Origin of the sequence: Tsukamurella ocularis (assembly GCF_024807615.1) — a bacterium.
Classification (GTDB): Bacteria; Actinomycetota; Actinomycetes; order Mycobacteriales; family Mycobacteriaceae; genus Tsukamurella; species Tsukamurella ocularis.
The window spans coordinates 330,802-386,268 of record NZ_JANUCJ010000001.1; the positions used below are offsets into that span (position 1 = coordinate 330,802).

58 protein-coding genes (2 of these 58 cut by a window edge) are annotated in these 55,467 nt (G+C 71.0%); 27 read left to right on the forward strand and 31 right to left on the reverse strand.

The window, feature by feature from the left end:
- Window positions 1–178 carry the 5' end (the start) of an aldehyde dehydrogenase family protein gene (locus HNP44_RS01720; protein ID WP_259144162.1) on the reverse strand. The gene continues 1,529 nt to the left of window position 1, outside the view, so the window shows 178 of its 1,707 coding nt (coding positions 1–178); it begins with the start codon at window positions 176–178; its stop codon lies off the left edge, out of view.
- Window positions 179–345: 167 nt separating this feature from the next.
- Here HNP44_RS01720 and HNP44_RS01725 point away from each other — a divergent pair, with 167 nt between their 5' ends.
- The 6 genes from HNP44_RS01725 (at window position 346) to otsB (ending at window position 6,975) form a co-directional block, all read left to right on the forward strand.
- Window positions 346–1,554, forward strand: a complete 1,209-nt coding sequence (locus tag HNP44_RS01725) for a PucR family transcriptional regulator (RefSeq protein ID WP_259144163.1) — start codon at window positions 346–348, stop codon at window positions 1,552–1,554.
- A 90-nt stretch (window positions 1,555–1,644) separates the two neighbouring features.
- Window positions 1,645–2,979 (forward strand): flavin monoamine oxidase family protein, encoded by a 1,335-nt coding sequence (locus HNP44_RS01730; protein ID WP_259144164.1) that lies wholly within the window; start codon window positions 1,645–1,647, stop codon window positions 2,977–2,979.
- Between the two features lie 137 nt (window positions 2,980–3,116).
- Window positions 3,117–4,544 carry a threonine/serine exporter family protein gene (locus HNP44_RS01735; RefSeq protein ID WP_259144165.1) on the forward strand — a complete coding sequence of 476 codons (1,428 nt, stop codon included), beginning with the start codon at window positions 3,117–3,119 and terminating at the stop codon, window positions 4,542–4,544.
- Between the two features lie 55 nt (window positions 4,545–4,599).
- Window positions 4,600–4,761 (forward strand): hypothetical protein, encoded by a 162-nt coding sequence (locus HNP44_RS01740; RefSeq protein ID WP_170181081.1) that lies wholly within the window; start codon window positions 4,600–4,602, stop codon window positions 4,759–4,761.
- Window positions 4,762–4,768: 7 nt separating this feature from the next.
- Entirely contained in the window at window positions 4,769–6,214 is a 1,446-nt protein-coding gene (locus tag HNP44_RS01745) for an alpha,alpha-trehalose-phosphate synthase (UDP-forming) (RefSeq protein WP_259144168.1), read from the forward strand.
- The gene (otsB, locus tag HNP44_RS01750; protein ID WP_259144170.1) at window positions 6,211–6,975 is read left to right on the forward strand and encodes a trehalose-phosphatase; all 765 of its coding nucleotides are present in this window, start codon (window positions 6,211–6,213) and stop codon (window positions 6,973–6,975) included. Before HNP44_RS01745 ends, otsB begins: the two co-directional genes overlap by 4 nt.
- Before the next feature lie 136 nt (window positions 6,976–7,111).
- Here otsB and HNP44_RS01755 read toward each other — a convergent pair whose 3' ends face one another.
- Genes HNP44_RS01755 through HNP44_RS01765 form a run of 3 tightly spaced genes read right to left on the reverse strand, consistent with a single transcriptional unit; the run spans window position 7,112 to window position 10,180 of the window.
- Window positions 7,112–7,957 carry a transglutaminase-like domain-containing protein gene (locus tag HNP44_RS01755; RefSeq protein ID WP_259144171.1) on the reverse strand — a complete coding sequence of 282 codons (846 nt, stop codon included), beginning with the start codon at window positions 7,955–7,957 and terminating at the stop codon, window positions 7,112–7,114.
- Window positions 7,924–9,099, reverse strand: coding sequence for a L,D-transpeptidase (locus tag HNP44_RS01760; RefSeq protein WP_259172161.1), 1,176 nt, complete (start codon window positions 9,097–9,099; stop codon window positions 7,924–7,926). Before HNP44_RS01760 ends, HNP44_RS01755 begins: the two co-directional genes overlap by 34 nt.
- Window positions 9,100–9,118: 19 nt before the next feature.
- A complete protein-coding gene (locus HNP44_RS01765; protein ID WP_259144173.1) occupies window positions 9,119–10,180 on the reverse strand; it encodes a UDP-N-acetylmuramate dehydrogenase in 1,062 nt (353 codons plus the stop codon).
- 24 nt (window positions 10,181–10,204) lie between these two features.
- Between HNP44_RS01765 and HNP44_RS01770 the strand changes: the two genes are divergently transcribed.
- From HNP44_RS01770 to HNP44_RS01800, 7 genes are all read left to right on the forward strand, one after another.
- Window positions 10,205–10,720 carry a DUF2505 domain-containing protein gene (locus tag HNP44_RS01770; protein ID WP_259144174.1) on the forward strand — a complete coding sequence of 172 codons (516 nt, stop codon included), beginning with the start codon at window positions 10,205–10,207 and terminating at the stop codon, window positions 10,718–10,720.
- Between the two features lie 18 nt (window positions 10,721–10,738).
- A complete protein-coding gene (locus tag HNP44_RS01775) occupies window positions 10,739–11,248 on the forward strand; it encodes a DUF2505 domain-containing protein (protein ID WP_259144175.1) in 510 nt (169 codons plus the stop codon).
- A gap of 5 nt (window positions 11,249–11,253) precedes the next feature.
- The gene (locus HNP44_RS01780; RefSeq protein WP_259144176.1) at window positions 11,254–12,021 is read left to right on the forward strand and encodes a class I SAM-dependent methyltransferase; all 768 of its coding nucleotides are present in this window, start codon (window positions 11,254–11,256) and stop codon (window positions 12,019–12,021) included.
- A 149-nt stretch (window positions 12,022–12,170) separates the two neighbouring features.
- Window positions 12,171–12,977, forward strand: coding sequence for a carbon-nitrogen hydrolase family protein (locus tag HNP44_RS01785; RefSeq protein WP_259144273.1), 807 nt, complete (start codon window positions 12,171–12,173; stop codon window positions 12,975–12,977).
- 17 nt (window positions 12,978–12,994) lie between these two features.
- Window positions 12,995–14,047 carry an LmeA family phospholipid-binding protein gene (locus HNP44_RS01790; protein WP_259144178.1) on the forward strand — a complete coding sequence of 351 codons (1,053 nt, stop codon included), beginning with the start codon at window positions 12,995–12,997 and terminating at the stop codon, window positions 14,045–14,047.
- Between the two features lie 11 nt (window positions 14,048–14,058).
- Window positions 14,059–14,628, forward strand: coding sequence for a hypothetical protein (locus HNP44_RS01795; protein ID WP_259144179.1), 570 nt, complete (start codon window positions 14,059–14,061; stop codon window positions 14,626–14,628).
- Complete coding sequence (locus HNP44_RS01800; RefSeq protein WP_259144180.1) at window positions 14,625–15,923, forward strand: cytochrome P450; 1,299 nt, start codon at window positions 14,625–14,627, stop codon at window positions 15,921–15,923. Before HNP44_RS01795 ends, HNP44_RS01800 begins: the two co-directional genes overlap by 4 nt.
- A gap of 62 nt (window positions 15,924–15,985) precedes the next feature.
- Here HNP44_RS01800 and deoC read toward each other — a convergent pair whose 3' ends face one another.
- Window positions 15,986–16,690, reverse strand: coding sequence for a deoxyribose-phosphate aldolase (deoC, locus tag HNP44_RS01805; RefSeq protein ID WP_259144275.1), 705 nt, complete (start codon window positions 16,688–16,690; stop codon window positions 15,986–15,988).
- 7 nt (window positions 16,691–16,697) lie between these two features.
- On the opposite strand from deoC, the gene purU reads away from it, so the two are divergent.
- A complete protein-coding gene (gene purU / locus HNP44_RS01810; RefSeq protein WP_259144181.1) occupies window positions 16,698–17,573 on the forward strand; it encodes a formyltetrahydrofolate deformylase in 876 nt (291 codons plus the stop codon).
- A gap of 101 nt (window positions 17,574–17,674) precedes the next feature.
- Here purU and HNP44_RS01815 read toward each other — a convergent pair whose 3' ends face one another.
- From HNP44_RS01815 to HNP44_RS01835, 5 genes are all read right to left on the reverse strand, one after another.
- On the reverse strand, window positions 17,675–18,721 hold the full coding sequence (locus HNP44_RS01815; protein ID WP_259144182.1) for an alpha/beta fold hydrolase: 1,047 nt from the start codon (window positions 18,719–18,721) through the stop codon (window positions 17,675–17,677).
- Between the two features lie 24 nt (window positions 18,722–18,745).
- Window positions 18,746–19,045: a DUF2516 family protein gene (locus tag HNP44_RS01820; RefSeq protein ID WP_259144183.1), complete on the reverse strand. Its 300-nt coding sequence runs from the start codon at window positions 19,043–19,045 to the stop codon at window positions 18,746–18,748.
- A gap of 74 nt (window positions 19,046–19,119) precedes the next feature.
- Window positions 19,120–19,749 (reverse strand): heparin-binding hemagglutinin, encoded by a 630-nt coding sequence (locus tag HNP44_RS01825; RefSeq protein ID WP_259144184.1) that lies wholly within the window; start codon window positions 19,747–19,749, stop codon window positions 19,120–19,122.
- Window positions 19,746–20,126, reverse strand: a complete 381-nt coding sequence (locus HNP44_RS01830) for a helix-turn-helix domain-containing protein (protein ID WP_224651758.1) — start codon at window positions 20,124–20,126, stop codon at window positions 19,746–19,748. The genes HNP44_RS01825 and HNP44_RS01830 overlap by 4 nt, the downstream gene beginning before the upstream one ends.
- Before the next feature lie 85 nt (window positions 20,127–20,211).
- On the reverse strand, window positions 20,212–21,435 hold the full coding sequence (locus HNP44_RS01835; RefSeq protein ID WP_259144276.1) for a DUF445 domain-containing protein: 1,224 nt from the start codon (window positions 21,433–21,435) through the stop codon (window positions 20,212–20,214).
- A 170-nt stretch (window positions 21,436–21,605) separates the two neighbouring features.
- Between HNP44_RS01835 and HNP44_RS01840 the strand changes: the two genes are divergently transcribed.
- Window positions 21,606–22,460, forward strand: a complete 855-nt coding sequence (locus HNP44_RS01840) for a polyphosphate kinase 2 family protein (RefSeq protein WP_259144186.1) — start codon at window positions 21,606–21,608, stop codon at window positions 22,458–22,460.
- Between the two features lie 145 nt (window positions 22,461–22,605).
- Here HNP44_RS01840 and HNP44_RS01845 read toward each other — a convergent pair whose 3' ends face one another.
- Complete coding sequence (locus tag HNP44_RS01845) at window positions 22,606–23,835, reverse strand: low temperature requirement protein A (RefSeq protein ID WP_259144187.1); 1,230 nt, start codon at window positions 23,833–23,835, stop codon at window positions 22,606–22,608.
- 89 nt (window positions 23,836–23,924) lie between these two features.
- Window positions 23,925–24,674, reverse strand: a complete 750-nt coding sequence (locus HNP44_RS01850; RefSeq protein WP_259172162.1) for an SDR family oxidoreductase — start codon at window positions 24,672–24,674, stop codon at window positions 23,925–23,927.
- 124 nt (window positions 24,675–24,798) lie between these two features.
- On the opposite strand from HNP44_RS01850, the gene HNP44_RS01855 reads away from it, so the two are divergent.
- Complete coding sequence (locus tag HNP44_RS01855) at window positions 24,799–25,683, forward strand: LysR family transcriptional regulator (protein ID WP_259144189.1); 885 nt, start codon at window positions 24,799–24,801, stop codon at window positions 25,681–25,683.
- A gap of 13 nt (window positions 25,684–25,696) precedes the next feature.
- On the opposite strand, the gene HNP44_RS01860 is transcribed toward HNP44_RS01855, so the two are convergent.
- From HNP44_RS01860 to aceA, 4 genes are all read right to left on the reverse strand, one after another.
- A complete protein-coding gene (locus HNP44_RS01860) occupies window positions 25,697–26,449 on the reverse strand; it encodes a class I SAM-dependent methyltransferase (protein WP_259144190.1) in 753 nt (250 codons plus the stop codon).
- A gap of 35 nt (window positions 26,450–26,484) precedes the next feature.
- Window positions 26,485–27,435: an NAD(P)/FAD-dependent oxidoreductase gene (locus tag HNP44_RS01865; protein ID WP_259144191.1), complete on the reverse strand. Its 951-nt coding sequence runs from the start codon at window positions 27,433–27,435 to the stop codon at window positions 26,485–26,487.
- 77 nt (window positions 27,436–27,512) lie between these two features.
- The gene (locus HNP44_RS01870) at window positions 27,513–28,382 is read right to left on the reverse strand and encodes a 3-hydroxybutyryl-CoA dehydrogenase (protein ID WP_259144192.1); all 870 of its coding nucleotides are present in this window, start codon (window positions 28,380–28,382) and stop codon (window positions 27,513–27,515) included.
- A 167-nt stretch (window positions 28,383–28,549) separates the two neighbouring features.
- A complete protein-coding gene (aceA, locus tag HNP44_RS01875) occupies window positions 28,550–29,842 on the reverse strand; it encodes an isocitrate lyase (RefSeq protein ID WP_259144193.1) in 1,293 nt (430 codons plus the stop codon).
- Between the two features lie 403 nt (window positions 29,843–30,245).
- Between aceA and ramB the strand changes: the two genes are divergently transcribed.
- The 3 genes from ramB to HNP44_RS01890 are packed head-to-tail and all read left to right on the forward strand — an operon-like array spanning window position 30,246 to window position 32,564.
- The gene (gene ramB / locus HNP44_RS01880; RefSeq protein WP_259144194.1) at window positions 30,246–31,646 is read left to right on the forward strand and encodes an acetate metabolism transcriptional regulator RamB; all 1,401 of its coding nucleotides are present in this window, start codon (window positions 30,246–30,248) and stop codon (window positions 31,644–31,646) included.
- Window positions 31,647–31,686: 40 nt separating this feature from the next.
- A complete protein-coding gene (locus HNP44_RS01885) occupies window positions 31,687–32,211 on the forward strand; it encodes a carboxymuconolactone decarboxylase family protein (protein ID WP_259144195.1) in 525 nt (174 codons plus the stop codon).
- 2 nt (window positions 32,212–32,213) lie between these two features.
- Entirely contained in the window at window positions 32,214–32,564 is a 351-nt protein-coding gene (locus tag HNP44_RS01890) for a VOC family protein (RefSeq protein WP_259144197.1), read from the forward strand.
- A gap of 102 nt (window positions 32,565–32,666) precedes the next feature.
- Here the strand turns inward: HNP44_RS01890 and lpdA are convergent, their stop codons facing one another.
- On the reverse strand, window positions 32,667–34,049 hold the full coding sequence (lpdA, locus tag HNP44_RS01895) for a dihydrolipoyl dehydrogenase (RefSeq protein ID WP_259144198.1): 1,383 nt from the start codon (window positions 34,047–34,049) through the stop codon (window positions 32,667–32,669).
- Between lpdA and HNP44_RS01900 the strand changes: the two genes are divergently transcribed.
- Both HNP44_RS01900 and HNP44_RS01905 read left to right on the forward strand, forming a co-directional pair.
- Entirely contained in the window at window positions 34,038–36,122 is a 2,085-nt protein-coding gene (locus HNP44_RS01900; protein WP_374758716.1) for a prolyl oligopeptidase family serine peptidase, read from the forward strand. The two genes, lpdA and HNP44_RS01900, sit on opposite strands and share 12 nt — an antisense overlap.
- Before the next feature lie 8 nt (window positions 36,123–36,130).
- Window positions 36,131–36,433 (forward strand): thiamine-binding protein, encoded by a 303-nt coding sequence (locus HNP44_RS01905; protein ID WP_259144199.1) that lies wholly within the window; start codon window positions 36,131–36,133, stop codon window positions 36,431–36,433.
- Here HNP44_RS01905 and HNP44_RS01910 read toward each other — a convergent pair.
- Window positions 36,421–36,858 carry a DoxX family protein gene (locus HNP44_RS01910; protein ID WP_259144200.1) on the reverse strand — a complete coding sequence of 146 codons (438 nt, stop codon included), beginning with the start codon at window positions 36,856–36,858 and terminating at the stop codon, window positions 36,421–36,423. The genes HNP44_RS01905 and HNP44_RS01910 overlap by 13 nt on opposite strands.
- Window positions 36,859–36,946: 88 nt before the next feature.
- Here HNP44_RS01910 and HNP44_RS01915 point away from each other — a divergent pair, with 88 nt between their 5' ends.
- On the forward strand, window positions 36,947–37,639 hold the full coding sequence (locus HNP44_RS01915; RefSeq protein WP_259144201.1) for a L,D-transpeptidase family protein: 693 nt from the start codon (window positions 36,947–36,949) through the stop codon (window positions 37,637–37,639).
- A gap of 150 nt (window positions 37,640–37,789) precedes the next feature.
- Here the strand turns inward: HNP44_RS01915 and HNP44_RS01920 are convergent, their stop codons facing one another.
- From HNP44_RS01920 to ppk2, 3 genes are read right to left on the reverse strand one after another with little or no spacing between them, the layout of a single operon-like run.
- Entirely contained in the window at window positions 37,790–38,620 is an 831-nt protein-coding gene (locus tag HNP44_RS01920) for an alpha/beta fold hydrolase (RefSeq protein ID WP_259144202.1), read from the reverse strand.
- Window positions 38,617–39,483: a hypothetical protein gene (locus HNP44_RS01925; RefSeq protein WP_259144203.1), complete on the reverse strand. Its 867-nt coding sequence runs from the start codon at window positions 39,481–39,483 to the stop codon at window positions 38,617–38,619. Before HNP44_RS01925 ends, HNP44_RS01920 begins: the two co-directional genes overlap by 4 nt.
- Before the next feature lie 52 nt (window positions 39,484–39,535).
- Window positions 39,536–40,474 carry a polyphosphate kinase 2 gene (gene ppk2, locus HNP44_RS01930; protein ID WP_224645384.1) on the reverse strand — a complete coding sequence of 313 codons (939 nt, stop codon included), beginning with the start codon at window positions 40,472–40,474 and terminating at the stop codon, window positions 39,536–39,538.
- 87 nt (window positions 40,475–40,561) lie between these two features.
- On the opposite strand from ppk2, the gene HNP44_RS01935 reads away from it, so the two are divergent.
- Window positions 40,562–41,212 carry a TetR/AcrR family transcriptional regulator gene (locus HNP44_RS01935; RefSeq protein WP_259144205.1) on the forward strand — a complete coding sequence of 217 codons (651 nt, stop codon included), beginning with the start codon at window positions 40,562–40,564 and terminating at the stop codon, window positions 41,210–41,212.
- Window positions 41,213–41,226: 14 nt separating this feature from the next.
- Here the strand turns inward: HNP44_RS01935 and HNP44_RS01940 are convergent, their stop codons facing one another.
- From HNP44_RS01940 to HNP44_RS01975, 8 genes are read right to left on the reverse strand one after another with little or no spacing between them, the layout of a single operon-like run.
- Window positions 41,227–43,005: an ABC transporter ATP-binding protein gene (locus tag HNP44_RS01940; protein WP_259144207.1), complete on the reverse strand. Its 1,779-nt coding sequence runs from the start codon at window positions 43,003–43,005 to the stop codon at window positions 41,227–41,229.
- Window positions 43,002–44,711 (reverse strand): ABC transporter transmembrane domain-containing protein, encoded by a 1,710-nt coding sequence (locus tag HNP44_RS01945; protein ID WP_259144208.1) that lies wholly within the window; start codon window positions 44,709–44,711, stop codon window positions 43,002–43,004. Before HNP44_RS01945 ends, HNP44_RS01940 begins: the two co-directional genes overlap by 4 nt.
- A gap of 2 nt (window positions 44,712–44,713) precedes the next feature.
- On the reverse strand, window positions 44,714–45,808 hold the full coding sequence (locus HNP44_RS01950) for an isochorismate synthase (protein ID WP_259144209.1): 1,095 nt from the start codon (window positions 45,806–45,808) through the stop codon (window positions 44,714–44,716).
- A complete protein-coding gene (locus HNP44_RS01955) occupies window positions 45,805–46,428 on the reverse strand; it encodes an isochorismatase family protein (protein ID WP_259144210.1) in 624 nt (207 codons plus the stop codon). Before HNP44_RS01955 ends, HNP44_RS01950 begins: the two co-directional genes overlap by 4 nt.
- Window positions 46,425–48,056 carry a (2,3-dihydroxybenzoyl)adenylate synthase gene (locus HNP44_RS01960; RefSeq protein WP_259144211.1) on the reverse strand — a complete coding sequence of 544 codons (1,632 nt, stop codon included), beginning with the start codon at window positions 48,054–48,056 and terminating at the stop codon, window positions 46,425–46,427. Before HNP44_RS01960 ends, HNP44_RS01955 begins: the two co-directional genes overlap by 4 nt.
- Window positions 48,053–48,802 (reverse strand): SDR family oxidoreductase, encoded by a 750-nt coding sequence (locus HNP44_RS01965; RefSeq protein ID WP_259144212.1) that lies wholly within the window; start codon window positions 48,800–48,802, stop codon window positions 48,053–48,055. The genes HNP44_RS01960 and HNP44_RS01965 overlap by 4 nt, the downstream gene beginning before the upstream one ends.
- A gap of 16 nt (window positions 48,803–48,818) precedes the next feature.
- Window positions 48,819–49,754, reverse strand: coding sequence for a methionyl-tRNA formyltransferase (locus HNP44_RS01970; protein WP_259144278.1), 936 nt, complete (start codon window positions 49,752–49,754; stop codon window positions 48,819–48,821).
- Entirely contained in the window at window positions 49,754–51,046 is a 1,293-nt protein-coding gene (locus tag HNP44_RS01975; RefSeq protein ID WP_259144213.1) for a lysine N(6)-hydroxylase/L-ornithine N(5)-oxygenase family protein, read from the reverse strand. The genes HNP44_RS01970 and HNP44_RS01975 overlap by 1 nt, the downstream gene beginning before the upstream one ends.
- A gap of 116 nt (window positions 51,047–51,162) precedes the next feature.
- Here HNP44_RS01975 and HNP44_RS01980 point away from each other — a divergent pair, with 116 nt between their 5' ends.
- Window positions 51,163–52,200 (forward strand): iron-siderophore ABC transporter substrate-binding protein, encoded by a 1,038-nt coding sequence (locus tag HNP44_RS01980; RefSeq protein ID WP_259144214.1) that lies wholly within the window; start codon window positions 51,163–51,165, stop codon window positions 52,198–52,200.
- Between the two features lie 46 nt (window positions 52,201–52,246).
- Here HNP44_RS01980 and HNP44_RS01985 read toward each other — a convergent pair whose 3' ends face one another.
- Window positions 52,247–53,143 carry a siderophore-interacting protein gene (locus tag HNP44_RS01985; protein ID WP_259144216.1) on the reverse strand — a complete coding sequence of 299 codons (897 nt, stop codon included), beginning with the start codon at window positions 53,141–53,143 and terminating at the stop codon, window positions 52,247–52,249.
- A gap of 3 nt (window positions 53,144–53,146) precedes the next feature.
- Window positions 53,147–53,767 (reverse strand): GNAT family N-acetyltransferase, encoded by a 621-nt coding sequence (locus tag HNP44_RS01990; protein WP_259144217.1) that lies wholly within the window; start codon window positions 53,765–53,767, stop codon window positions 53,147–53,149.
- A gap of 77 nt (window positions 53,768–53,844) precedes the next feature.
- Here HNP44_RS01990 and HNP44_RS01995 point away from each other — a divergent pair, with 77 nt between their 5' ends.
- The 3 genes in view from HNP44_RS01995 to HNP44_RS02005 are tightly spaced (at most 26 nt apart) and all read left to right on the forward strand, a layout consistent with a single transcriptional unit that may run on beyond the window.
- Window positions 53,845–54,081 carry a phosphopantetheine-binding protein gene (locus HNP44_RS01995; protein WP_259144219.1) on the forward strand — a complete coding sequence of 79 codons (237 nt, stop codon included), beginning with the start codon at window positions 53,845–53,847 and terminating at the stop codon, window positions 54,079–54,081.
- Window positions 54,078–54,278: an MbtH family protein gene (locus HNP44_RS02000; protein ID WP_259144220.1), complete on the forward strand. Its 201-nt coding sequence runs from the start codon at window positions 54,078–54,080 to the stop codon at window positions 54,276–54,278. The genes HNP44_RS01995 and HNP44_RS02000 overlap by 4 nt, the downstream gene beginning before the upstream one ends.
- Before the next feature lie 26 nt (window positions 54,279–54,304).
- Window positions 54,305–55,467: the 5' portion of a non-ribosomal peptide synthetase gene (locus HNP44_RS02005; RefSeq protein WP_259144221.1), read on the forward strand. It continues 7,408 nt past the right edge of the window; 1,163 of the gene's 8,571 nt are visible here — the first part of the coding sequence; it begins with the start codon at window positions 54,305–54,307; its stop codon lies beyond the right edge, outside the window.

Below are 55,467 nucleotides of genomic sequence, written 5' to 3' on the forward strand. Positions count from 1 at the left end.
CGGGCAGGCCCTTGATCCCGGCGGCCGCGTCGACCCACTGCTGCGCGACGGCGGCGGTGGCCTCCCGCACCTCGTCGAGCAGAGCGCGGCGCTCCGCGAGCGTCGTGGCGGCCCAGGCGCGCTCGCCCTGCTGCAGGTCGGCGACAGCGGCGTCGAGGACTGATTCGGTGGTGGTCATGAGCTCTCCGGTCTCCGTACGGCCCGGGGGGTGAGCCGGGTCACTGTTCCCCTTCGAGTCTGGCCGTCGGCGGCGGCGCGGGCATCGTGCCTGAGTTCCGCCTGCACACCGGCCGTGTTGTGCTCACGCACAACGACCAGGCCGAGACCGGCGGCTACCATCGAGGCGTGTCGACGATCACAGCACCGTCCGGTGCCACCCCCGCGGAGTTCGCCCGACTGCTGGTGGACGACGTGGAATCGCTCACCGACGAGCTGGTGGAACGGATCCTCGCGGGCGAGCACGCCTACGCCGAGAGCACGCTCATCACCTCCGAGGAGCTGCGCGAGGCTGTGCGCGCGAACCTCGACTCGGTGCTGCGGCAGCTGGGCGGCGACCCCGATGACGACCTGCACGCCGCCCGCGCGACCGGTCGGCTCAAAGCCGAGTACGGCTTCCCCCTGGCCGCCCTGCTGCACGCCTACCGGCTGGCCGGGCGCCTCGTCTGGGACCACATGCGCGCCGCGTGCACCGACCATCCCGAGCTGCTGCCCGACATCGGCGGCGACGTCTGGCGCATCATCGACGACTACTCGACCGCCGCAGCCGAGGAGTACGGACGCGCGGTCGCCGATCGCACCACCCGGCACACCGAACTGCTCCGCGTGGAGCTGCGCGCCCTGCTCGACGGGGTGCTCGAGCCCGGTCGCCTGCACGCCGCGGCGCAGACGCTCCAACTCCCGGCGACCGGAACCTTCCTCGTCGTCTGCGCCGAGGCCGGGGCGCCGGGCACGTCCGCCGGGGCGAGCAGCGCGGGCGAGCCGTACGCCGGAATCGACCGCCGGCTGAGGGACAGACACGTCGCTGCGCACTGGATGTCGGACGTACAAACCCGCATCGGGCTGCTGAGCCTGAGCACCCCGCACGTGCTGCCGCAGGTCCTGGAGCTGCTGCGTACCGAAGCGTGCGGGCGCGTGGGCATCAGCGCACCCTTCGTCGCGCCGCTCGACGCGCGCGACGGGCTGCGCCAGGCGGAGCTCGCGCTGGCCAGCCTGGTGCCCGGCACGGCGACGACCGAGACCTACGGGCAGTCGGCGCTACCGCTCGCGCTCGCGCACTCCCCGGCCGCGGCGCGGGAACTGCGGAACGCGGTGCTCGGCCCCGTGCTCGCGCTGCCGGAGGCCGACCGTGACGCGCTCATCGCCACCGTCCGGGCCTGGTTCGACTGCGGTGGCTCCCTCGTCGCCACCGCGGAGCAACTGCACTACCACCGGAACACGATCAACCACAGGCTCCGCCGGATCGAGCAGCTGACCGGCCGGGATCGTTCCGACCCGCGGGCCGCCGCGGAGTTGTACGCCGCCGTCCTCGCCGACCGGCTGTTCGGGCGGGAGTAACCCGCGAACCGGCCCACAAGGGCCGACTTCTCCCTATAATCAGTCATACGACTGACTTTATTGCGGCGCCCGCCGCGGAACGGAGACACCATGACCGACCAGCCCGAGGCGCACCCCGAGAAGCGCACCGCCGAGGAGCACACCGTCGTCGTGGTCGGGGCGGGCGTCGCGGGCCTGCGCACGGCGCTCGACCTCCACGCCCGCGGCGTCGACGTACTCGTCCTCGAGGCCGCGCCCCGCGTCGGCGGCCGCGTGCTCACCGAGACCACCGCGCTCGGTAGTCATGTCGACCTCGGCGGACAGTGGATCGGCACGGGCCACCACCGGTTCACCGCGCTCGCCGCCGAGTACGGCGCGCGGGTCTACGCCATGGAGACGCCCCGGCTACCGAGGCTCGTCGACGGCCCGCGGACCGTCGGGGTCACGAGCCCCACGTTCCTGCTCGCCGGCGCTGCGCTCGCCGCGTGGGAGGGCCTCGTCCGCCTCGGCGGGCCGCACGTCGGGCGCGACGTCCTCGTCGGAGACCTGCTCCGCCGCGTCCCGGGCCGCGCCCGCCGGCTCCTGCGGGTGGTGTTCGAGATCGCCTCCACCGCCGACCCGGAACGCCTCACGCTCCGCGACTTCGCCGCCACCGTCCGCGCCATGGAGGGCCTGACCACCGCCATGACCACGCGGGGCGGGGCGCAGGACTCCCTCGTGGTCGACGGTGCCGGCTCCCTCGCGGTCCGCATGGCCGAACGGCTCGGGGACCGCGTCCGCACCGAGACCCCCGTGCTCGCGATCCACCGCGACGACGCGGGCGCGACCGTGCACACCGCCACGGGCGCAGTACGTTGCCGCCGCGTCGTCGTCACCGCTCCCCCGCCGATCGCCGCGGCGATCGAGCACTGTCCGGCCCTGCCCGCCGAGCGCGCCCGCGCCGAACGGGGCATGTACATGGGCTCGGTCTACAAGGCGCTCGCCGTGTACGAGCGGCCGTTCTGGCGCGAGCGCGGCCACGCCGAGCTGATCGCGATCGACGACCCGGGCGTGGGCGTCTTCGACACCTCGCCTCCGTCGGCCGACGGCCCTGGGCACCTCTGCCTGCTGGTCGGCGGCACCGACGCCCGCACGCTCGACGACCTGAGCCCGGCGGACCGTCGGGACGCGCTGCTCGGACGCCTCGCCCACCACCTCGGCGACGACGTCCGCGCCCCTGCGGGCTGGCACGAGAAGTCCTGGCACCTGGACGAGTACGTCGGCGGCGGCTACCTCGCCCTCCCCGACCCGGCCGCCGGCGGGATGCCCTTCCCTCTCGATCACGCGCCCGCGGGCACCGTGCACTGGGCCGGGACCGAGACCGCCGGCGAGCACGCCGGGTACATCGAGGGCGCCCTCGAGTCGGGCGAACGGGCGGCCGCGGAGGTGCTCGCCGCGCTGGGCTGAGACGGGCGCGGGCGGCGCGGTTCCGACGCGGATCACAGCTCCGCGAGAAGGGCCGGAGATCGACGTGATCTGGCACAGTAACGAAACGAGGTCCGTGCCACGACACCGACGTGAAACCCCCGAGGAGGAGCCCCACCGTGAAGCCCGCGTTCCGCGATCGCCTCGCGCACGCAGTCCAGGCCCTGACCGGCCGGAACGCCGCCACCGTCGACACCGCCGGGATGCCGGTGCTGACCCCGCTGCAGCCCGTCGACCTCCGCGACAACGAGACCGTCGGCGAGGTCCTCGAAGTCGCGATGAAGGTCGGCGAGGTGCTGCTGGATTCCGGGACGGGCGCCGTCGACACCGAGGCGCAGGTGCGGTACGTCGCCGCGACGTACGGCATCGACGACGTGACCGTGAGCGTCACCTACAACGCGATCACCGTCTCGGTGCAGCGTGGGCGCGGCCTGCCCCCGTCGACCTACATGCGGATGGTGAGCCACCGGTCCCTCGACTACACCCGGCTCTCCCAGGTCGATACCCTGGTGCGGCGCATCGGCCGAGGGCGAATCCGCCCCGATCAGGCACTCGCCGCCCTCGAATCGATCATGACCGCCGGGCACCCGTACCCGCGCGCCGTCGCGACGTTCGGCTGGGCACTCATGGCCGGCGCGCTGACGCTGCTCCTCGGCGGGACACCGCCGCTCGCCGTGGTGGCCTTCGCCACCACCGCGGTCATCTACGCCGTGAACGTCCGGCTGAGCCAGTGGGGCCTCCCCTACTTCTTCCAGCAGGTCGTCGGCGGCTTCCTCGCAACGCTGCCGGCCGCGTTGATCTACCGGCTGTCCGTCGAGTACGGGTGGGACGTGCAGCCGTACCGGGTGATCGTCGCAGGGATCATCGTGCTCATGGCGGGGCTGTCGCTCGTCGGCTCGGTGCAGGACGCGATCACCGGGGCGCCGGTCACGGGCGCGGCCCGGTTCTTCGAGGTCGTGGTATTCACGGGCGGCGTCGTGGCGGGCGTCGGCATGGCCCTGAGCGTCACGGCCCAGCTCGGCGCGACCCTGCCGCCGCTGCAGCAGCAGCCCTTCGACTACGCGCCGCTGCCGATCTTCGTCGCCTCGTCGGGCGTGGCCGCCGCCGCCTTCGCGCTGGCCGGGTACGCGCAACTCCGGGCGCTCACCGCGTCCTTCCTCGCGGGCTGCGCGGGCGCCGGCGTCGCCGGTTCCGTCCTCAACCTGGGACTCGGGCCCATCGTCTCGTCGACGGTGGCCGCCACCGCCGTCGGGCTGGCCGGCGGCCTCCTCGCCCGACGGGCCGTGGTGCCCCCGCTCATCGTCGCCGTCGCGGGCATCACCCCGCTGGTTCCGGGCCTCGCGGTGTACCGCGGCCTGTCGGAGCTGATGGAGGGGCAGACCACGTCCGCGCTGACCAACATGGCGACTGCGTTGACCGTCGGCTGCGCACTGGCGGCGGGCGTCACACTGGGCGAATGGGTGGCCCGCACGCTGCGCCGGCCGCAGCTCCCGCCGACCCTGCGGCCACACATCGGAGGCATCACCTTCCGCCGGGTCCGCGACTGAAACGTTTCGCAGGTAAACTGTTCTTGCTCGTCCATTCCCGAACGAAGGTGCATTCATGCCCCCGAAGACCACGCAGGACATCAGCGAAGACGAACTCGAGCCCGTAGCGGACGAGACCGCTTACCAGGCCCAGCGGGTCGTCGCTGCGTACGCGGAGGACGCCGACGAGTGCCGCATGCTGCTGTCGATGCTGGGCATCGGCCCTAAGGAGGCGTAGCTCACTCATGGCCGCTGCGGCGTTCGGATCATCTGATTTCATCGTCGTGGCGAACCGGCTTCCGGTCGACGTCGAGAAGGCGCCCGACGGGACGCTGACCTGGAAGGAATCGCCCGGCGGGCTCGTGACGGCCCTCAAGCCGATCCTCAGCGCGCGCAACGGCGCGTGGGTCGGCTGGCCCGGTGCGCCGGACGTCGGCGACGGCCCCATCGCGGGCGAGGACATGCTTCTCGTGCCGGTCAAGCTCAGCGCCCAGGAGGTCGAGGAGCACTACGAGGGCTTCTCCAACGGCAGCCTGTGGCCGCTGTACCACGACGTCATCGTCAAGCCCGAGTACCACCGCGAATGGTGGAACACCTATGTCGAGGTCAACCGACGCTTCGCGGAGGAGACCGCCAAGGTCGCGGCTGAGGGAGCCACCGTCTGGGTGCAGGACTACCAGCTGCAGCTGGTGCCCAAGATGCTGCGGATGCTGCGGCCCGACGTGAAAATCGGCTTCTTCCTCCACATCCCGTTCCCGCCCGTCGAGCTGTTCATGCAGATGCCGTGGCGGCGCGAGATCATCGAGGGCATCCTCGGCGCCGATCTCGTCGGCTTCCACCTGCCCGGCGGCGCGCAGAACTTCCTCTACCTCGCAAGCAAGCTGGCCGGCTACGCGACGAGTAAGAACTCGATCGGCGTGCGCTCCAAGTTCGGCGTGGTGACCGTCGGTTTCCGGTCCGTGCGGGTGGGCGCCTTCCCGATCTCGATCGAGTCCGCAGAACTCGCGGCCACCGCGAAGCTGCCCGAGACGCGTCAGCGCGCGCGATCGCTCCGCAAGGAACTCGGCAATCCCGAGAAGATCCTGCTCGGCGTCGACCGACTGGATTACACCAAGGGCATCGACGTGCGGCTGCGCGCGATCGGCGAGCTGTACCGCGAGGGTCGACTCGATCCGGAGCGGCACGTCTTCGTACAGCTCGCGACGCCGTCGCGTGAGCGGGTGGAGTCGTACAAGGTGATGCGCGACGACATCGAGCGGCAGGTCGGCCGCATCAATGGCGACTTCGGCCAGGTCGGCCGGCCCGTGATCCACTACATCCACCGTCCGGTGCCGCGACGCGAGCTGCTGGCCTTCTTCGCGGCCGCCGACGTCATGCTCGTGACCCCGCTGCGCGACGGCATGAACCTGGTGGCCAAGGAGTACATCGCGTGCCGCACGGACTCCACCGGCGCGCTGGTGCTCAGCGAGTTCACCGGCGCCGCCGCCGAACTCCGGCAGGCCTATCAGTGCAACCCGCACGACCTCGAAGGTGTCAAGAACGCCATCGACGAGGCCGTGCACCAGGATCTCGAGGACGGCAAGCGCCGCGTGCGCACCATGCGCCGCCAGGTCCTGCAGTACGACGTCGACCGCTGGGCCCGCTCCTTCCTGCAGACGCTCGCCGGCACCGTCGACGAGACGCCCGCGTGAGCCTGCCCTCCGAGCTGTCGCGGGCGCTGGCGGCGTTCGCCGGGCTGCCGACGGTACTCGTGGCCACGGACTACGACGGGGTCGTCGCGCCGATCGTCGCCGACCCCGCAGCGGCGTTCCCGCTGCCCGGAACCGTCGCCGCGCTGGACGCCCTCGCCGGGCTCCCGGGGGTGACGGTGGCGCTCGTCTCGGGCCGCGACCGCGCGACGCTGGGGCGGCTCTCCGGTGCTTCCCCGTCGCTCGTCACCGTGGGCAGCCACGGGGCCGAGTGGGACGGGGGCTTCGAGGGCGCCCTGACCGCCGACCTGCGGGAGCTCCGGTCGACCGTGTTGTCCGGCCTCACCGCGATCGCCGACCGGTTCCCCGGCGCGGCCGTCGAGCCCAAGCCGCTGGGCGGCGCGCTGCACGTGCGCAACGTCGTGGACCCGTCCGCGGGCCCACTGGCCCTGGAGGAGGCCCGACGGGGCCCCGCCGCTCTGCCCGGCGTGCACGCCACGGACGGCAAGGCGGTCCTGGAGCTGACGGTGCTCGACGCCTCCAAGGGCCGCGCGCTGCAGACGCTCCGCGAGCGTACCGGTGCCGCCGCCGTGCTGTACCTCGGCGACGACGTCACCGACGAGAAGGCTTTCGCCGTGCTCACCGAGGCCGAGGATGTCTCCGTGAAGGTGGGCGACGGTGCCACCGCCGCCCGCTTCCGCGTGGAGGCGCCCGCCGACGCCCGCGCGGTCTTCGAGGAGTTGCTCGCGCTGCGACTGTCCTGACCTTGCGGTGATTCGGTCGCTGTGCGCGTTGGGTTCACCGAAGGTGCCGGAGTATGACTGTGTCGCGGCGGCAGTGATGCATACCGCACATGACGGATCTGCGAAACACCTTGCCCCGCACAGACAAGGTCTCTGCTCAGGCGATGGGGATCAGCGCATGGGGGTCGTCGTAGGGCAGGGGCGCGGCGGACTCGGCGGTCACCGTCAGGTTGTCGAAGCGGATGGCGCCGCCGTGGTTGTCGAGGAAGGCGATGTCGGCGGCGTCGCGGCCGGTGGCGATGCGCACCATCGCGCCGCGCGGGGCGAGCCCGGTCCCGTCCAGCACCCACCACCGGCCATCGACCATCACCTCGGCGACGGCGTGGAAGTCCATCGGGTCGCAGCCGGGCGCGAAGACCGCGCTCATCCGGGCGGGTAGCTTCAGGGCACGGAGCAGCGCGATCGTCAGGTGCGCGTAGTCGCGACAGACGCCGGCGGAGGCGAGCAGGGTGTCGGAGGCACCGTCGCTGGAACGGCTGGCGCCCGGCAGGTAGTCGAGCCGGCTCGCCACGAACTCCCGCACCGCCACAGCACGTTGCGCATCCCCGACGACACCCGCGAACTGCTTCGCGGCGTAGCCGTAAAATCGGTCCACCTCGCAGTAGCGCGAGGGCCGCAGGTACAGCGACCGCAGGTAGGCGTCGACGGGCTCCGGCGCTGCGAACCCCGCGACCTGGGCGTGGTACTCCAGCAGCACGGTCCCGGGCCCGGCGTCGACGCGGTGGATCCGGCCGCCGTGCGGACCGACGACCTCGTGAACCGGCAGCGGCGCACCGTCGAGCGTGACGACGAGGGACTCCTGCACATGCAGGCCCGGCACCTGCGCGACGGTGGCCTGATACTCCAGCGCGGTGGGGGCGAGCACGGTGCACGCCACCCACGCCGACATCCTTCGCGCGCCGGGGATCACTAGTTCTTCGATAGTGCCGACATCGATTGCCACGTCGGCCAGTCTAGGGTCCAGTCGTAGATGTCGCCGTCGGCCGCCGAGAGCTCGATCGACGTGCCCGTGACCTCGACCGGATCGCCGAACAGCGCGCTCTGGAAGTAGCGTTGCGCGTCCTCGAGGGAGAGGTTGATGCAGCCGTTGGTGACGTTCGAGGCGCCCTGGTTCCCAACGGTGTTCGGGTTCGCGTGGATGAATTCGCCGTTGTTGGAGATCCGCACCGCCCAGCGTTCACGCACGTTGAAGTACCCGGCAGCGGGGTTGGACATGGCGAAGTCCTCGTGCTTCTCGCTCACGACGTGGATGCCCGAGCGCGTGACATTGCGCGGCAGATCTCCCTCGCCGTACGAGCAGGGCAGGTCGAGGTAGACCTGTTCGCCGCGCATCACCTGGATCCGGTGCGACGGCGCAGAGGCCTTGACGATCTGCGCCCGCCCGACGACGAAGTTGCTGGTCACGTCGCTGGCGCCGTACTGGCCACCGCCGTGATCGAGACCGTAGAGCTTCGCGTTCATCGCCACCGTGGTGCCCGGCGTGAAGTACTTGCGCGGACGCCAGTGGGCACGGGAGCCGTTGTCCTCGGGCAGCCAGGCCCAGGCGCCCTCGGTGTGCGGGGTCGTGGTGACCTCGAGGGCCCTCTCCACCGCCGCCTTGTCTTCAACGGTGCCTGCGAACTTGAGGATGAGCGGCGCGGCGATCCCGACCTCGGCACCGTCGGCGATGTTGACCTGGACCGACATCGTGGCGTCGGGCGAGACGACGGCGACGGTGCCGTCGAGGCTCGACCAGGTGCCGCCCTCGCCGTCGGCGGCGCCGGACCAGCGGTAGGTGGCGCCGAAACCGAGGGGCTCGGTCGTCGAATAGGTCACACCGTCGGGCGACGCGGCCAGTTCGACCTTTTTGCCCGATTGGGTGTTGATCAGCGCAACGCCCGGGCGGAACGTGCCGCCGCGAACCCGCACGGAGACGGCGTCCCGAGGGCCGATCTTCGTGCCGGCCCCGGGCGAGTACTCGAAGGTCGGGGCATCGGCCCTGGTCTCGCCGATGCCGCCATCGCGGGTGCAGGCGGTCGCGGCGACGGCCACCGTCGCCGCAGCACCGCCGAGGAAGGCGCGCCGACGCACGGGCACGCGAAACATGTCGAACACCGTATGAATTCTACTGGCGCAGCGAGGGGAGCTCCGCACCCACGAGCACCGGCTCGGGCCGCAGCTCGACGCCGAACCGGGCGAACACCCCATCCCGGACCTCGCCCGCAAGGGCGAGCAGTTCCGCCGTCGTGCCCGTGCCGCGGTTGGTCAGCGCGAGGGTGTGCTTGGTCGACAGCGAGACGCCCGCGCGGCCACCGTCGTAGCCCTTGCTGAATCCGGCGCGCTCGATCAGCCAGCCCGCGGAGAGCTTCACCCCGTCAGGCGCGGGGTACTGGGGCGTGCTCTGCCCCGTCACCTCCTCGATGCGCCACACGGTCGCCGCGGCGGTCGCGGCCGGCGCGACGGGGTTGGTGAAGAAGGAGCCGACGCTCCAGGTGTCGTGGTCGGCCGGGTCGAGCACCATGCCCTTGCCGCGGCGCAGGGCCAGGACGTGCTCGCGCGCCAGCGCGGGGTCGACGGTGCCCCCAGGTTCGACACCGAGGACTCGAGCGAGTTCGCCGTACCGGATCGGGGCGGAGGCACCGTCGGACAGGGCGAACCGGACCCGGAGCACGACGTCGGCGGGGCCGGACGTCGCGTCGTGCTGCTTGAGCCGCGACGTGCGGTACCCCAGGCCCAGCGTCTCGGGCGCGACCCACGCGGTCTCGCCGGTGGCGCGGTGGAAGAGCTCGACGGCGTCGAGCCAGGCGGACACCTCGACGCCGTACGCGCCGACGTTCTGCACCGGCGTCGCGCCTGCGGAACCGGGGATGCCGGAGAGGCACTCGAGGCCGCCGAGCCCCGCGGCGACGGACGCGGCGACCACGTCGTCCCAGACCGCGCCCGCGTCGGCGGTGAGCACGGACCCGTCGATCGTGACCGCGTCGTGCGCCAGGTGCACGACGGTCCCGTCGAAACCCGCGTCGGCGACCACGAGGTTGGAGCCGCCGCCGACCAGCAGCACCGGCTCGCCCGCGGCATCGCAGCGCGCGACCGCCTCCGCGACCGCCGCGGCGGAATCGCATCGCAGGTAGGCGCGGGCGGGGCCGCCCAAGCGCAGCGTGGTCAACTCCGATAGCAGTTCAGGCACCCCGCAACGGTAACGTGTCTCCTCATGACCACCCGTCTCGAGCGCTCGCTCGACTACGCCACCAGTCCGGCCGCGCTGCACACCGCGTTCACCGACGATGCGTACTGGCCCGCCCGCGTGGCCGAGGTCGGCGGCGAGGGCGCCCGCGTCGAGGAGCTGTCCATCACCGGCGAGGGCGCCGCACGCTCGGTGCGCGTGCTCGTGGTGCACGTGATCGGCGAGGACAAGCTGCCGCCCGTCGTCACCGCGGTCCGCCCCGGCGGCCTGGAGATCCACCGCGTCGAGGAGTGGGGACCGTTCGACGGCACCCGCTGCGAGGGCCGCTTCTCCGCCGACATCCAGGGCGTCCCCGCGCAGCTGTCCGGCACGGCCGTCCTGGAGGCGGGCCCCGACGGTGCGCGCATCACCGCCGCCGGCGAGGCCAGCGTGTCCATCCCGTTCGTCGCGAAGAAGGTCGAGTCGCTGGTGGTCGAGAACCTGCAGGAGCTCATGGAGAGCGAACGGGAGTTCACCCTGCAGTGGATCGCGGAGCATCCCTGACCGGTAAGGTTTCCCCACATGGCACGACGTCTCAGCTACTCGGCGCGCTTCCCGTTCCCCGCCGATGTCTTCTACAACGCATACTCCACCAAGGAGTACTGGACCGAGAAGATGACCGACTTCCGGAACCTGACCCCGCTGTCGGAGCTCTCCGAGTTCGAGGTCGACGACGAGGGCATCACGGTCGTCCAGAAGCAGAACCTGCCGCACGAGTACCTGCCGCCCCTCGCGCAGGGCGTCGTGAAGAAGGACATGATCATCACGCGCGAGGAGTTCTACGGCGCGTGGGACGGCGAGGGCTCGATCGGCGACTACAAGGCGTCGATTCCCGCGGGCCCCGGCTCGCTCAAGGGTGAGGCCTCACTGTTCAACACCGAGACCGGCTGCACCATGCGCTACACCACGGTGGTGAAGGTCTTCGTGCCGTTCGTGGGCACCAAGCTCGAGCAGCTCATCCTCATCAACCTCGTGGACCTGTTCCGCGCCGAGGCCGAGTACCTCAAGTACTGGGTCGACAAGAACAACTGACCGGCGTGCCCTCCCCCGAGGGTCGGATCACGCGCGGCACGACGGGGCTGAACCGGCTGCGGCGCAGTGATCGCTGGTCGACGCACTCGCCGCTCATCGCCGCGGCGCTGGGCGGGGCGTCGCCGCTGGCCGTCGACGTGGGCTACGGCGCCCGCCCGAACACCACCCTCGAGTGGGCCTCCTGGCTGCGGCGCGTGTCGCCGACGGTGCGCGTGACGGGCCTCGAGATCGACCCCGACCGCGTGGTTCCCGGCCGCGATGGCGTGGAGTTCGCGCGCGGCGGCTTCGAGCTCGCGGGGCTGCGCCCGAACCTGGTGCGCGCCTTCAACGTACTGCGGCAGTACGACGAGTCCGAGGTGACCGCCGCCTGGGCCATGGTCACCTCGCGCCTCGCGCCGGGCGGCGTCTTCGTGGAGGGCACCTGCGATGAACTGGGCCGACGGTGCTGCTGGCTCACCCTCGACGCCTCCGGCCCGCGATCGCTCACGCTGGCCTGGCACCCCGGGTACACCGACCACCCGTCGGACCTGGCCGAGCGGCTGCCGAAGGCGCTGATCCACCACAACGTGCCGGGCGAGAAGATCCACACCCTGCTCACGCTGGCGGATCGCTGCTGGGACGAGGCCGCCGGTTATGCGCCCTACGGCAACCGCATCCGCTGGCGCGCGGCGGCGGTCGCGCTGGCCGAGCGCACCGGCGGCGCCGCCCGCCCGCCCCGTCGCGCGGTCCGCGACAACCTGCTCACCGTCGACTGGTCCTTCGTCGCGCCGTAACCGGCTCACGATGTCGAGTTCTGGAGCGCCGGAGGTGTCCTGACGCACGTCCATGCGCGCAGAAGTCGACATCGCGAGGCAGGAACAGCCCGTCGCGGAGCGGCGACCCGTATCGAGCGCGAGTCAGTAGTGTGGTGCGCATGACATCGCTGACCGTCGCGCTGGCCCAGATCGAGGCCACGACCGACCCGGCGGCCAACGCCGCGCTGGTCGAGGACGGTCTGCGGCGCGCCGCGGAGGCGGGAGCGGCGCTCGCCGTCTTTCCCGAGGCCACGATGTGCCGGTTCGGAGTGCCCCTCGGCCCCGTCGCCGAGCCACCCGACGGGCCGTGGGCGACGCGTGTCGCCGAGGCCGCACAGGCCACCGGCGTGCACGTCGTCGCGGGCATGTTCACCCCCGCCGTCGACGGCCGCGTCCGCAACACACTGCTGTCCGCGGCCCCTGACGGCACGCGCACCGCTTACGACAAGATCCACCTCTTCGACGCCTTCGGCTTCGCCGAATCACGCACCGTCGAGCCCGGCGAGCGGGCCGTCCTTGTGGACATCGCCGGCGTCGCCGTGGGCCTGAGCACCTGCTACGACCTGCGCTTCCCCGCCCTTTACCAGGGGCTTGCCGACGCCGGTGCGCGCGTGATCGTCGCTCCCGCGTCGTGGGGCGACGGCCCCGGCAAGCTCGACGCGTTCACCACGCTCGCCCGTGCGCGGGCGCTGGACTCCACCACCTACGTCGTCGCCGTCGACCAGGCGCGACCGTCCGATCCGGAGCCCGGCTCCGCGCCGCGCGGGGTGGGCGGATCGCTCGCCGTCGGGCCCGACGGCGCCGTGCTCGCCACCGCCGGCGACGGGCCGGAACAGATCGTCGTCGACCTGCCGCTCGCGCGCGTCGACGAGGTGCGGGCCGTGCTGCCCGTGCTCGCCAACCGCAGGGACTTCACCGTCGCCACCCAGGGATGAGGAACAATCTAACGCCGATGGACACGAACCCGAACGCCCCGCAGAATCCCGGCCCCCCGAACGGCCCGCAGGATCCGAACCTGACGCGGCCGATGACCCCGGCCGACCGTCAGGCACCGCAGCAGCCGCAGGCGCCCCAGCAGCAGCCCCAGGCACCGCAGGCTCCGCACGGCCCCGGCCCGCACGACGGCCTGACCCGGCCGATCGAGTCCGCGGCGCGGCCGTCGGGCGCGCACGCGCGGCCGGAGCCCGGCCAGCAGCCGCCCGTACCGCCGGTGCCGCCCACCCAGATCCCGCCCGGCGGACCGTCGGGCGAGGGCGGGCCAGCTAAGCCGGCGAAGCCCGGCAAGCAGCGCTCCACCGGCAAGGTCATCGGCCTGGCGGCCGCGGGCCTCGTCGCGGTGCTCGTGATCGTGCTCGTCGGCTCCGAGCTGTACATCCGCAACCACGTGCAGAACTGCCTCGCGGACAACATCAAGAAGGGCACCAGCGCCACCGACGCCAAGGTCAGCTTCGAGAAGACGCCGATGCTGATCCAGAATGCGAGCGGCAAGATCCCGTCGATCGACATCCAGGTCGACGGCATGCAGGGCACCCCCGGGCTGAACGCGCACCTCCTCCTCAAGGGCGTCGAGCCCAGTGGCGACAACAAGATCGACGAGGCGACGATCGTCGGCACCTTCACCGCCGACGGCATCAAGAACAAGGTCGTCAGTTCGCAGGTCATCTCGGACCCGAAGGTCACGCTGAACACCGCCGCGAACCAGATCGAGATCAGCGGCACCGCCGTGATCCTCCCGGTCACCGTGAACCTCAAGCCCACCATCAAGGACAACAAGGTGGTGCTCACGGCGAGCAAGGCGTCGGTCTTCGGCATCGGGGTCCCGGACGACCTGGCGCAGCAGCTGATCACCGCCGTCGCCGACATCCCGACTCCGAAGGGCCTCACCGCGAGCGACCTGAAGATGACCGACGAGGGCATCTCGCTCCGCTACTCGGGCCAGAACGTCCTCCCGAAGGACATTGAGAGCGGCGCTGACGTCGGCGCCACGAGCTGCTCGGTCGTCTAACGACGATGGCCATGGACGCCCCGGTCGGCCAGGTGGTGCACGTCGTGCGTGAGTTCAGCACGGCACCACCGGCCGCACTGGGGCTGCCCACCCGGCTGACCGTGGCCGCGAAGGCGATCCTGGGCGCCGGCCTGGTGCTCGCGACGCTCGGCGTCGCCGTCCTCGTGCACCAGCTGTGGGCGGCCCACGATCCGCCCGGACTGTGGTTCCAGCTGCTGTTCACCGCCTTTCCCGGGCTCGTCCTGGTCGGGTTCTGGTTCGGCTACCTCTCCTCCTTCGGGGACGCGGCGAAGGAACGGGACGTCGAGCAGCGATGGGCGAAGCTGCGCGGCACGGCCCGGCTCGGCCACGGCACCGTCGACGACCGGCGGGTGCGCACCTCGGACACCGGGGGCGTGACCGCGTTCGTCCTGGAGATCGTCGGCGACGGTGCGCCCTTCTCCGCACAGTGGCGAGCGACCGGCGAGGAGCTGCTCCAACCGCAGGTTCCGGGCGTCGGCTCGCCGGTGCGGGTCTGGCGCACCACGCCCGACGGCCCGCTGCTCGCCGAGGTCCTCGATCCGACGGTGGTGCGGCCGTGAGGGCGCCGCGGCTCGATCTGAAGCTGCGAGTGCGGTGGGCGGTGCTGCACGGGCTGCCGCGCTACGCGCTGCCCCGCCGCGCGGCCCGCGGCGACACCATGGCGGAGATGCTGCTCGGCTACCGCGGCGAGCCCGGCGGCCAGTACGAGCGGCTCGACCGCATCCGCGAGCAGGGCCGGATCATCGGCACCGAAGCGGGCGCGGCGACGGCGGATCACGCGCTGTGCCGGGCCGTGCTGCGCGACCCGCGGTTCGCCACGATCCAACCGAAGGACTTCGGCTTCCCGCGGCCGCTGATCCCCGTCCTCGAGCGGTCCGACCCGCGCCTGCCCAACCCCGTCGAGCCACCGTCGATGCTGGTGACCGAGCCCCCGGCGCACACCGCGTACCGGCACCCCATCGCGCGGACCTTCACCCCCAAGGCCATCGCGACCCTCACCGATCGCGCGCGGACAGTCAGCGGGGAGCTCCTCGACGAGCTCGCCGCGGCGCCCCGCCCCGACCTCGTGACCGGCTACGCCGCGCGGCTACCGGTCACGATGATCGGGCGGCTGCTGGGGCTGCCGGAGGCCGACGACGAGTACATGCTCGAGTGGGGCGAGGCCGCCGCGCCGTTGCTGGACCCCGGCCTCGACTGGCCCGTCTACCGGCGCGCGCAGCACGCGCTCCGCGGCCTCGACGAGTACCTCACCGAGCACTTCGCGCGGGTTCGCGCGAACCCCGCCGCGGACGACCCCTTCGCGCTCCTCGCAGCGTCGGGCGAGCTCACCGACCAGGAGCTGGTGACGAACGCGGCGCTGCTCATCGGCGCCGGTTTCGAGACCACGGTGAACCTCATCGGCAACGGCGTCGTCGCGCTGCTGGAGCACCCCGCGCAGCTGGAGCGGCTGCGCACCGAGCCCGAGCTATGGCCGAACGCCGTCGAGGAGATCCTGCGCTATTCCAGCCCCGTCCAGCGCACCGCGCGCGTCGCCCGGGAGGCCGGCGAGATCGAGGGATTCTCCTTCGCCGAGGGCACCGTGATCTCCCTGCTGCTGGCCGGCGCGAACCGCGACCCCGCCGTCTTCGACCGGCCGCACGAGTTCGACATCGCGCGACCCGAGGCCAAGAAGAACGTCGCCTTCGGCTACGGCATCCACGCCTGCATCGGCGCGGCGCTGGCCCGGATGGAGGGCATCGTCGCCCTGTCCGCCCTGTTCGAGCGGTACCCGGGCCTCGCGCTCGACGGGCCCGGCACGCACCGCGGGCTCTCCACGCTGTACGGCTGGGCATCGCTGCCCGCGAAACTCGCCTAGCCCGACGGGGCCGTCCTCGTCCGACGGGACCGGGCGGTACCGTCGGGCAGGGGGCGCGAGCGCTACTCCGGGAAGCCGGCGAGCACCGCGCGGCTGCCGGAGAGGCCGAGGCGGCTGGCGCCGGCGTCGATCATCTCCTGGGCGGCCTCGGCGGAGCGGATGCCGCCCGAGGCCTTGACGCCCACGTCGGGCCCGACGGCCGCGCGCATGAGCGCCACCGCCTCCGCGGACGCGCCGCCCGACGGGTGGAAGCCGGTGGAGGTCTTGACGAAGGTGGCGCCGCCCTTGACGGACCGCTTGCACACCTCGGTGAGCAGGTCGGCGTCGCCGAACTCGAGTAGCGCCGCGGACTCGACGATCACCTTGAGCACGGGGTCGGCGCCGATGGCCTCGCGGACGGTGAGCACGTCGGAGAAGACGCGGTCCAGCTGACCGGCCAGCGCGAGCCCGACGTCGATCACCATGTCGACCTCGTGCGCGCCCTCCTCGATCGCCATCCGCGCCTCGGCGGCCTTGATCAGGGTGTGGTGCTTACCGGAGGGGAAGCCCGCGACGACGCAGACCTTGGGCGCGCGGCGATCAGCCTCGAGCGCGTCGATCGCGGCACGCAGCGGCAGCATCGACGGGGAGAGGCAGACGGCGTAGACGCCCAGGTCCAGCCCCTCCGCGTAGGCCGCAGCGGCGGCGGCCTCCGTGGCCTCGGGCTTGAGCAGCGTGTGATCGACCAGGGCGGCGACTTCGGAGCGTGTGAGCACGTCTGAGACGATACCGGGCGTGACCCGCGATACCCGCTATGTGCTCACGCTCGGCTGCCCGGACACCACCGGCATCGTCGCGCGCATCTCGACCTTCCTCGCCGACGTGGGCGGGTGGATCGTCGAGGCGGGGTACCACTCCGACGCCGACTCCGGCTGGTTCTTCACCCGCCAGGCCGTGCGCGCGGACAGCGTCGCGATCCCGCTCGACGAGCTGCGAGCGCAATTCGAGGCCGAGGTCGTCGCCGAACTGGGCCCCGAGACCGAGTGGCGGCTGACCTCCAGCGCGGAGCGCAAGGACATCGTCGTGCTGGTCAGCAAGGAGGGGCACTGCCTGCACGACCTCGTCGGCCGAGTGGCGACGGGCGAGCTGAACGCGCGGATCGCCGCGGTGATCGGCAATCACGAGGACCTGCGCGACTTCGTGGAGCGGCTCGACATCCCCTTCCACCATGTGCCCTTCCCGGGTGTGGGCGAGGACAAGTCGGCGGCGTTCGCCGAGGTCGCGCGCCTGACCGACGCGCTGGCCCCGGACGCCGTGGTGTTGGCGCGGTTCATGCAGGTGCTGCCCGCGGACCTGTGCGCGGCGTGGGCCGGGCGGGCGATCAACATCCACCACAGCTTCCTGCCGAGCTTCATCGGCGCGCGCCCGTACCACCAGGCCTTCGCGCGCGGCGTGAAACTGATCGGCGCGACCTGCCACTACGTGACGGCAGACCTCGACGCGGGCCCGATCATCGAGCAGGACGTCGCGCGCGTGGACCACGCCGACGCCGCGACCGACATGGTGCTCCGCGGCCGCGATATCGAGAAGGTCGTGCTGGCCCGCGGCCTGCGCTGGCACCTCGAGAACCGGGTGCTGGTGCACGGCCGCAAGACCGTCGTCTTCTCCTGACCCGCTCCCCGGCGATTGAACGATGTTTTGGAGAGTCCGACCTGAGGTCTTCCTCTCCAGAACGTCGTTCAATTCCCGACGGGGTGTTACCCGACGGGGTGTTACTGCGGCGCCCCGGAGGGGACGCCGTCGAGGATGGAGTCCAGGAGGGCGTTGAACTTCTCCGGCTGTTCCAGCGGCAGCATGTGGCCGGAGTCGCGGATCACGGCGAAGCGGTCCAGCTTCCCGGCGACGCGGAGCTCGCCGGCGATGATGTCGGCGTCCGCGGGCGGGGTGAGGTGGTCGAACTGGCCGACCGCGACCGACGTGGGGATCGTGATCTTGCGCAGCCCGGCGGTGACGTCGACATTCGCGAGCACGTGGCCCCACTCGGCGCGCACGTCCGCCGGACACGAGGCGACCATGTCCTCGGTGTACTTGACGGCCCCGTAGGAGGCGTAGCCGCACAGCGCGGTGTACCGGATCACGGCCGTGTGCGCGCGGTTGTGCCGAACCTTGACGTTCGCACCGAGGATCCCGTCGCCCACCTTCTGCGTGAACCGCGGCGCAACGCGCGGGAGCGCGGCCAGCGGGGTGGCGCCGGCGAAGCCGGCGACGGCGTCGCGGGCGTAGGTGGAGGCAAGCACCGCATGATGGGCGCGCTCGGCGACCTCGTCGGTGTACTTGTCGGCCCACGCCATGATGGTGATCGCACCCATACTGTGCCCGACGAGCAGCGCCTTCTTCCCCGCCGGCACGTGGGCGGCGAGGACGGCGTGCAGGTCGTCGGCGAGGACGCCGGCGGAGAACGCGAAGGCTCCCGCCTCGGACTCACCGTGGCCGCGCTGGTCGTAGGCCACGACGCGATAGCCACGGCCGACGAGGCGCTCGACCTGCCGCGGGAAGTTGGCCAGGTTGCAGGTCCAGCCGTGGACGAGCACGGCGATCGGACCGTCGGCCGGACCCCACACCCTGGTGTGCAGGCGGGTGCCATCGCCGGAGACGACGACGCCGTCCTCGTGCGGGCCGTCGTAGTCCTCGATCAGCTTGGCGTTCGCCGGCTCCGCCGGGGAGGACAGCGCGTAGGCGGCGACGCTCGCGGCGATGACGGCGGCACCGGCACCGAGGGCACCCGCAGCGCCGACGACGAGCTTCCTGGAGATCTTCATACGAGCAACCTTACTAACTAATACTCAATAGCGCGGGCGGCGGATCTCGTCGAGCTTCGGCTTCACGTCCAGGAGGTACACCAGGATGCCGATCGCGCCGACAACGGTGCCCATGTAGTTGAGGCCGGCCAGCACGAGCACTTCGCATGCGACCAGTGTGATCAACCAGTAGTTCTTCTGCCACTTCCCCGCGGCGGTGAAGGCGTCGGCCGGGGCGCGCAGGGCGTGGATGAGACAGAAGGCGCCCGTCGCCAGCAGAGCGACCGTGACCAGGAGCGAGGCGAGCAGGCTGAGAGTGCCGAATCCGTAGAGGAGGACGTCCATGACACCAGCCTAAAGGTCGGGCGCCCGACGGCAGTGCCGCCGGGCGCCCGGGGTGGAGCTTTCAGTGACGCGGATTACGCGTCGGTCTTCTTCGCGGCGGCCTTGGGGGCGGCCTTCTTGACCGCGGTGGCGGCCTTCGCGGTGGTCTCCTCGACGGCGGCCTCGGCCTTGTCGGCGGCGGCCTCGACGCCGTCGCCCGCGCGGCCGACCAGCTTGGCAGCGCGCTCGCCGACCTGCTTGGTGGCGGTGGCGACCTGGCCCAGCGAGGACTCGGTCAGCTCGACGGCCGAGTTGTAAGCCTTGGTGGCCTGCTCGGTGGCGTCCTCGATCACGGAGCCGGACTTGATCCGCTCGAAGGCGGTCTCGCCGCGCTCGGCGAGCGAGTCGTAGATGTCGGTGGCGACCTGGATGTAGGCGGCGGCGACCTTGCGGAGCTCGTCGGCGGTGAACTTGGCGCGCAGCTCGTCGACGTCCTTGGGCAGGCCGTCCTTGGCCTCGGTCAGCTTGGTCTGCGCGGAGCCGGCGGCCTCCTCGACCTTGGCCTGAGCCTCCTCGACCTTGGTCTGGAAGTCCTTGGACGCGTCGGTCGCGGCGGCGCGCAGCTTCTCGACGACCTCGGAGACGGCCTCGTAGGCGTAGTCACCGGCGCCGAGGGCCGCGAACAGGGGGGTCTTGAGGTCGTCGAGGGTGTTCTGCTCGGTCATGGGGTGATCTCCTTCAATGCAGTCTCGTTCTCGCGGCGGAAGCTCTCGTAGATCTCGAGAAGTGCCTGCTTCTGCCGTTCGGTGATGGTCGTGTCCGCGATCAGCGCGTCGCGCACCGGGGATTCCGGACGCTCCTCGAGGATCCCGGCCTGTACGTAGAGCACCTCCGCCGAGAGCCGCAGCGCTTTGGCGATCTGCCCGAGCACGTCGGCCGACGGTCGTCGGAGCCCCCGCTCGATCTGGCTGAGATACGGGTTGGAAACCCCCGCCCTCTCGGCCAGCTGCCGGATGGACACCTCCGCCGCAAGACGTTGCGACCGAATGAACGCTCCGATGTCAGATCCCGAATTCTCTACGGTCTCTTCGTCGCTCGACATTTCCGGTCTCCCGTCTGCGCGGCTGACACCACGCTAACAGCTAGTGCTAGCTCTTGCAAGCAGTTTGCTAGCAGGGTGATTTCAATCAGAAGAAGATCTGGGTGATCGAGTAGATCACCAGGCCCGCGATGGAGCCCACGACGGTGCCATTGATCCGGATGAACTGCAGGTCACGCCCCACGGCGAGCTCGATCTTGTCGGAGGCCTCGTCGGCGTCCCAGCGCGCGACGGTGTCCGTGATGATCGATGTGATCTGGCTCGCATAGTTCTCGACGAGGTGCCGCACCGAACGGTCGACCCAGAAGTCAACCTTGTCGCGCAGCCCCTGATCGTCGCGCAGCCGGACGCCGAACCGGGCGGCCGACTCGCTGAACTTCTCCCGCAGCGTGGAGTCGGGGTCCTCGACGGACGCCTCGATCATCCGCTTCGCGGCTCGCCACGCCGCCTGCGCCGCGGTGCGCACCTCCTCGCGACCCATCAGCTCGGCCTTGACGTCCTCGACCTTGGCGATGGTGCGCGGATCGTGCTGCAGGTCCGAGGCGAAGTCCCACAGGAACGTGCTCATGGCCTGCCGCACCTCGTGGTCGGGGTCGCTGCGCACCTTCCACGTGAACTCGACGAGCTCGCGGTAGATCCGCTCGCCCAGCAGAGAGTTGACGAACTTGGGCGACCACTGCGGACCGTCGGTGTCGACGATCTTGTCGATCACGCCCTGGCTTCCCAGGGCCCAGTGGTGGGCGCGCTCGGCGAGCAGGTTGATCAGCGGCAGCTGGCGCTGCTCCTGCAGCAGCGTCTCCACCAGGCGCCCGATGGGCGGGCCCCACTCCGGCTCGGCCAGCCGCTTGATGATCGTCGAGTTGAGCACCGCCTCGGCATCCTCGTCACGCAGCACCTCGCTCATCACCTTGACCAGCTTGGCCGCCTCGCCGCCCAGCTTCTGCGAGTTGTCCGGGTCGGCCATCCAGTTCGCCACACGGCCGCTCAGGTCGAGCGAGCCGACCTTCTCCGCGATCACCTCCGGCGTGAGGAAGTTGCTCTCCACGAAGCCGCCGAGGGCGTCGCCCAGCTGGTCCTTCTTGCGCTTGATGATCGCGGTGTGCGGGATCGGCAGGCCCAGGGGATGCCGGAACAGCGCGGTCACGGCGAACCAGTCCGCCAAGCCGCCGACCATGCCGGCCTCGGCGGCTGCCTTGACGTAGCCGACCCACGTGCCGGCGATCGGGAGGTTCGCGCCCTTCGTGTCCAGGTACTCGCAGAACAGGTAGACGATCGCCGCGCCGATGAGGAAGGAGAGGGCGAGCGCCTTCATCTTGCGCAGGTCGCGCTTCTTCTGGTCATCGGGCGTGCCGCCGAACGGACTCGCCGGAACGCGGGACGTCGAACTCGTCCCGGACGACTGCGGGGTTCCCGCGGGAGATGACACCGTCACGAGTCGATCTTGCCCGAAGATCGGGGCCACGCGCCGGATAGGGTGACTCCATGGCGAACGACAACGGTTGGTCCGGTTCCGCGTCCGCAGCTCTGCGCTGGCAGCCGGGGTCCACGGTCCAAGACATCGACACCTCCGGCAAGCCGGGGTTCGACGGCGACAAGGCGCTCGGCGAGCAACTGCTCGCGGAGCGCGGCGCCCGGCTCTCGGAGCTCCAGGAGCTGCTCTACGCCAACGGCCGCGCGGGCGACCACCGCTCCGTCTTGCTGGTGCTGCAGGGCATGGACACCGCCGGCAAGGGCGGCATCGTCCGGCACGTGATCGGCATGGTCGACCCGCAGGGCGTGAAGACCGCGTCCTTCGGCAAGCCGACCGAGGAGGAGCTCGCGCACGACTTCCTCTGGCGCATCCACAAGCAGACCCCGAAGGGCGGCCAGATCGGCGTCTTCGACCGCTCGCACTACGAGGACGTGCTGGTCGTCCGCGTGCACGACCTGGTGCCGCCGGCCGTCTGGGAGCCGCGCTACGACATCATCAACGACTTCGAGGAGGACCTCATCGCCGCGGGCACGACGATCGTCAAGTGCGCGATGTTCGTCTCGCTCGACGAGCAGAAGAAGCGGCTGGCGGAGCGGCTGGACCGCCCCGACAAGTACTGGAAGTACAACCCCGCCGACATCGACGAGCGCGGCTACTGGCCCAAGTACCAGGAGGCCTACCAGGCGATGCTCGACCGCACCAGCGTCGACGGTGCGCCCTGGCACGTCATCCCCGCCGACCGGAAGTGGTTCAGCCGGCTCGCGATCACCGAGCTACTCATCGAGGCCCTGGAGACCCTGAACCTCGACTGGCCGCCCGCCGACTTCGACGTCGAGCACGAGAAGGCGCGCCTCGAGAAGGCCTGACCGCTCCGCCCCGTCGGGTCCGACGGTGCCGGGCCGCCCAGGTCCGACCCCGTCGACGCTCCCTAGCGGGGCGTGCAGCACCATGGCGAGTCGTGCACTCCCCATGTCCATGGACGTAGGGAGTGCGCCACCCCTCTAGGGAGCGCTATGCCAGGCGCTCGGCCCGGCGCTTGCCGGACCACAGCTCCTCGACGACGACCTGCACCAGCAGGGCGATGGCGCTCCACACGAGTGCGGCCAGCGGCGTGGCCCCGGCGACGACGGCCGCGACGCCGGCACCGAGCAGGGCCAGGGTGATGCCGACGGTGACGGCGCGGTGGCCGTCGAACCCGCACAGGTAGGCGTCCATGATCTCGATCCCGAGGACGGCGACGGCGAGCGGCAGGATGAACGCGGAGGCGACCACCACGTTGCTCACGTGCGCCTCGTGCGAGATGCCCAGCGCTTCGACGTGCAGCCCTGCACCGAAGGCGGCGATCGCCATGAAGATGACGATGTGCCCGTAGCCCCAGGCGAAGCACTTGTTCGGAGTTCGGACCAGCGCGTGCCCGACGGGGATCGAGAAGTAGATCCACCAGATCGAGAGGTTCAGCACCATCGCCGAGACGCCGAGCACGGCGATGTCGAGGCTCCAGCCCTGCGCCTTGAGCAGCGCCTGCAGCGCAACAACGGTGCCGACCACGCCCTCGCCGAGCGTGATGATGGTGAGCAGCCCGTAGCGCTCGGCGATGTGGTGCGGGTTCCACGGGGTGCGCTGCCGCAGCTCCGCAACGACCGGTCCGCCGAGTTCCACCGCGAACAGGATCAGGCCGAAGACGATGAACTGGGTCAGCGTCAGCGGGGCGAAGGCGCTGAACACCCAGCCGATCTGCGCGACCGTGATCGCGATGATGTAGGTGACCGCGGCGGAGCGGTACCGCGGCGAGGAGAACGCCACGCGGGTCCATTGCGCGAGCAGTGCCACGCGCATCACCACGTAGCCGATGACGAGCACCGTGTTGTTCGGCTGTACGCCGGCGGTGACCGAGGTGAAGAAGGGCTCGACGCCGAGGGCCATGATGCAGACGCCGATCATCTGCAGCATGGTCACGGCGCGGAAGAGCCAGTCGTCGGTGTCGAAGGCCGAGGCCATCCAGGTGAAGTTGATCCACGCCCAGACCGCCGCGAAGGCGCACAACCCGAAGCCGAGGAAGGCCGTGAAGTAGTGCGCCTCCGCGATCGCGTCCGCCAGCTGCACCCCGGCGAGGGAGAAGACCACCACGAAGGTGAGGTCGAAGAACAACTCCAGCGTGGTGGCCGTGCGGCCCTCCTCGTGAGGGTCGCGCCCCGCCATCCGGGTCAAGCGGCGGCGCACCGCCGACGGTCCATCGGTCACTGAGGTCTCCTCCTCGTCGCCCACGTGTTCGTGATCGCACGAAACGTCGATCATCGTAAGGCCGGGTGGACCGCCGGCGCGCGCCGATGTCAGCGCGTGGTGTAGCCACCGTTCGCGAACAGCGTCTGGCCGGTAATCCAGTGGCCGTCGGTGGCGAGGAAATCGACGATCGGCGCGATGTCCTCGATGAAGGTGAGGCGGTTGCCCATGCCCTGCGACTTGTGGAACTCGACGCGCTCGGGCGTCTCCTGGCCGTAGAAGAAGGGCGTGTCCATCGGGCCGGGCGCGATGGCGTTGACGCTGATCCCGCGGACGCCGAACTCCTTGGCCGCGGCGCGGTTGAAGTGCTCCACGGGCGACTTGCCGCCCGCGTAGGTCGAGTAGCCGTCGGTGAAGGCGCCCAGCAGCGCGGTGACGATGGTGATGAGCGCCCCGTCGTCGTTCAGCGTGCGGCCGGCCTCCTTGATGAAGAAGTAGGCCGCCTTCGCATTGATGTCCAGCATCGAGTCGTACTCCTCCTCGCTGGTCTCGAGGATCGGCTTGCGGAGCACCTTGCCGACGGTGTTCACGGCCACGTCCACGCCGCCGAACTCGGCGACGGCCGCGTCGAACAGCTCGGTGACCTTGGCGGGCGCGGTGAGGTCGCCCTGGAAGAGCAGCGCCTTGCCACCGGCGGCCTCGACGGCGGCCGCGGTCTCGCGCGCCTCCGTCTCCGACGACGGGCTGTTGTAGTGCACGACCACGTTCGCGCCCAGTCCGGCGAGCTGGCGGCTGACCAGGCCACCGAGGTTCTTGCCGCCGCCTGCCACGACCGCGGTCTTCCCTGCGAGCTTCGTCATGGATGTCTCTCCTTCGTCGGGGTTGATGACACGTTTGCAATACCCAACGTACGAGCCCGATCGTCAACTCACAATCGAATCTTTCCGGACTATTCACCACTATTAGTTGTGAGATGCTGGTCGGGTGACAACGCCGGATCTCCGCCGCCTGGAGCAGTTCGTCGCCGCGATGGAGGAGCCCTCGCTCGCTGCCGCGGCCGCCCGCCTGCACCTGAGCCAGCAGGCCCTCTCCGCCGCGCTCCGCCAGCTCGAGCGGGAGCTCGGCACGCCGCTGTTCACCCGGTCCGGACGCCGCCTCGCCCCCACCCCCGCCGCGCGATCCCTGTACGACGGTGCGCCGTCCGTCCTGTCCGGCGCCCGACTCCTCGCAGCGCGGGCCCGCGCTGCAGGAGCGGACCGCCCGCGGGTCTTCGTCGTAGGCCGCAGCCCCGCGGTGACCGCCGACGAGGCCTACGAGCTGCTCGAACCGCTCGTCGATCGGCCGGAGTCACCGTCGATCACCGTGCGAGAGCTGTTCCCGTCGGCGATGGCCGCCGAGCTGGAGGCGGGCACCGTCGATCTGGTGCTGCGCCGGGGCGTCGCCCTCCCGGACCGGCTGGCCGGGGTCACGCTCACCTACCACCGGATGCGGGTCGCGCTGCACCACGACCACGAGCTGGCCGGCCGGGAGTCGCTGGCGCTGGCGGATCTCGCCGGCGCGCCCATCGTGGTGTGGGCGCCGCCGCACGCCTCGTTCTACACCGACTTCCTCGTCGCGCAGTGCCGTCGCGCGGGCTTCGAACCGGACCTGCTGGTCAACCGCGTACAGGGAACACCGCCCGCGACGGCGGTGCTGACCTCGCCGCACGCTGCGGCCTTCGTCACCGACCCCGCCGGACCGCGGTTCGGGGGCCGGGTCACCGTCGTCGAGCTCGACGACGCCCCGCAGGTCCCCGTCCAGGCGCTGTGGGCACCGCACACGACGGACCCGCTGCGCGCGGATCTGCTCGCCGCCTATCCCCCGGCGTGACGGCCGAGCCGGGTCACTGCGGCTTGCGGGCGGTGACGAACTGTCCCTGCCCGCTGACGGTCTGCTGCACGTCGACGAGCCCGTCGTCCCGCAGCCAGCCGGTGATCTCGTCCTTGCCGAACCAGCGGAAGCCGGAGACCCGCTCCGCGGTCGACGAGCCGAGCACCGCCGTGAGCGGCGTCTGCAGCGAGGTGAAGAGCGCCACCCGGCCGCCCGGCGTGGTGACGCGGCAGATCTCACGGACCGCGAGCCGCGGCGCGGGGATCAGATAGAGCGCCGCGAGGCAGACCACGGTGTCGAACGTCTCGTCCGGGAAGGGTACGTCGAGGGCACTGCCGCGCACGTAGGCGACGCGGTCGTCGGCGTTGTCGCGCACCGCGCGCTGCAGCATGGCCTCGGAGACGTCGAGCCCGACGACGACGCCGTCGCCGCGCAGCTTGCGAGCCAGCGGCTTCGTGTACAGCCCTGGCCCGCAGGCCACGTCGAGCACCTTCTGCTCGCCCCGGCCGGTGAGCTCCTCGAGCAGCACGTCGGTGCGGCTGAGCGTGCCGCTACCTCCGAGGCTGAACAGACGGGTGAAGGCGGGCCGCCACGCCTTCTCGTACACCGCGGCCAGCGCCGGGTTGTGCATCAGCGCGTTGCTCAAGCCCGTCGGCTTCGCGGTGTCGGGGCCGAGGACGTCGAGGTAGCCGTGGCTGCGGTCGGGCTCGCGGCCGAGCCGGCCGGGGTCGAGGAGTCCCTCCACCCGGTCGAGTGCGCTGGTCATGCGGCCACGCTAGCGCGTCGCCTTCGCGGGCCGGGTCAGATCGCGGGCGCGACCCTGTCCATCTCCGCCGCGATGTCGCGCTCGAGCAGGTGCGCGCTGATCGCGGTCGCGGCGACGGAGCCCGCTCCGGCTGCGACGATGACCTGCGCCATCGGGTTCACGACGTTGCCGGCCGCCCACACGCTCGGCTGCCCGGCGACCGCACCCATCGGGTCGACGGGGACCGTCGGGAAGGGCCCGGCGGCGCCGCGCTCGGCGCCCAGCTGCAGCAGCAACTCGTCCTGCGGTACGAAGCGCGGGCCGACGAAGACGGCCTCGCGCAGGATCTCGGTGCCGTCGGCGAGGCGGACGGCGCGCAGGGCATCGTCCTCGACGACCAGGCCGGCCACGGCACCGTCGACGATGCGGGTCCCGCGCGCTTCGATCCGCGCCCGGTCGGCGTCGTCGATCGCGAGGCCGTTGGTGAAGAAGACCAGGTCGCGCGACCACTGCGGGATGAGCAGCGCCTGGTGGACGGACATGGCGGGGTTGTCGCCGCCGAGCACGGCGAGCGGACGGTCGCGCACCTCGTAGCCGTGGCAGAAAGGGCAGTGGATGGCGTCGCGGCCGAAGCGCTCGGCGACTCCGGGGACGTCGGGCAGCACGTCGGTGAGGCCGGTGGCGACCAGGAGGGTGCGGGCGCGCAGCACTTCGTCGCCGACGACGACCTCGACGAGGTCGCCGTCCCGGCGCACGGCCGTCGCCGCACCGGAGAGGATGCGCACGCCGTAGGCCTGCGCCTCGCGGCGGCCGATCGCGAGGAGCTCCGCGGGGTTCAGCCCGTCGTGGCCGAGGTAGCCGTGCATGTGCTCGGCCGGGGCGTTGCGGGGCGCGCCCGCATCGACGACGGTGACGGACCGTCGCGCCCGGCCGAGGACCTGCGCGGCGGTGAGCCCGGCGGCCCCGCCGCCGACGATGACGGTGTCCAGGATCTGCGTTTGGTTCATGACTCCACCGTGCGCTAGAACCAGCTGAACCGGCAAGTTTCCTTGCCGGTTCAGCAACGCGTTCGCTCGGGGTGGACCTACTTGGCGGGGTACTCGTAGATTCCGCGGCCCGACTTCTTGCCGACGTAGCCGGCCTCCACCAGGCGCAGCAGCAGCGGCGGCGCGGCGTAGGTGGGCTCCTTGTACTCGGCGTACATCGCGTCGGCGATGAACTTCACCGTGTCCAGGCCGACGAGGTCGGCCAGCTTGAGCGGGCCCATCGGATGGGCGCAGCCGAGCATCATGCCCTTGTCGATGTCCTCGGCGGTGGCGAAGCCCGACTCGTACATGCGGATGGCCGAGAGCAGGTACGGCACCAGCAGCGCGTTGACGATGAAGCCGGAGCGGTCCGTCGCGCGCACGACCTGCTTGCCCAGCACCTCGGACGCGAACTGCTCGGCGCGGGCTGCGGCGGCCTCCGACGTCGACAGCGAGCTGATCACCTCGACCAGCGGCAGCACGGGCACCGGGTTGAAGAAGTGCAGGCCCAGCACGCGGCCGGGGTTCTTCGTGGCGGTGGCGATGCGCTGGATCGGCAGCGACGAGGTGTTGGACGCGAGCACGGCGTCGGGGTCGGTGATGACCTCGTCGAGCTTGCCGAAGATCTCCGCCTTGACGGCTTCGTTCTCGACGATCGCCTCGACCACGAGCTGGCGGTCCGCGAAATCGGCGAGGTCGGTGGTGAACTTCAGCCGCTCGGCAGCCTGGTCACGCTCACGCTCGGTGATCTTGCCACTGGACACGGCGCGGTCCAGCGACTTGAGGATGCGGGCGCGGCCGCCGGCCGCGAGCTCCTCGGTGGCCTCCCAGACCAGCACATCGGCACCCGCGCGCGCGGACACCTCGGCGATGCCGCCGCCCATCTGGCCCGCGCCGACGACGCCGACCCGCGAAACAACTTCAGACATTTCCGCCTCTCCGAAACTTCTGCCGATATGCAAGCGGCCCGCAACATCGCGTTGCGGGCCGCCTGTCAGGTAGTCGGGCACGTTCTAGGCGTACCCCAGCAGAGTTACCCTCATCTCATCTCATGCACGTGTCACGATCCGAGCGCCAGGTATCTCCTTGCCAATCCCTAGTGGAACTGGCCCTCTTCGGTCGAGCCCTTGAGCGCCGCGGTGGACGTGTTGGGGTCGACGGTGGTGGCGATGCGGTCGAAGTAGCCGGCGCCGACCTCACGCTGGTGCTTGGTGGCGGTGTAGCCGCGCGCCTCGGACGCGAACTCGCGCTCCTGCAGGTCGACGTAGGCGGTCATGCCCTCGCGGGCGTAGCCGTAGGCCAGGTCGAACATCGAGTGGTTGAGGGCGTGGAAGCCGGCCAGCGTGATGAACTGGAAGGTGAAGCCCATCGCGCCCAGCTCCTTCTGGAACTTGGCGATGGTCGCGTCGTCCAGCGCCTGCTTCCAGTTGAAGGACGGCGAGCAGTTGTAGGACAGCAGCTGGTCCGGGAACTCGGCCTTGACCGACTCCGCAAACTTCTTGGCGACCTCGAGGTCCGGAACGCCGGTCTCCATCCAGATCATGTCCGCGTACGGCGCGTAGGCCTTGGCACGGGCGATGCAGGGCTCGATGCCGTTCTTGATGTTGTAGAAGCCCTCGGCGGTGCGCTCACCGGTCACGAACGGCTTGTCGCGATCGTCGACGTCCGAGGTGATCAGAGTGGCGGCCTCGGCGTCGGTGCGCGCGATGACGACGGTGGGGGTGTTCGCCACGTCGGCGGCCAGGCGGGCCGAGGTCAGCGTGCGGATGTGCTGCTGGGTGGGGATGAGCACCTTGCCACCGAGGTGGCCGCACTTCTTCTCCGAGGCGAGCTGATCCTCCCAGTGGGTACCGGCGGCACCCGCGGCGATCATGGCCTTCTGCAGCTCGTAGACGTTCAGGGCGCCACCGAAGCCGGCCTCGCCGTCGGCCACGATCGGCACGACCCAGTTGTCGACGGACTTGTCACCCTCGACGCGGGCGATCTCGTCGGCGCGGAGCATGGCGTTGTTGATGCGACGCACGACCGACGGGACCGAGTTGGCCGGGTACAGCGACTGGTCGGGGTAGGTGTGGCCCGAGAGGTTGGCGTCACCGGCGACCTGCCAGCCGGAGAGGTAGATCGCCTTGAGGCCGGCGCGCACCTGCTGCACGGCCATGTTGCCGGTGAGGGCACCCAGGGCGTTGATGTAGGAGCCATCACCCTTGGTGACGCCGTCCCACAGGATCTCCGCGCCGCGGCGAGCGAGGGTGTTCTCCTCGACGACGCTGCCCTGCAGCTCGGCGACCTGCTCGGCGGTGTACTCGCGCGTGATGCCCTTCCAACGCGGGTTGGTGTCCCAATCCTGCTGGATCTCGGCGGCGGTCCGCGGCTGTCCGACGGTGCTCATTGGCTCCCCGTTCTTCTCTGCGTCGATGTGGATCTGATCGGCTACCGGGAGGCTGAGCGAGAGTTATCGCTAACCCGATTCGCTGTCCCGGCGTTGCGCCTTCGCCTACTGTGCCACACCTAAAGGCGCAGGCCAAGGTGGTCGAAGATGCCAAAGCAAGCCATGAAATCACTCCGATCCTGCTAATCCTGCGAAGGTCCGCGGCGGGCATCGGCGAAAAAAGTACGCTCGTACTGGGAGTTTGCCGGCGCGGGGCGCCGAGCCTCTCGACCCCGTTCCCGACGGTCCGCCGCCGCCTCGCCGCGCATCGCCGCCACCGTCTTGTGACGCACCTCACTGCGAAGGCGGGCGTGAACCTCCGGAACCGGACGGTAGCTGCGACTCCGCGACTAAACTTCGCCGCATGTCCAAGACCTTCGTGGGGGCACGACTCCGCGGCCTGCGCAAGGAGCGCGGGCTGTCGCAGGCGTCCCTCGCGGAGGCGCTGGAGATCTCGCCGTCGTACCTGAACCAGATCGAGCACGACGTGCGGCCGCTCAGCGTCCCGGTACTCCTGAAGATCACGGACGTCTTCGGCGTCGACACCTCCTTCTTCAACTCCCAGGACCAGACGCGGCTGATCGCGGAGCTGCGCGAGGTCACGATGGACGTCGACGCGCCCACCAGCACCGACGAACTGTCCGAGCTCGCGCGCGATCACCCCGGCTTCGCCCGCGCGATGGTCGCCCTGCACCGCCGCTACCTCGGCGCCGCCGACCAGCTGGCACAGGTGACGGACGGTCGCAACGATCCCGGTGCCCGCGGCAGCATCCCGAATCCGCACGAGGAGGTGCGGGACTTCTTCTACCAGCGGCAGAATTACTTCCACGAGCTCGACGTCGCCGCTGAGGAGCTCACCGCGCGGATGCGCATGCACAACGCCGACGTGCGCACCGAGATCGTCACGCGACTCGAGGCCGTGCACAACGTCTCCATCCGGCGGCGCGTCGACCTCGGGGAGACGGTGCTGCACCGCTACGACCCGCGCACCCGCGTGCTGGAGATCAACCGCCACCTGTCGAGCGGGCAGCAGGTCTTCAAGATGGCGGCCGAGCTCGCGTACCTGGAGTGCGGCCGGGAGATCGACGCCCTGGTCGACGGTGCCGGCTTCGGCTCCGACGAGGCCCGCGCCCTCGCCCGCCTGGGGCTCGCGAACTACTACGCCGCGGCCGTCGTGCTGCCGTACACACAGTTCCACGGCGCCGCCGAGGAGTTCGAGTACGACATCGAGCGCCTCTCCTCCTTCTTCTCGGTGAGCTACGAGACCATCGCGCACCGCATGTCGACGCTGCAGCGGCCGAACCTGCGCGGCGTGCCGCTATCCTTCGTCCGCGTCGACCGCGCGGGCAACATGAGCAAGAGACAGAGCTCCACCGGCTTCCACTTCTCCGCGTCCGGCGGCACCTGCCCGCTGTGGAACGTCTACGAGACCTTCGCGTGGCCGGGCAAGATCATCACGCAGATCGTCGAGATGCCCGATGGCCGCAATTATCTGTGGGTCGCGCGCACCGTCGAGCGGCGGGCCGCCCGGTACGGCCAGCCGGGCAAGACTTTTGCGATCGGCATCGGCTGCGAGCTGCGGCACGCGCACCGCCTGGTCTACGCCCGCGGCCTCGACCTCTCCGACGCCAACGCCACCCCGATCGGCGCCGGCTGCCGCGTGTGCGAACGCGCCGGCTGCCCCCAACGCGCCTTCCCCGCCATCGGCAAGAGTCTGGATATCGACGAGCACCGCTCCACCATCTCCCCGTACCTCGTCCGTTAGGCGGATCCGCCGGGCGGCCGCGGCCGGTAGCGTTCACGGCATGACACCGCGCGTGACTCCCGGCGGACTCCGCCAGCTCGGCCCCATCAACTACGCCATCGCCAAGATCGGCGCGAAGGCGATCCGCGCCGACGACATGCACCTGTTCTCCACCCTCGGCCGCACCAAGCGGCTGTTCGTCGGGTGGCTCGGCTACTCCGGCATGCTCATGCCCTTCGGCGCGCTGAAGCGGTCGGAGTCGGAGACGGTCATCGTCCGCGTCGCCTTCCTGCGGGAGAACGCCTACGAGCTGGGCCACCACCGCCGCATCGGCGCGCAGGCGGGACTGACGGAGGCGCAGTTCGAGCGCATCTTCGACGGCTCCGGCTGGGACGAGCGCAGCGCCGCGCTGCTCGATGTCGTCACCGAGCTGGTCGAGGACAAGGCGGTCACCGACGAGGCCTGGGCCCGCCTCGCAGCGTTCTACGATGACCGCAAGCTGGTCGAAATCGTCATGCTGGCCACCAACTACGACGGCCTCGCGACCGCGATCGACGTTCTCGGCATCCAGCCCGAGAAGGCCTGATCATGCGGGTGCACAAGGTGATCCCGAACATCACCGTCGACGACATCGCCACCGCCCGCGGCTTCTACGCGGACTTCCTCGGGCTCGGCGACGAGGAGTTCAATCTCGGCTGGGTCGCCCGCTTCTCCTCCTCCGACCACGGCGCCAGCGTGCAGCTGGTGACCGGCGATCGGACCGCGGAGATCGACTCGGACCTGTCCGTGATGACCGACGACGTCGAGGCGGCCTACGCGGAGGCGCAGGCCGCGGGCTACGAGATCGTGCACCCGCTCACGAGCGAGGAGTGGGGCCCCCGCCGCTTTTTCGTCCGCGCCCCCGACGGCACCGTCGTGAACGTCGTCGGACACCACTGACGACCGAAACTCGGGATCTGCGGCGGTACGAAGCACGATCATCCGTCGCTCGTCCGCAGAACCCGAATCTCGGAACGGACCGGCGCGCTGCCGGGCCGGTGGCTACAGGTTGATCATGTGGCCGGCGAGGCCGTGAATCGACTCCTGCAGCGCCTCCGACAGCGTCGGGTGCGTGTGCACGTTGCGGGCCAGCTCGTTGACGGTGAGGTCCCACTTCTGCGCGAGGGTCAGCTCGGGCAGCAGCTCGGAGACGTCGGGGCCGATGAGGTGGCCGCCGAGCAGCTCGCCGTACTTCGCGTCGGAGACCAGCTTGACGAAGCCGACGGGCTCGCCGAGGCCCTGGGCCTTGCCGTTCGCCGAGTACGGGAAGGTGGCGGTCTTGACGTCGTAGCCCTCGTCCTTGGCCTGCTGCTCGGTGAGGCCGAACGAGGCGACCTGCGGCTGGCAGAAAGTGGCGCGCGGCATCATGCGGTAGTCGCCCAGCGCCTGCGTCTCCGCGCCGGCGATGGTCTCGGCGGCCACGACGCCCTGCGCCTCGGCGACGTGCGCCAGCTGCAGCTTCGCGGTGACGTCGCCGATGGCGTAGACGCCGGGCACGTTGGTGCGCATGTAGTCGTCAATGGCGATGGCGCCGCGCTCGGTGAGGGCGACGCCCGTCTTCTCCAGGCCGAAGCCCTCGACACGCGGCGCGAAGCCGATCGACATGAGCACCTTGGAGACGGTGATCTCCCCGGCGCCCTTCGGGCCGGTGTACCTCACGACGACCTGCGAGCCCTGGTCGTCGACCGACTCGACCTTGGTGGAGGTCAGGATGTTGACGCCCAGCTTCTTGTACTGCTTGGCGATCTCCTTGGAGATGTCGGCGTCCTCGTTGGGCAGCGCGCGGTCCAGGAACTCGATGATGGTGACGTCCACGCCGTAGTTCTTGAGGACGTACGCGAACTCCATGCCGATGGCGCCTGCGCCCACGATGGCGATGGACGCGGGCAGGTCGCGGGTGAGGATCTGCTCCTCGTAGGTGACCACGTTGTCGGAGAGCGTGACGCCGGGCAGCAGGCGCACCGTCGAACCGGTGTCGATGATGATGTTGTCGCCCGTCACCGTCTGGTCGCCGACCTGGATGGTCTTGGCGTCGACGAAGGTGCCGTAGCCGTTGATCTCGGTGATCTTGTTCTTCTTCATGAGGAAGTGAACGCCCTTGACGATCCCCTCCGACACCTTGCGGCTGCGGTCGAACGCCGCGCCGAAGTCGAACGAGACGTCACCGGAGATGCCGAACAGCTGCGCCTTGTGCGTGAAGGTGTGCGCCAGCTCGGCGTTCTTCAGAAGCGCCTTCGACGGGATGCAGCCCACGTTCAGGCACACACCGCCCCAGTACTTCTCCTCGATGACCGCGACCTTCTGCCCGAGTTGGGCGGCGCGAATAGCGGCGACGTAGCCTCCTGGGCCGGCGCCGAGTACAACAGTGTCAAAGTGATCAGCCACGGCTTTCAGCCTAGCCCTAGTGTGGAGTCCATGGACCAGTACGCATGGCTCGAAGAAGTGGAATCCGCCACTGCCCTGGATTGGGCCCGGGAACGCAACACCGCGAGCACCGCGCGCCTGACCGGACCGAGGTTCGACGAGCTTGAGGCGGGCGTGCTCGCCATCCTCGACACCGACCAGCGCATCCCCTACCCGGTGCGCCGCGGCGAGTACCTGTGGAACTTCTGGCGCGACGCCCAGCACCCGTACGGCCTGTGGCGCCGCACCACCCTCGAGTCCTTCCGCACCGACAGCCCCGAGTGGGACGTCGTCATCGACGTCGACGCCCTCCGCGAGGCCGAGGGCGAGAACTGGGTGTGGGGCGGGGCTGCCGTCCTCCGCGCGGAGTCGCCCGACGGTGCGCCGTACGACCGCGCGCTCGTCTCCCTCTCCCGCGGCGGCGCGGACGCGACGGTGGTACGCGAGTTCTCCATCTCGCGCCGGGGGTTCGTCGACGGTGGCTTCTCCCTCCCGGAGGCCAAGAGCCGGATCTCGTGGATCGACAAGGACACCGTCTACGTCGGAACCGATTTCGGGCCCGGCTCGCTCACGGATTCGGGGTACCCGCGGCTCGTGAAGCGGTGGCGCCGCGACACCCCGCTCGGCCACGCGGACCTGGTCTACGAGGGCCATCACTCCGACGTCTCGATCGGCGCCGGCCACGACGACACCCCCGACTACGAGCGGCATTTCGTCTCGCGCTCCATTGACTTCTACAACAGCGAGATCTACCTGCTCTCGCCGGACACGCTGGCGCTGGAGAGGATCGACGTCCCGACCGACGCCGACGCCGACGTGCACGAGTCGCGACTGCTGGTGCGCCCGAAGTCCGCGTGGGAGCTGCCCACCGGGACGGTGCCCCCGGGCGCCTTGGTGGCCTTCGACTTCGACGCCTACCGGGCGGGTTCACGCGAGTACAGCACCGTCTTCACCCCCGACGCGCACACGGCCCTCGCGGGCTACTCGTGGACCAGGAACTACTTGCTTCTGTCGACGATGCGGGACGTGCGCTCGGAGCTGCACACCCTCGAGCCCGGCACGTGGGAGAAGCGGGAGACCCGCGGCTTCCCCGAGCTGGCCGAGATCGGCGTCTACTACACCGATCCGCGCGAGGGCGACGAGATCTTCGCCACCGCCAGCGGTTTCACCCTGCCACCCACCCTGCTGCACGGCACGGCCGGCGCATCCGTGGAGCCGCTCAAGTCCGCGCCCGCGTTCTACGACGCCACGGGCGTCACCGCCGAGCAGTTCTTCGCCACCAGCGACGACGGCACGCAGGTGCCCTACTTCGTCGTGCGCAGGCCCGCGGACGGGCCGCAGCCGACCCTGCTGTACGGCTACGGCGGCTTCGAGGTCTCCCTGACGCCGGACTACACCGCCGTGTCCGGGACGTCGTGGATCGAGCGCGGCGGCGTCTACGTTCTGGCGAACATCCGCGGCGGCGGCGAATACGGACCCGACTGGCACACTGCGGCGTTGAAGGAGAACCGACTGCGCGCCTACGAGGACTTCGCCGCCGTGGCGAAGGACCTCGTGGCCCGCGGCATCACCACGCGCGAGCAGCTGGGCGCGCAGGGCGGCTCGAACGGCGGACTGCTCATGGGCGTGATGTACACGCGGTACCCGGAACTGTTCGGCGCCATCGTCTGCCAGGTGCCGCTGCTGGACATGCGGCGCTACCACCAGCTTCTCGCCGGCGCGTCGTGGATGGCCGAGTACGGCGATCCGGACGATCCCGCGCAGTGGGCGTACATCAGCGAGTACTCGCCGTACCAGAACCTGCCGGACGGCCCGGGCGAACTGCCCTCGCTCCTGGTCACCACGTCGACCCGCGACGACCGCGTGCACCCCGGCCACGCCCGCAAGTTCGTCGCGGCGCTGCGCGAGCGCGGCATCGAGGTGGACTACTACGAGAACATCGAGGGCGGCCACGGCGGCGCCGCCGACAACAAGCAGGCCGCCTTCAAATCCGCCCTCGCCTACGAATTCCTGTGGCGCGAACTGGGACCGTCGACCACCGTCGACCCGACCTAGGAGGAAACATGCTCGCAGCGTTCTCGATTAGCCCGATGGGCGGGGACCAGAGTGCCGACGGTGGCGTCGCCGCAGCGGTCGCGGAGGCCGTCGCCATCGTGCGCGCGTCGGGACTGCCCAACGAGACCACGGCGATGTTCACCACGATCGAGGGCGAGTGGGCCGAGGTGATGGGCGTGATCAAGGCGTGCGTCGACCGCCTCGCCGAGAGCGCGCCGCGCGTCTCCCTCGTGGTCAAGTGCGACATCCGCCCCGGACATACCGGTCAGCTCACAGCCAAGGTCGAGCGCGTGGAGCGTCACCTGCGCTGAAGCCGAGCCTCGATGCCGAACGGCTCGTCGAGGGCGAACCGGCCCGGGCCAGCGCCCGCGAGGGCGAGCAGCACCAGGAGCAGTAGCCACTCGGGACTGTAGAAGAACCGACTCAGGAAGCCGGGGATCGTGGTTGACGCCTCGACCGCCGCCGGCCACACCGAGTAGTAGATCGCGCCGAGCATGGTGACGGCAAGGCCCGCGGCCGCGAACCGACTGAGCAGGCCCAGAACGAGAAGCACGCCGAGGACCAGCTCCGCCCACGCCGTCACGGTCGACGCGAGGTCGGGTTCCGGTATCCCCCACGCCGCGAAGTCGGCGGCGAAGCGCTTCGGGTTCGCGACCTTCCCCCACCCGCTGAGGAAGAACATCACCCCGACGCTCGCCCGCGCCACCAGCAGCCAGAGGTCCCTCGTCGTATCCACGCCTCGAAGGTACGGAAGCCGGGGCCCCGTCGCAGCGTGCCACTCGCCGGCTTCACGGGAAACCCCAGCTCGTGCCATAATGTGACGCATGTTGCTGAAGAGGCGTCAGGTGCTGGTGGGGCTGGCTGCGTTGCCCGCCGCCGCGGTCGCCACGTCGCTGACCGTCCCGCACGCCGTCGCGGCCGACGCCGACAAGGCGCTGCTCGACGCCGCGGTCGCGGCCGCGCCGAAGGCCCGTGAGGTCATCACGGTGGCGGCACCATCGTTCTCCTCGACCGACGTGCAGGTCTCGGCCTGGGCCTTGCTCGCGCAGGGGTGGACGAAGGTCTACGGACCGGTCCCGGGCAAGGTCGGCCAGCAGGGCATCGGCGAGGGCAAGGACGGCGTGCCCCGCACCCCGTTCGGCGTCTTCACGCTCGACCTCGCGTTCGGCCGGCAGGACAACCCGGGCACCACCCTGCCCTACACGAAGGTGACGAATCAGCACTGGTGGGACGGGAACGTCAACTCCCCCACCTATGACCGCATGGTCGTCCAGGCAGCCAGCCCCGGGCCCGAGAGCGAGAACCTCTACGACATCGGCCCCGTCTACGACTACGCCGTGCACTTCGACAACAACCCCAGCCACACCCCGGGCAAGGGCGGCGCGATGTTCCTGCACGTCACCGACGGCAAGCCGACGCTGGGCTGCGTCGCGATCAGCCGCGACGGCATGATCACGCTGCTGAAATGGCTGGCGCCCGCACACAACCCGGTCCTGGTCACCGGCCTCGCCGGCTAATCCACCTTTCCAAGCGTTCTGCGACGGAATTCGCCACAGCGATCGCAGAACGCTTCGAAAGGTGTGCTCGCCGCCGGACCACGCGCGGACGATGCGCGGACCGCATAACCATGCCCGACGATGCCCCGGCCCGTCCAGGCTGGCCGCCTGCTACACGTGCTGCGCGATCCACCCCGACAGCGCGGGGATCACCGCACCGGGCGAGAGGATCCATTGGTTGTGCCCCAGCGGATCCGCAATCCGCCGGTGGACCGACGACGGGAACTTCTCCCCCACGAACCGCGACTGCTTCTCGGAGACCAGCTCATCACCCGCGATCGCGACGGTCAGCACCGGTGTCCGCGTCCCCGCCAGACGCGCCTCGTAGTCCACGTCCGCGCCGGCGACGTTGAAGTCGCCGGTCTGCACGAGATGATCGAAATCGGCCACGATCCCGGCGGGCACCTCGCCGAGGCCGTCCGGACCGGACCAGTGGCCCCGTCGGGCGGCGGCGCGCGCGGCGACGGAGGTCCCGATCCGACGCGCGGCCCCCGACAGCCCGTCGAGCTTGTAATAGCCCGTGCCACAGGCGATCAGGATCACCCCGGCGAGATTCCGGCGGGCCCGAGCCGCGTACATCACGCCCATCAGGCCACCGAGGCTGTGCCCCAGCAGGACCCGCGGCGCGCCGGGGAACTTCTGCCGGGCCAGCGCGGAGACCGCGGGGTAATCCTCGACCACCACGTCCTGGAAGCCGTGCTTCCCCCCGGCGCCGCGGGGCCGCGAATCGCCCTGCCCGCGCAGCTCGGCGACGACCGCGTTGAAGCCCGCGTCGATCAGCCCGCGCCCGAAGTCGTCGAAGTAGCCGGCGGGCACGTTCACGCCGGGCCAGATCATGAGCACGGGCGCCGTGGGATCGGGGCCGCGGAAGATCCGGACGGGATTGGTGGTGCCGTCCTTGTACGTGAGCGTCGCGACGGTGGGCCGCGCCGTCGACGTCACCAGGCGCGCCGTTCCGCCCGCCGTGCGGCCACGGCACCGAGCCCACCGAAGATCAGCCCCAGCAGCGCGAGCGCACCGCCGACCGCCGCCTCGGTCATGATCCACGGCGTCAGGCTCTTCGTCACCTGCGCGAGCGCGGCGTCCACCACGGGGCTCAGCCCGCCGGTCCCGCTCCGGCTCGACACGTACGACGGTGCCGCGACGCACAGCATCCACGTCACGCCCGCGGCAACGGCGACGCCGAGCCCCAGGTAGAACATCATGAAGCCGCGGCGATGTGCGGCCAGCAACGCGAGCAGCGCCGCGGCGAGCGCGGTCAGGGGCGCGATCCACGCCGCCGACCGGATCGTGTCGGCGACGGACGCATACCGTCCGGCCCGGAACAGATCCCGGTTCGCGCCGGTCCCGGACAGGTCGATGGTGACTCGCTCCGGGACGGTCACCTTCACGTTGTTCGCGGCCGCAACGTCGCGGATCATCGGCGCGAGGTCGATCTCCGCAGTCGTCGCGCCGCGCAGCCGCTGCTCGGCGGTGGGCCGCACCAGCAGCCAGGTGTGCACCTGGCCCACGGCCTCTGTGAAGGCGGCCGGGAACTGCGGCCCGTGCACGTAGGTGGAGACGTAAGGCGTGATCGCGTCGAGCGGAGGGCGGGCGTCTCCCTGCTCGGTGAGCAGCCGCTGCACCTGCTGGGCGATCTCCTGCGCCATCGCGTCCTGTACGGCGCTGTCGCGGCCCAGCGGCTCCATGAGCGTCATGAACTCGGCGCGGTCGAGCACCGTATTCTTCGCCCACGTCGCGGGGACCGCCACGAACGTGGCCGCAATCGCGACGAGAACGAGGAGGAAGGCCGTCAGAGAACGCACGGGGACAACGGTACTCGACGGCCCCGTCGAATCCGGGCCGCTCGAGCGACTGTCAGTCGCTGATCAGGTCGCGCCCGCGGCCGACGATGAGCGGATCCGGGCCGGCGGCCAGGACGTCCATGTCCTTGTTGTCGTAGTCGAACTTGTCGAGGATGTAGCGCATGGCGTTGAGGCGGGCCCGCTTCTTATCGTTGCTCTTCACCACGGTCCACGGCGCGTAGTCGGTGTCCGTCGCGGTGAACATCTCCTCCTTCGCCGCGGTGTACCCGTCCCACTTGTCCAGCGAGGCGAGGTCCATCGGCGAGAGCTTCCACTGCCGCACGGGGTCGATCTGGCGGATCGCGAAGCGGGTGCGCTGCTCGAGCTGGGTCACGGAGAACCAGAACTTAGTGACGTCGATACCGTCCTCGACCAGCATCTTCTCGAACAGCGGCACCTGATGCGTCCAGCGCTCGTGCTGCTCGTCGGAGCAGAAGCCCATGACCCGCTCGACGCCGCCGCGGTTGTACCAGGAGCGGTCGAACAGGACGATCTCGCCCTTGGTCGGGAAGTGGTCGATGTAGCGCTGGAAGTACCACTCGCCGGCCTCGCGCTCGGTGGGCTTGACCAGCGCCACCACGCGGGCGCCACGCGGGTTGAGGTGCTCCATGAAGCGCTTGATGGTGCCGCCCTTGCCGGCGGCGTCGCGGCCCTCGAAGACGATGACCAGCCGCTGGCCGGTGTCCTTGACCCAGCGCTGCAGCTTGAGCAGCTCGATCTGCAGCAGGCGCTTGTCCCGTTCGTACTCGGACCGGGCGAGGCGCTCCGAGTACGGGTAGCCCTCGCGCCAGGTGTCGACGACGTGCCGCTCGGGGGTGAGGAGCACCGGGTCGTCGTCATCGTCGTCGTTCACGGAGAAGCCCTCGGTCGCCCGCAGGTCGACGATCTTCTGCAGCGCCTCGCGGCCGCTGACCGCGCTCAAGTCGATGCCCACGGGCAGGTCGAGATCCATCACGCGCCGAAGGCTACGGGCAGGCGCGGACCGGCGGGTGAACGTCGCGTGAACGCGCGGTGCCTGCGAAAAGGTAAACTGTGCGGAATGCCCACCACCGCTAACCGCGGACGCCGGCGCGCCGAGCACCTCGGGCCCGAGCGTCGCCGCCCCCAGGTCCTCGACGCCGCGCTGGAGATCGCCGCGCGCGACGGCCTCGCCGCCGTGACCATCGGTACCGTCGCCGACCGCCTGCAGGTCACGCGCCCCGTCATCTACTCGTGCTTCCCGGATCGCGTCGCGCTCATCACCGAGCTGCTCGACCGCGAGACCGAGACGATGATGACCTACGTTCTCGCGTCGCTGCACAACGCCCACGGCGAGGATCCGGAGACCGCGTTCATCATCGGCATGCGCGGCCTGCTGACCGCTGTCAACGAGCGCGCCGACACCTGGCAGCTGCTGTTCTCCGGCGTCACCGACCCCGAGGTCGTGCACCGCGTCCAGGGCGCGCGCGCGACCCTCGCGAAACAGGCCGAGGAGTGGATCCGGCCGGCCCTCATCCGCTGGTGGGACATGCAGGACCTCGACGAGAAGCTGCCCATGCTCATGGAGCTGTTCGTCTCGGCGTGCGAGGCCGCCGTCCGGTCGATGCTGGTCGGCCGTCCCGACGACGCCGGGCCGCAGTGGCGCGGCGACTCCGAGGGGATCGGGAAGTTCTACGGCTCCGCCGTCTACCGCGCCTTCCACGGCGCCTGACCGTCCGCGTCACCTCACCGGTGACGGCTCCACGCCGCCCAGAGGGCGGCGTACCGTCCACCCGCGCTGCGCAGTTCGTCGTGCGTACCCTGCTCGGCGATCGCGCCGCGCTCCATCACCAGGATCCGGTCGGCCCGGGCCGCCTGGCTGAGACGGTGCGCTACGACGAGGGCCGTCCGCCCGACGAGAGCCGCCTGCGCGGCCTCTTCGAGCAGGTCCGCGTCGGCGCTGTCGGCGTCGGCGGTGGCCTCGTCGAGGATCACGACGGGCGGGTCGAGCAACACCAGGCGAGCCAGCGCTAGCTGCTGCTCCCGCTGCGGGGTGAGCGCCTGTCCTCCCGCTCCGACGACGGTGTCCAGCCCGGCATCGAGCAGGGACACCCACTCGTCGGCGCCCACCCGCGCCAGGGCGGCGTGCAGGTGCTCGTCGGACGCCGAGGGCGCCGCCATCCGCAGGTCCTCGGCGAGGGTGCCGGCGAAGACGTGGACGTCCTGCGTGAGCAGCACCGGCGCGGCGGAATCCGACAGCGTCGCGAGGTCGGCACCGCCGATCCGCACCGTGCCCGCGTCGGGCACGTGGACGCCCGCGATGAGGGCGGCGAGGGTGGTCTTCCCGGCGCCGGACGTGCCGACCACGGCCACCGTCTCCCCCGGTTCCAGCCGCACCGTGACCCCGTCGAGCACGCGGCGCCCGCCGCCGTACCCGAAGGTGACGCCGTCGACCTCGACGCGGGGCGGCCCGCCGCTCACGTCCACCACGCCCGACGGTGCCGGTCCCGACGCCTCGTCGTCGGCCACCCCGATCACCCCGACGATGCGGGCGAGAGAGGCCCCCGCGGACTGGATGTCGTCCATCACCAGCAGGAGCGCACCGATCGGCCCGAACAGCCGCAGGAACAGCAGCATCGCGGTGGTGACGGCGCCGACGGTGACCAGGTCTCCGTCGACGAGGGCGAACCCGAGCACGAGGATCGCGGCCATACCGACGAACTCGGCGAGGTTGACCCGACCGAAAAGGCGGTTCTGCACGATCCGCGCGCGCATCGTCCACCGCACGACCCGCCACGAACCGTCGCTGACCCGCAGGCTCGCGCGGTCCATGAGGTCGTAGGCGTGCACGGTGGGCAGGCCGCGGATCGACCCGAGCATGTGGTGCGCCCGCTCCGCCATGGCCGCCCGCTCGGAGCGGTAGACCGGCGGCGCGACGCGCACGTACATCCGCGCGCCGAGTACGTAAACGGGCAGCACGACGACCACGACCGCCAGGAAACGCCAGTCGAGCGCGGCGAAACCGGCGATGGTCACGGCGACGGAGAAGCCGGACCGGGCGAGCGCGGGCACGCCACGGGAGATGGCCTGGCTGACCGCGCCGACGTCGTCGGTGGCGCGGGAGACCAGGTCACCCGACCCGGCCTCCTCGACGCGGGACTGGGAGAGCCGCAGCGCCGCCCCGACCATCGACTCCCGCAGCCGGGCGAGCGCGGTCTCGAAGACCTGCGCGGAGAGGGCGATGCCAAGACCGGTGAAGACCGCCGAGGCGATCGCCGCGGCCGCCATGAGCCCGCCGATCCGCAGGACGCCGGCGTAGCCGCCGCCGTCGATCGCGATGTCGACGATCGCGCCGAAGCCCCACGGGACGGCCAGCCCGAGGGCGGCGCCCACGAGCAGGACCACGAACACGAGGGCGAGGGCGCCGCGCTTGCCCGCAAGCAGGCCGCGGGCGAAGCGGAAGGTCGCCGCTCCGTCGGCGATCGGCAGGACGCCGGCGGCGACGGTCGTGGTGGGAGCGCTCACGCGTGGACCTCCGCTCCGGCAGTGCTGACGGTGAGCACGGTGTCGGCCGCCGCGATCAGCGTCGGGGAGCCGGTGAAGACGACGGTCGCGAGGCCCTCGCGGGCCGCGCCCAACCGGTCGGCGATCACGGCCTCGGTGACCGAGTCGACCGCGCTGGTCGGGTCGACGAGCACCAGGGTGCGCGTGTCGGTGGCGAGCGCGCGGGCCAGCGCGACGCGCTGGCGCTGGCCGCCCGAGAGGAGCCGGCCGGCCTCGCCTACGGAGGTCTGGAGCCCGTTGGGCAGGACTTCCAGGACGTCGTCGCAGGCGGCGGCGAGCAGCGCCGCCGCGACCCGGTCGGGCGTGCCGCCGGCGGCGACGTTCTCCTCGACGGTGCCCTCGAACAGGGTGGTCGCGTGCGGCGCGACGCGCACGGTCCGCAGCGCCACCGGCTGGGTGAGCGTGTACAGGTCGGTGCCGCCGACGGTGACCGATGCCCCGGCCCGCGGGGTGCTCGTGCGTGCGAGCAGGGCGGTCGCGGCGGCGGTGGTTTCGGCGCCGCACACCACGGCGGTGACCCCGGTGCGCGGGAACTCCAGGTCGACGACGCCCTCGCCCGCGGGGACGCCGGAGAGCCGCACCGGCACCTCGTCCCCGTCGTGCGCGTGCAGGACGCCCTCGTCGCGCGCGAAGGGCGCCTGCAGCACCATCAGCACGCGCTTCGCCGAGGCGTTCCCGGCGACCCAGAACTTGCCGAAGTTGGTGCCCATGGCCTGCAGCGGTGCCATCACGACCTGGGTGAGGCCCACGACAGTGATGAGCTGGCCGACGGTGAGGTCGCCGCGCACGGTCTGCACGCCGGCGAGTATCCCGACGAGCACCACGAATGCCGCGGCGACGGCTTCCATCGCGCCCACGTAGGCGCCCTCGGAGCGGCGCGCCTTGATGACGGCGGCGAGGGCGCGGGCGCTCGCCGACCGGTACCGCCGGTCGGCCTCGGCCTCGGCGTGCATGCCCTTGACCACGCGGAACCCGGCGACCAGGTCGGCCGCGGCCCCCGCGGCCTCGCCGGCGGCCCGCTGCTCGGCCTCGCTGCGGGCGCGCAGGGCGCCGCCCGCCTTGTCGAGGCACCACAGCATCGCCGGCGCCCCGAGCAGCACGAGCAGGCCCAACTGCCACGAGATCGACAGCAGCACGACGCCGCAGAAGACGATCGCCGCGAGCTCGCCCACCGGATAGAGCCCCAGCGCGACCGACATGGCGAGGCGCTGCACGTCGGAGGTGGCGATGGAGAGCAGCACGCCCGGCGAGTGGCCGCCGCCCAGGCCGCGTGGATCCAGGATCCGGTCGGTCACCTGGGTGCGCAGCCGGTGCTGCACGGTGTTCATGCCGAGGAAGCCGATGCGCGAGCCGAACCGGAAGCTGAACGAGAGGAAGGCGAACAGGACCGCGAGCACGAGGACCCAGCGGATCGTCGCCGCCCAGTCCCCGGTCTGGATGGCCCGGTCGATCGCAAGGCCCATCACCACGGGCACCAGCGCCTCGCCGACCTGGTGCCCGATGATGAGCAGGCCCGCGGGCAGCGTCCGCGACCGATCGCCGAACATGGTGCGCAGCACCAGCTGCCGCGGCGTGGTGTCGGCGTCGACCGCGAGCGGCCGATGGTCGGGCTGCTGCTCGGGCGCCTCGAAGAACACCGGCAGCCGGCTGCCGGTCCAGTTCGCCACCCTCAGCTCCGCGCGGACTCGGTGAGCCGGAACGGGCCCAGTACGGTGCGCAGCTTGTTGCGGGTCTCGGCCAGCTCGGCCTGCGGGTCCGAGGCCCCGACGATGCCGCCGCCCGCGTAGGCACGCAGGCGCGCACCGTCGAGTTCAGCGCACCGGATACTGACCCGCCACCGCCCGTCGCCGTTCGCGGCGGTCCAGCCGACGGCGCCGGCGTAGAAACCCCGTTCGCCCTCGATGTCGGCGATCGCGCGGGCGGCGGTCCGCCGCGGGAAGCCGCAGACAGCGGGGGTGGGGTGCAGGGCGAGCGCGAGGTCGAGCGCGGTGGTCGCGGGGTCGGCGAGCCGGCCCTCGATCTTGGTGCCGAGGTGCCACACGGGTCCGGCCCTCGTCACCGACGGTGCAGCGGGCACGTCCAGTTCCGCGCACATTGGCGCGAGTGCGGCGGCGATCTCGTCGACGACGTAGGCGTGCTCCTCGCGGTCCTTCTCCGAGTCCAGCAGGCCCTCGGGCGTCGTCGCGGTGCCGGCGAAGGGGTGGCAGAAGACGGTGTTGCCCAGGCGCCCGACGAGGATCTCCGGGCTGGAGCCCACGAGCCAGCGGCCGCGGTAGGCGTCGCCGGCGGCGGCGAGATCCACGGCGAAGGCGTTGCCCTCCAGGTCGCGCTGCTCGAGCGCGGCCGCCACGGCGAGCGGGTCGAGCGGCGCGGCGGCCTCGAAGTCGACGGCGCGCGCGAGCACCACCTTCTGCAACTCGGAGTCGTCGATGAGCGCGATGGCACGGCGCACGCGGTCGACGTGCTCGGCCGGCTCTGGGTGCTGGGCGGTCTGCGTCAACGTGGGCAGCTCGGCGGCAACTCCGGCGGACGCGGCGGCCGGGTCCACGTCGCCGAAGTGCTCCGGCACCGTCAGCGCGGCAGGATCCGCCAGGTCGAAGGGCAGCGCGCCCACCAGTACCGGCACCGCGCCGTCGCGCAGCGCGGCCGCAGCAGCGTGCGGGTCCGTGTAGGCCCCCGCGGTGCCGCGCGCCGCGAGGCGCTGCCCGGCAGCGGTCAGCAGGAAGTGCGGATGGTCGCCCTCCCCACTCGTGCTCGCCGTCATCGCAGGGCCTCCAGAACCTTGTCCGTCGTCTCCACTCTGCCGCATCGGCCTGCCACGTAGGTGAGCGCGTTGGCGTGATCCTCGGCGGAGAAGTCGGCGACGGCGTCGCGGACCACGTAGGGCTGCACGTCGCGCATGAAGGCGTCGAGCGCCGTGGTCATGATCCCGATGTGCGCGTAGATGCCCGCGATCACCAACTGATCGCGTCCCCAGGCCCGCATCCGCTCGGCGAGATCCGACTTGGCGAAGGCGCTGTAGCGCCACTTGGTGAGCAGCACGTCGTCGTCGGCCGGGGTCAGCTCATCGATGATGTCCTGGTTGGCCGTCTTGAGGCCGGGACCCCAGAAATCGGTGAGCAGCGCGCGCTCCTCGGGGTCCTGGTCACCGGGCTGCGCGGTGTACACCACGGGCACACCGGCGGCGCGGGCCGCGGCGCGCAGGGTCGCGATGTTCGGGACCACGGTGCGCAGCGGCTCCGCATCGCGCTCGAACGGTCCCACGAAGTGCTCCTGCATGTCGTGGATCAGCAGGACGGCGCGCGCCGGGTCGACGGTCCAGTCGACGGTGTCGGGGCACTCGATCTCGGGCAGGTCGTAGACGACCGTCTTCGGCAGGCTCACAGCTTCTCCTCGTCCTTACGCCCGACGAGGTCCGCCAGCGCGCGCCGCAGTTCGCGGCGACTGATCTTTCCGACGCCCGTTGTGGGGAATTCGTCGACGAACTCCACCCGGTCGGGCACTTTGTACTCGGCCACGCCGCGGGCGCGGACGAACTTCTTCAGCTCGGGCATCGTGGGCCGCTCGCCGCCGGTCAACACCACCGCGCAGGTCCGCTCCCCCAGGAACTCGTCGGCGACCGCCACGACGGCCGCGTCGATCACCAGCGGGTGCGCGATGAGGTGGTTCTCCACCTCTTCGGCGGCGATCTTCTCGCCGCCGCGGTTGATCTGGTCCTTGGCGCGGCCCTCCACCACGAGGTGCCCGCTCGGCAGCCGCCGCACGATGTCGCCGGTGCGGTAGAAGCCCTCGGCATCGAAGGACTCGGCGTCGACGCCGCCCAGGTAGCCGCGGATCGTGTACGGCCCGCGGGTCCACAGCAGCCCGGCCTCGCCTTCCGGGACGGGCGTGCCGTCCTCGTCGAGGACGCGCACCTCGTCGTCGGGCGAGATCGCGCGGCCCTGCGTGCCCAGGACAAGGTCCTCGGGGTCGTCGTCGCGGGTGTAGTTGACCAGGCCCTCTGCCATGCCGAAGACCTGCTGCAGGCGGCAGCCGAGCTCGGGGGTCACGCGCCGCGCGGCCTCGGGCGGGAACTTGGCGCCGCCCACCTGCAGCACGTCCAGGCTGGCCAGGTCGGCGGTCGTGCCGGGCGCGGCCTGCAGCCACAGCATCGCGAGCGGCGGGACCAGCGACGTCATGGTCACCTTCTCAGCCTCGATCAGCGGGAAGGCCTTCGACGGTGCCGGGTCCGTCCCGAGCACAACGGTGCCGCCGGCCCACAGAACGCCGAGGATGCCGGGGCTGCTCATGGGGAAGTTGTGCGCCACGGGCAGCACCACGAGGAAACGCGTGCCGGGCCCGAGGCCGCAGATCTTCGCGGACTCGCGCACCGAGTAGAGGTAGTCGGCGTGGGTGCGCGGGATCAGCTTGGGCACACCGGTGGTACCGCCGGAGAGCTGTAGGAACGCCAGGGATTCCGGATCGACGGTGATCGGCGTCCCGCTCGCGATCCCGGTACCGAACACGCCGTCCGGCCCGAGAACGTCGTCGACGACGAGGATCTCGACGCCGGTCTCCGCGGCGACCTCGGCGGCCAGCGCGCGGTGGTCGAAACGGTTGATGGTCGCCGCCGTGATCAGGGCCTTCGCGCCCGACGTCTGTACGAAATGCACGAGCTCGCTGCGGCGGTGCGCGGGCAGCGCGAACACGGGGACGGCGCCGATCCGGAAGAGCCCGAACAGCACGGTGACGAACTCGGCGGTGTTGGGCAGCTGCAGCACCACCCGATCACCTGCGGCGATCCCCGTGGCGCGCAACCCCGCGGCGGTCACGGCCGCAGCCGTGTCCAGCTCGCGGTAGCTCAGTCGCACCGGGGCACCGGCGACGTCCTGCGCGACCAGTGCCTCGGCGTCGCCGAAGCGCTCCGCGGCCTCGGGCAGGAAGGACGCGAAGGTCTCGCCGGTCCAGTGGCCCGCCGCGCGGTAGCGCGCGGCGAACTCCTCCGGGAAGTAGCGGGTCTCGGTGCTGGTCATACGGTGGCGCCTCCGTCGACGGTGAGTACCTGCGCGGTCACGTGCCGCGCATCGGGCGAGAGCAGGTAGTCGATCGCACCGGCGATGTCGTCGGCATCGGCGATCCGGCCCAGGGGGATCCCCAGCCGGTGCCGCGCCAGATCGCCCGCGATCGCGGCCTTCGCGGCGGCGACACCGCCGAAGGCGGTCTGCATGGGCGTGGCGGTGGAGCCGGGAGCGACCACGTTGATCCGCACGCCGCTGCTCGCGAGCTCGAGGGCGAGGGTCAGTGTCGCGTTGTGCGCCGCGGCCTTCGACGCCCCGTAGGCGCCGAGGCCGACGCGCGGGCCGTTCCCGGCGTTGGAGCCGACGACCACGGCGGCGCCGGCGCCGCGCTCCGCCATCCGGCGGGCGGCGGCGGTGAGCACGTGCACGGTGCCGGTGAGATTCACTGCCAGCGCGGCGGCCCAGTCCTCAGCCGCGGTGTCGAGAACCGGCCCGGCGACGAGGATTCCAGCGCAGTGCGCGAGCGCGTCGACGGGGCCGCCCGCCTTCTCAGCGGCGTCCAGCGCGGCGTCCACGGCGTCGGCGTCGGTCACATCGAGGACGTGCGAGGTGGCGGTGCCGCCCGCGTCGGCGACGGCGCGAGCGGTCGCGACCAGCCCGTCGGCGTCGCGGTCCGCGAGGGCGACGGGGCCGCGCCGCGCGAGCCGCACGGCCGTCGCTGCGCCGATCCCGGACGCAGCGCCGGTGATGAATGAGTGCATGTCTCGATTTCCCGGGTCAGCCGAGATAGGCGCCGGAGTCGCCGAGGATCTTCGCGGCGGGGTGTTCGGCACCGTCGGCTGTGCGGACGGTCTCGACGATCAGCGCGGGGTTTCCGCCGCGCCACGCGTCGGGTCCCGCGACGACGGCGATGCCGTCACCGTCGGGCACGCAGACGCGGCCCGGGGTGCCCCCGTACCGCTTGGTGGATACGGAGGCGCCGGTGATCGCGAGCCGCTCGCCACGGAAGACGGTGTGGGCGTTCGGGTACGGATCGGACTGGGCTCGAATGAGGCGCTCGATGGCATCGGCCGGCCAGGACCAGTCGATGGTGCTGTCGGCGTCGGAGCGCTTGTGGAAGTACGTGGCGGCGGCAGGGTCCTGCGGGATCGGCTGTGCCGTGCCGGCTTCCAGCTCGCCGAGCGACCGGGCGACCAGCGGACCGATCAGATCGACGGTGCGGTGGAAGAGGTCGACGGTGCGATCGGTAGGGCCGACCGCGACGGACTCCTGGGCGATGATGGGCCCGGTATCGAGGCCCTCGTCCATGAGGTGCGCGGTGACGCCCACATGGGTCTCGCCGTTGATGAGCGCCCAGATCAGAGGCGAGAAGCCGGCGTACTTCGGGAGCAGCGAGTCGTGGATGTTGAGGGTCCCCAGGCGCGGCATCGAGTAGATCGATTTCGGCAGCCAGGTACGCCAGTTGTTGGCGACGATGATGTCCGGCTCTGCGGCCGAGACCGCCTCGAAGAGGGCCTCATCGGGCTTCTTGGCGAGGTGCACGGCCACGCCGCGGGACGTGGCCAGCTCCTCGACCGAGTCGTTCCACATCATCTCGTACGGGTTGTTCGAGACGGGGTGGGTCACGGCGAGCGCGACCTCGTGACCGGCATCGAGGACGGCGGACAGTGTGCGGTGGCCCCAGGTCTGGAAGCCGAAGGTGACGACGCGCATCATGCTCCCTTCGCGGCGGTGGTCAGGCGGGTGTCGGCGGCGAGTCCGTCGAGGATCTCGCCGGCTCGGACGGCGACGTTCGACAGGAGCGTCGAGCCGAGGCCGTGGGTGGATTCGGTGGCGCCCTGGACGTACAGGCCGTCGAGCGGCTCTCCGTCGAGGGCGAGCACGTAGTCGCGGCCGACCTGCATGCGTTCGGGCGCGACGTCCCACCCTGCGAGCACGTCCGAGACGCCGATCGACCGGAAGCCGGTGGCGCACACCACGGCCGAGTAGTCCTGCCCGGTCGTCGCGTCGGCGATCCGGTCGCGCAGGGTGACCCGCACACCGGTGTCGGAGGCGACCGCCGAGGTCACGACCGTGGCGGGGCGCATCAATAGCCGGCGATGCCCGGAAACCTTCTCCTGATACTCGACGGCGTAGAGCTCGTTGATCAGCTCGAGGTCGACGCAGCCGTAGTTGGTGGTCGCGTGCCGCGCCATCAGTTCACTGCGCACCTCGACGGGAGCGGCGTAGAAGTCGTCGACGGCGGCGGGGTCGAAGACCTTGTTGGCGTAGGGGCTGTCGTCGGCGGGCTGGAAGCCGTAGGAGTTGAAAACGCTCTCCACCACGGCGTTCGGGTAGCTCCGGTGCAGGAACTGTGCGACCTCCGCGGCGCTCTGCCCGCCACCCACGACGAGGAATCGGTGCGGCGCCTCGGGATCCAGGTCGGCAGCGGCGAGATGATCGAGCAGCCGATGATTGTGGAACAGGCGCGGTCCGGCGGTGGCCCACTCGGGCAGCCGCTCGCGCAGCCCCGTCGCCACGACCACGGACCGGGCGCGCAGAGCTCCGTCACCGTCGGGCCCCGTGTACCGGACGAGCCAGCGCGCACCGTCGAGCGCCTCGTCGAGGCGCTCGACGGCGGTCACCGTCGTGCTGTAGTCGATCCGGGCGGAGACGTTCTCGGCCACCCAGGACAGGTAGTCGGTGAACTCGACGCGGGTCGGGAAGAAGGTCTGGTGGTTGATGAAGTCGACGAGCCGGCCGCGGGCCTCGAGGTAGCTCAGGAAGGTGAACGGGCTGCGCGGGTTGCGGAGCGTCACCAGGTCCTTGAGGAAGGCGATCTGCATGGTGGCGCCGTCGAGGAGCATGCCCGGGTGCCAGGCGAAGGCGGGCTTGCGCTCGAGGATGGTCATCTCGAGGGGCGGCAGGCCCGTGCGGTTCCGCTCGTCGAGAGCCGCGGCGAGCCCCAGATTCGACGGTCCGGCCCCGATCCCGACCACGTCGGCGATCGCGTGCTGCTGTCCCATGTATCTCCCTCATCGATTACCTAGATAGGATAGGCATACCTGAAAGTAGAGACCATTCGCCAGTCGTGCGAACGTCTGTGTCCATCGCCACAGGCCACCGTCGAAGAGGAGAAACCGTGTTCGGGTCATCCCGCATCACTCGTACCGTCCTAGCCCTTGCCGCCGCTACCGCCCTGGTCACGAGCACCGCGGCGTGCGGTTCCGCCTCGTCCGGAGGCGGCGAGCACGCGCAGCACGATGCGGGCTTCCCCGTGTCGATCACGTCCGCACTCGGCACCACCGAGATCAAGGCCCGCCCGGAGCGCGTGGTCACCCTCGGGTGGGGCAGCACCGAGGCCGCGATCGCCCTGGGCGTGCCGCCCGCGGGCATGCGCGACATGTCGTCGGAGCTCGGCAAGGACGCCGGCGGGATCATGCCCTGGGTGCAGGAGAAGCTCGGCGACGCGAAGCCTGTGCTGCTTCCCGAATCGAGCAAGTCGCTGCCGCTCGAGCAGATCGCCGCCCTCAAGCCCGACGTGATTCTGTCGGTGCAGGCCGGTCTCACCGCGGACCAATACGCACAGCTGAGCAAGATCGCGCCCACCGTCGCGCAGCCCGGCCGCAATTGGCAGACCTCATGGCAGGACCAGACCACGCTCGTCGGCAAGGCGCTGGGGCGCGAGGCGGAGGCGAAGACGCTGATCGCGGACACCGACAAGCGCATCGCCGCGGTCAAGGCCGCGCATCCGGAGTTCGCCGGGAAGACCGTGGCGGCCGCCAGCGGCACCACCCCCGAGAGCCTCAACTTCTACTTCGACACCGATCCGCGGGTGATGCTGCTGCAGAGCTTCGGCTTCACCGTGCTGCCCGAGCTGACCGCCCTGCGCGAGGCCACGCCTCCCGGCAAGTTCGCCGCGCCGGTCAGCTGGGAGAACGTGCCCAAGTACAACGCCGACGTGCTCACCTCGTGGTACCTCGACCCCGCCCAGCGCGCGGCCACCGAGGCCAACCCGTCGTTCGCGAGCCTGAAGGCCGTGCAGCGCAAGTCGTACGTGGCCCTGACCGATCCGCCGCTCGTCTACGCGGTCAGCTCGCCCAACGTGCTCGACCTGCCGTGGCTCCTCGACCGCTACGTGCCGACGCTCTCGGCGGCGGCGAAGAACGTCGCGGGCTGACCCGGCGCCGCGCCGCCGGGCACCGTCGCCCGGCGGCGCCACGGGGCTACAGCCCCGCTGCCTCGAGCGCCTGCTCGTAGAGGTCGGTCGCCTCGTCGCGGGACTTGCCCGCGGCGAGGGCGTCCGCGAAGACCGCACGCAGCTTCTCCTCCCCCGCGGCCTCGAACCGCTTGGTCCAGGCCTCGGCATCGTGCCGCCAGTAGCCGACGACGTCGGCGCGGTCCCGAGCCCAGCCGAGTCCGCGCACGTGCTTCTTCGCGGCGCGCGTGTCCGCCGCCTCCCCGGCCAGCCACAGGTAGCCGTCGGCCGGCAGGTCGACGGTGCGCAGCACCTCCGGCAGGCGGCTGGGCGCCGCACCGTTGCCGGTGCCGACGACCTCGATCACCTCGGTGCCGGGCCTATCCGGAAGGTAGGCGATCTCGCTGCGGTCGAGGACCTCGGCGATCACGGTGACGTCGACGCCGGCAGGGGTCTCCTCCAGGATGCGGGCGAGCGCGGGCAGCGCAGCGAGGTCTCCCGCGAGGACGTGCCGGGAGGCGTCCTGGGCGGGTTCGTACCAGGAGCGGGGGCCGGCGGCCAGGAGCCGCCAACCGGGGCGCGCGGCACGGAACCAGTCGATCGCGGGCCCGTGGCCGTGCTCGGCGACGTCGACGAGCATGCGACGGGTCTCGGCGTCGTAGGCACGCACCGAGTAGTTCCGATGGCCGAGGCTGCGCTCGGGATCGGCGATCTCCCAGCCCCCGAGGGCGGCCGGATCGTCCGAGGGCCGGGCACTGAGCTCGGTGCCGTCGGGCGAGAAGTAGAAGGCGATGGACTCGTCACCGGGCGCGATGGGGACGTAGCCCCCGGCAGTGCCGCCGCCCACCTCGAACTCGAGACGCAGCAGGTTCTCCGCGACCTGCGCGGTCGCGGTGAGGGTCAGGACGAAATCGTTCCACTTCATGGATCACTCCGATATGTCGGGCCGCGGCGCGAAATGCGCCCGCTCCGCGGCGAACAGGACGGCGGTCTTGTGCGGGAGCTCGACGACGCCGAGGCGAGTCAGGCCCAGCGCGGCGCCCACGCCGACGGCGGCGGTGTTCCGCGCATCGGGTTCGGTGAGCATCCGCCGGCAGCGGCGCTCGGCACGGAAACCCGCGTCGATGAGCGCCGCGCCGATTCGGGCGCCCCAACCGTTGCCACGGTGAGCGGGCGAGCCGATAGCAAGGTGCACGCCCACGTCGTACGGGTCGGACTGGTAGCACCGTGCCACCACGTCGGCGTGGGCGCGGTACAGCTCCACGTAGGCGATGTCGGCGCCGCCGTGCGCGACGATCGCGGGAGCCGTGTGACCGCCGTCGAGCTGCTCGATCAGGTGGGTGCGCCAGCGCTCGCGGGGCCACGCCTGTCCCCACGCTGCGGCCACCGCAGGCGTGTTCATCCATGCGTGCACGACGTCGAGATCGGCGGACTCGGGGTCGACGACGCGCAGGTCGAAGCCTGAAAGCCGGAGCCCTGCGAGGAAGTCGCCGATCGGCGGATGCTCGCGGCCCTCGACGTGGCGGCCGACCGCGGCATGGTCCAGCATGCACGCCCCCCTCTAGCGAAGTGTAGGCTTACCTACCTGATTGCACCGCAGATTACCCCAAGGAGACGGTTTCCGATATGTCCACCTCCCCGCTGACAGCCGACCGCGTGCGCGCCGACGTCGCCGAGCTGCTGCAGGTCCCCGCGCAGTCGATCGCGGACGATGACAACCTCTTCGACCTGGGTCTGGATTCGGTCCGCGTGATGACGCTGATCCAGCGCTGGCGCGAGGCAGGTGCCGCCGAGCTCGAGTTCCCCGATCTCGCCGAGCAGCCGGAGCTCGCCCACTGGCAGCGGCTCGTGGTCGGCGGATGAACCCGTTCGACGAGCCCGACGCGAGCTTCCTCGTCCTCCGCAACCACCTCGAACAGCGCTCGCTGTGGCCCCGGTTCGCGGAGATTCCGGCGGGCTGGACCGTCGAGTTCGGCCCGTCCTCGCGCGAGGACTGCCGAACGCACATCGAAACCGCGTGGACGGATCTCCGCCCGCAGCGCGCCGACCTTCCCCGCTAGTCACCCACCGCCCAGGAGCCCCCGACGTGACCCTCGCAGAGGCCGCCCCTTCCCCGGCATCGGCCACCACCGACGCGCCGACGCTGCTGCCGCTCACCGCAGCCCAGCACGGGATCTGGAACGCGCAACAGCTGGAACCGGACTCGCCGTACTACGTCGTGGGCGACGTGCTGGAGATCGTCGGCGACCGCGCGGTCGACCTCGACGCCCTGCGCACGGCGATCACGCGCACGGTCGCGGAGGCCAGCAGCCTCCGCCTGCGGGTGGTCGGGACCGAGGACGGCCCGCGGCAGTGGATCGACGACGGTGCCGCACCCGAGCCGGTCGTGGTCGACCTTCGTGGCGAGCCCGACCCGCGGGCAGCGGCGGAGGCCGCCGTCGCCGCGGAACGCGCGCGACTGGCAGCGCACTGCGCGGGGATGACCGACCGCGACCTCTTCGCCTTCCGCATCCTGAGCCTGTCGGACACCGAGGTCTGGTACACCCAGCTGGGCCACCACCTGGTCTTCGACGGCTACTCCGCGGCGATGCTCTCCCGCCGCGCGGCGGCGCACTACACCGCCCTCGTGAACGGCTCGGAGCCGCCGAAGTCGCCGTTCGGGTCGTTCGCCGATTTCGTCGCCGCCGACCAGGAGTACCGCGCGAGCGAGCGACACGAGGCGGACCGCGCCTACTGGCGGGACGAGCTCACCCCGCTGCCCGAGGCGCCGGAACGCCCCGCCTTCGACGGCCCAGCGAGCGAGGTCCGTACCGCGCGGACGGAGCTGCCGGCCGAAGTCTTCGACGCCCTCCGCCGAGTCGCCGACGATTCCGGAACCACCTGGGGCGAGGCCCTCATCGCCTGCTACGCCGCCTTCCTGCACCGCTCGCTCGGCGAGTCCGACGTCGTCTTCGCCATGCCGCTCATGTGCCGCAGCGGCGGTGTCGCCCTGCGCACGCCGGCGATGGCGGTGAACGTGCTGCCCCTGCGCCTGCCGGTGCGTGCCGAGGACCGGCTGGCCGACCTCAGCGCCCGCGTCGCGGAGACCATGCGACGCATGCGCGCTCACCAGCGCTACCGCGGCGAGGACCTCCCCCGCGACCTGGGCTCCCCCACCGTCGGGGCACTGTTGCACGGACGGGGCATCAACCTCAAGGCGTTCGACCTCACCCTCGACTTCGCCGGCTCAGCCGGCACGATGCGCAACGT

Coding starts and splice junctions, on each gene's coding strand:
- HNP44_RS01740 (WP_170181081.1), top strand. CDS start 4,600: ATGCCCCCGAAGACCACGCAGGACATCAGCGAAGACGAACTCGAGCCC.
- HNP44_RS01820 (WP_259144183.1), bottom strand. CDS start 19,045: ATGGACGTCCTCCTCTACGGATTCGGCACTCTCAGCCTGCTCGCCTCG.
- HNP44_RS01935 (WP_259144205.1), top strand. CDS start 40,562: ATGCCCACCACCGCTAACCGCGGACGCCGGCGCGCCGAGCACCTCGGG.
- HNP44_RS01795 (WP_259144179.1), top strand. CDS start 14,059: ATGGACGCCCCGGTCGGCCAGGTGGTGCACGTCGTGCGTGAGTTCAGC.
- HNP44_RS01995 (WP_259144219.1), top strand. CDS start 53,845: ATGTCCACCTCCCCGCTGACAGCCGACCGCGTGCGCGCCGACGTCGCC.
- HNP44_RS01835 (WP_259144276.1), bottom strand. CDS start 21,435: ATGAAGGCGCTCGCCCTCTCCTTCCTCATCGGCGCGGCGATCGTCTAC.
- HNP44_RS01840 (WP_259144186.1), top strand. CDS start 21,606: ATGGCGAACGACAACGGTTGGTCCGGTTCCGCGTCCGCAGCTCTGCGC.
- HNP44_RS01950 (WP_259144209.1), bottom strand. CDS start 45,808: ATGACGGCGAGCACGAGTGGGGAGGGCGACCATCCGCACTTCCTGCTG.
- HNP44_RS01850 (WP_259172162.1), bottom strand. CDS start 24,674: ATGACGAAGCTCGCAGGGAAGACCGCGGTCGTGGCAGGCGGCGGCAAG.
- HNP44_RS01770 (WP_259144174.1), top strand. CDS start 10,205: ATGACCACCCGTCTCGAGCGCTCGCTCGACTACGCCACCAGTCCGGCC.
- HNP44_RS01825 (WP_259144184.1), bottom strand. CDS start 19,749: ATGACCGAGCAGAACACCCTCGACGACCTCAAGACCCCCCTGTTCGCG.
- aceA (WP_259144193.1), bottom strand. CDS start 29,842: ATGAGCACCGTCGGACAGCCGCGGACCGCCGCCGAGATCCAGCAGGAT.
- ramB (WP_259144194.1), top strand. CDS start 30,246: ATGTCCAAGACCTTCGTGGGGGCACGACTCCGCGGCCTGCGCAAGGAG.
- ppk2 (WP_224645384.1), bottom strand. CDS start 40,474: ATGGATCTCGACCTGCCCGTGGGCATCGACTTGAGCGCGGTCAGCGGC.
- HNP44_RS01730 (WP_259144164.1), top strand. CDS start 1,645: ATGACCGACCAGCCCGAGGCGCACCCCGAGAAGCGCACCGCCGAGGAG.
- HNP44_RS01760 (WP_259172161.1), bottom strand. CDS start 9,099: ATGTTTCGCGTGCCCGTGCGTCGGCGCGCCTTCCTCGGCGGTGCTGCG.
- HNP44_RS01865 (WP_259144191.1), bottom strand. CDS start 27,435: ATGAACCAAACGCAGATCCTGGACACCGTCATCGTCGGCGGCGGGGCC.
- HNP44_RS01905 (WP_259144199.1), top strand. CDS start 36,131: ATGCTCGCAGCGTTCTCGATTAGCCCGATGGGCGGGGACCAGAGTGCC.
- HNP44_RS01745 (WP_259144168.1), top strand. CDS start 4,769: ATGGCCGCTGCGGCGTTCGGATCATCTGATTTCATCGTCGTGGCGAAC.
- HNP44_RS01985 (WP_259144216.1), bottom strand. CDS start 53,143: ATGAAGTGGAACGATTTCGTCCTGACCCTCACCGCGACCGCGCAGGTC.
- HNP44_RS01860 (WP_259144190.1), bottom strand. CDS start 26,449: ATGACCAGCGCACTCGACCGGGTGGAGGGACTCCTCGACCCCGGCCGG.
- HNP44_RS01975 (WP_259144213.1), bottom strand. CDS start 51,046: ATGGGACAGCAGCACGCGATCGCCGACGTGGTCGGGATCGGGGCCGGA.
- HNP44_RS01990 (WP_259144217.1), bottom strand. CDS start 53,767: ATGCTGGACCATGCCGCGGTCGGCCGCCACGTCGAGGGCCGCGAGCAT.
- HNP44_RS01960 (WP_259144211.1), bottom strand. CDS start 48,056: ATGACCAGCACCGAGACCCGCTACTTCCCGGAGGAGTTCGCCGCGCGC.
- HNP44_RS01870 (WP_259144192.1), bottom strand. CDS start 28,382: ATGTCTGAAGTTGTTTCGCGGGTCGGCGTCGTCGGCGCGGGCCAGATG.
- HNP44_RS01970 (WP_259144278.1), bottom strand. CDS start 49,754: ATGCGCGTCGTCACCTTCGGCTTCCAGACCTGGGGCCACCGCACACTG.
- HNP44_RS02000 (WP_259144220.1), top strand. CDS start 54,078: ATGAACCCGTTCGACGAGCCCGACGCGAGCTTCCTCGTCCTCCGCAAC.
- HNP44_RS01890 (WP_259144197.1), top strand. CDS start 32,214: ATGCGGGTGCACAAGGTGATCCCGAACATCACCGTCGACGACATCGCC.
- HNP44_RS01815 (WP_259144182.1), bottom strand. CDS start 18,721: ATGAAGATCTCCAGGAAGCTCGTCGTCGGCGCTGCGGGTGCCCTCGGT.
- HNP44_RS01830 (WP_224651758.1), bottom strand. CDS start 20,126: ATGTCGAGCGACGAAGAGACCGTAGAGAATTCGGGATCTGACATCGGA.
- HNP44_RS01965 (WP_259144212.1), bottom strand. CDS start 48,802: ATGCACTCATTCATCACCGGCGCTGCGTCCGGGATCGGCGCAGCGACG.
- HNP44_RS01915 (WP_259144201.1), top strand. CDS start 36,947: ATGTTGCTGAAGAGGCGTCAGGTGCTGGTGGGGCTGGCTGCGTTGCCC.
- HNP44_RS01790 (WP_259144178.1), top strand. CDS start 12,995: ATGGACACGAACCCGAACGCCCCGCAGAATCCCGGCCCCCCGAACGGC.
- HNP44_RS01885 (WP_259144195.1), top strand. CDS start 31,687: ATGACACCGCGCGTGACTCCCGGCGGACTCCGCCAGCTCGGCCCCATC.
- HNP44_RS01775 (WP_259144175.1), top strand. CDS start 10,739: ATGGCACGACGTCTCAGCTACTCGGCGCGCTTCCCGTTCCCCGCCGAT.